The organism is Streptomyces sp. NPDC093018, assembly GCF_040684035.1.
In the GTDB taxonomy this organism is placed as follows: Bacteria; Actinomycetota; Actinomycetes; order Streptomycetales; family Streptomycetaceae; genus Streptomyces; species Streptomyces murinus.
On record NZ_JBFBFF010000017.1, the window covers coordinates 113135 to 169694 of the forward strand.

General features: G+C 72.9%; 50 protein-coding genes and 1 tRNA gene (2 of these 51 cut by a window edge). 12 read left to right on the forward strand and 39 right to left on the reverse strand.

Annotated elements, in window-relative coordinates:
• The 4 genes from AB0N90_RS30315 to AB0N90_RS30330 form a co-directional block, all read right to left on the reverse strand.
• Positions 1 to 1489: the 5' portion of an HEXXH motif domain-containing protein gene (locus AB0N90_RS30315; RefSeq protein WP_365202040.1), read on the reverse strand. 350 nt of this gene lie to the left of the window's left edge; the window shows 1489 of its 1839 coding nt (coding positions 1–1489); it begins with the start codon at positions 1487 to 1489; its stop codon lies off the left edge, out of view.
• Positions 1490 to 1525: 36 nt separating this feature from the next.
• Positions 1526 to 1690 carry a hypothetical protein gene (locus tag AB0N90_RS30320; RefSeq protein ID WP_365202042.1) on the reverse strand — a complete coding sequence of 55 codons (165 nt, stop codon included), beginning with the start codon at positions 1688 to 1690 and terminating at the stop codon, positions 1526 to 1528.
• A 126-nt stretch (positions 1691 to 1816) separates the two neighbouring features.
• A complete protein-coding gene (locus AB0N90_RS30325) occupies positions 1817 to 2890 on the reverse strand; it encodes a trypsin-like peptidase domain-containing protein (RefSeq protein ID WP_365202043.1) in 1074 nt (357 codons plus the stop codon).
• A 9-nt stretch (positions 2891 to 2899) separates the two neighbouring features.
• The gene (locus tag AB0N90_RS30330; protein ID WP_365202045.1) at positions 2900 to 3778 is read right to left on the reverse strand and encodes a helix-turn-helix transcriptional regulator; all 879 of its coding nucleotides are present in this window, start codon (positions 3776 to 3778) and stop codon (positions 2900 to 2902) included.
• A gap of 158 nt (positions 3779 to 3936) precedes the next feature.
• Here AB0N90_RS30330 and AB0N90_RS30335 point away from each other — a divergent pair, with 158 nt between their 5' ends.
• On the forward strand, positions 3937 to 4698 hold the full coding sequence (locus AB0N90_RS30335) for an SDR family NAD(P)-dependent oxidoreductase (RefSeq protein ID WP_365202046.1): 762 nt from the start codon (positions 3937 to 3939) through the stop codon (positions 4696 to 4698).
• An 810-nt stretch (positions 4699 to 5508) separates the two neighbouring features.
• Positions 5509 to 6750, forward strand: coding sequence for a cytochrome P450 (locus tag AB0N90_RS30340; protein WP_365202047.1), 1242 nt, complete (start codon positions 5509 to 5511; stop codon positions 6748 to 6750).
• Between the two features lie 45 nt (positions 6751 to 6795).
• Here AB0N90_RS30340 and AB0N90_RS30345 read toward each other — a convergent pair whose 3' ends face one another.
• Positions 6796 to 7560 (reverse strand): SDR family oxidoreductase, encoded by a 765-nt coding sequence (locus AB0N90_RS30345; protein ID WP_361675890.1) that lies wholly within the window; start codon positions 7558 to 7560, stop codon positions 6796 to 6798.
• 282 nt (positions 7561 to 7842) lie between these two features.
• Between AB0N90_RS30345 and AB0N90_RS30350 the strand changes: the two genes are divergently transcribed.
• Positions 7843 to 8247, forward strand: a complete 405-nt coding sequence (locus AB0N90_RS30350) for an FKBP-type peptidyl-prolyl cis-trans isomerase (RefSeq protein ID WP_365202049.1) — start codon at positions 7843 to 7845, stop codon at positions 8245 to 8247.
• Here the strand turns inward: AB0N90_RS30350 and AB0N90_RS30355 are convergent.
• From AB0N90_RS30355 to AB0N90_RS30365, 3 genes are all read right to left on the reverse strand, one after another.
• The gene (locus tag AB0N90_RS30355; protein WP_365202051.1) at positions 8244 to 8477 is read right to left on the reverse strand and encodes a hypothetical protein; all 234 of its coding nucleotides are present in this window, start codon (positions 8475 to 8477) and stop codon (positions 8244 to 8246) included. The genes AB0N90_RS30350 and AB0N90_RS30355 overlap by 4 nt on opposite strands.
• A gap of 146 nt (positions 8478 to 8623) precedes the next feature.
• The gene (locus AB0N90_RS30360; RefSeq protein WP_365202053.1) at positions 8624 to 10237 is read right to left on the reverse strand and encodes a phospholipase D-like domain-containing protein; all 1614 of its coding nucleotides are present in this window, start codon (positions 10235 to 10237) and stop codon (positions 8624 to 8626) included.
• A 164-nt stretch (positions 10238 to 10401) separates the two neighbouring features.
• Positions 10402 to 10475: transfer RNA gene (locus AB0N90_RS30365), tRNA-Pro, on the reverse strand.
• Positions 10476 to 10601: 126 nt separating this feature from the next.
• Between AB0N90_RS30365 and AB0N90_RS30370 the strand changes: the two genes are divergently transcribed.
• Both AB0N90_RS30370 and AB0N90_RS30375 read left to right on the forward strand, forming a co-directional pair.
• Complete coding sequence (locus AB0N90_RS30370) at positions 10602 to 11309, forward strand: transketolase (protein ID WP_365202055.1); 708 nt, start codon at positions 10602 to 10604, stop codon at positions 11307 to 11309.
• Between the two features lie 76 nt (positions 11310 to 11385).
• A complete protein-coding gene (locus AB0N90_RS30375) occupies positions 11386 to 12297 on the forward strand; it encodes a transketolase C-terminal domain-containing protein (protein ID WP_365202056.1) in 912 nt (303 codons plus the stop codon).
• A 23-nt stretch (positions 12298 to 12320) separates the two neighbouring features.
• Here the strand turns inward: AB0N90_RS30375 and AB0N90_RS30380 are convergent, their stop codons facing one another.
• From AB0N90_RS30380 to AB0N90_RS30430, 11 genes are all read right to left on the reverse strand, one after another.
• A complete protein-coding gene (locus AB0N90_RS30380) occupies positions 12321 to 13583 on the reverse strand; it encodes an MFS transporter (RefSeq protein ID WP_365202107.1) in 1263 nt (420 codons plus the stop codon).
• Positions 13584 to 14293: 710 nt separating this feature from the next.
• Complete coding sequence (locus tag AB0N90_RS30385) at positions 14294 to 14653, reverse strand: MmcQ/YjbR family DNA-binding protein (RefSeq protein ID WP_365202057.1); 360 nt, start codon at positions 14651 to 14653, stop codon at positions 14294 to 14296.
• 40 nt (positions 14654 to 14693) lie between these two features.
• Positions 14694 to 15596, reverse strand: coding sequence for a LysR family transcriptional regulator (locus AB0N90_RS30390; protein WP_361675875.1), 903 nt, complete (start codon positions 15594 to 15596; stop codon positions 14694 to 14696).
• A 31-nt stretch (positions 15597 to 15627) separates the two neighbouring features.
• A complete protein-coding gene (locus AB0N90_RS30395) occupies positions 15628 to 16821 on the reverse strand; it encodes a glycine C-acetyltransferase (protein ID WP_365202059.1) in 1194 nt (397 codons plus the stop codon).
• 128 nt (positions 16822 to 16949) lie between these two features.
• On the reverse strand, positions 16950 to 17978 hold the full coding sequence (tdh, locus tag AB0N90_RS30400; protein WP_365202060.1) for an L-threonine 3-dehydrogenase: 1029 nt from the start codon (positions 17976 to 17978) through the stop codon (positions 16950 to 16952).
• A gap of 201 nt (positions 17979 to 18179) precedes the next feature.
• Positions 18180 to 18755, reverse strand: coding sequence for a GAF domain-containing protein (locus AB0N90_RS30405; protein ID WP_365202062.1), 576 nt, complete (start codon positions 18753 to 18755; stop codon positions 18180 to 18182).
• 62 nt (positions 18756 to 18817) lie between these two features.
• Positions 18818 to 19420: an ATP/GTP-binding protein gene (locus tag AB0N90_RS30410; RefSeq protein ID WP_361675863.1), complete on the reverse strand. Its 603-nt coding sequence runs from the start codon at positions 19418 to 19420 to the stop codon at positions 18818 to 18820.
• A complete protein-coding gene (locus AB0N90_RS30415; protein WP_037657415.1) occupies positions 19398 to 19769 on the reverse strand; it encodes a DUF742 domain-containing protein in 372 nt (123 codons plus the stop codon). The genes AB0N90_RS30410 and AB0N90_RS30415 overlap by 23 nt, the downstream gene beginning before the upstream one ends.
• 2 nt (positions 19770 to 19771) lie before the next feature.
• Positions 19772 to 20206: a roadblock/LC7 domain-containing protein gene (locus tag AB0N90_RS30420; RefSeq protein WP_037657417.1), complete on the reverse strand. Its 435-nt coding sequence runs from the start codon at positions 20204 to 20206 to the stop codon at positions 19772 to 19774.
• Between the two features lie 99 nt (positions 20207 to 20305).
• Complete coding sequence (locus tag AB0N90_RS30425) at positions 20306 to 22192, reverse strand: ATP-binding protein (protein ID WP_365202065.1); 1887 nt, start codon at positions 22190 to 22192, stop codon at positions 20306 to 20308.
• 320 nt (positions 22193 to 22512) lie between these two features.
• On the reverse strand, positions 22513 to 22926 hold the full coding sequence (locus tag AB0N90_RS30430) for a cupin domain-containing protein (RefSeq protein WP_365202066.1): 414 nt from the start codon (positions 22924 to 22926) through the stop codon (positions 22513 to 22515).
• Between the two features lie 111 nt (positions 22927 to 23037).
• Between AB0N90_RS30430 and AB0N90_RS30435 the strand changes: the two genes are divergently transcribed.
• Positions 23038 to 23706 (forward strand): TetR/AcrR family transcriptional regulator, encoded by a 669-nt coding sequence (locus tag AB0N90_RS30435; RefSeq protein ID WP_365202108.1) that lies wholly within the window; start codon positions 23038 to 23040, stop codon positions 23704 to 23706.
• A 12-nt stretch (positions 23707 to 23718) separates the two neighbouring features.
• Here AB0N90_RS30435 and AB0N90_RS30440 read toward each other — a convergent pair whose 3' ends face one another.
• The gene (locus AB0N90_RS30440; protein ID WP_365202068.1) at positions 23719 to 24885 is read right to left on the reverse strand and encodes an MBL fold metallo-hydrolase; all 1167 of its coding nucleotides are present in this window, start codon (positions 24883 to 24885) and stop codon (positions 23719 to 23721) included.
• A gap of 161 nt (positions 24886 to 25046) precedes the next feature.
• Here AB0N90_RS30440 and AB0N90_RS30445 point away from each other — a divergent pair, with 161 nt between their 5' ends.
• Positions 25047 to 26228 (forward strand): Glu/Leu/Phe/Val dehydrogenase dimerization domain-containing protein, encoded by a 1182-nt coding sequence (locus tag AB0N90_RS30445; protein WP_365202069.1) that lies wholly within the window; start codon positions 25047 to 25049, stop codon positions 26226 to 26228.
• Positions 26229 to 26237: 9 nt separating this feature from the next.
• Positions 26238 to 26855 carry a TetR/AcrR family transcriptional regulator gene (locus tag AB0N90_RS30450; RefSeq protein WP_365202071.1) on the forward strand — a complete coding sequence of 206 codons (618 nt, stop codon included), beginning with the start codon at positions 26238 to 26240 and terminating at the stop codon, positions 26853 to 26855.
• 857 nt (positions 26856 to 27712) lie between these two features.
• Here the strand turns inward: AB0N90_RS30450 and AB0N90_RS30455 are convergent.
• Positions 27713 to 29017, reverse strand: coding sequence for an amidohydrolase (locus AB0N90_RS30455; protein ID WP_365202072.1), 1305 nt, complete (start codon positions 29015 to 29017; stop codon positions 27713 to 27715).
• A 183-nt stretch (positions 29018 to 29200) separates the two neighbouring features.
• On the opposite strand from AB0N90_RS30455, the gene AB0N90_RS30460 reads away from it, so the two are divergent.
• The gene (locus AB0N90_RS30460; protein ID WP_037657426.1) at positions 29201 to 29374 is read left to right on the forward strand and encodes a thiazolylpeptide-type bacteriocin; all 174 of its coding nucleotides are present in this window, start codon (positions 29201 to 29203) and stop codon (positions 29372 to 29374) included.
• Between the two features lie 62 nt (positions 29375 to 29436).
• On the opposite strand, the gene AB0N90_RS30465 is transcribed toward AB0N90_RS30460, so the two are convergent.
• The 9 genes from AB0N90_RS30465 to AB0N90_RS30505 all read right to left on the reverse strand — a co-directional run bounded on the left by AB0N90_RS30465 (position 29437) and on the right by AB0N90_RS30505 (position 45590).
• Positions 29437 to 31401: a TOMM precursor leader peptide-binding protein gene (locus AB0N90_RS30465; protein ID WP_365202074.1), complete on the reverse strand. Its 1965-nt coding sequence runs from the start codon at positions 31399 to 31401 to the stop codon at positions 29437 to 29439.
• Entirely contained in the window at positions 31398 to 32150 is a 753-nt protein-coding gene (locus AB0N90_RS30470) for an ABC transporter permease (protein ID WP_128792697.1), read from the reverse strand. Before AB0N90_RS30470 ends, AB0N90_RS30465 begins: the two co-directional genes overlap by 4 nt.
• Positions 32147 to 33106 (reverse strand): ABC transporter ATP-binding protein, encoded by a 960-nt coding sequence (locus tag AB0N90_RS30475; RefSeq protein WP_365202110.1) that lies wholly within the window; start codon positions 33104 to 33106, stop codon positions 32147 to 32149. Before AB0N90_RS30475 ends, AB0N90_RS30470 begins: the two co-directional genes overlap by 4 nt.
• 1427 nt (positions 33107 to 34533) lie before the next feature.
• On the reverse strand, positions 34534 to 35619 hold the full coding sequence (locus AB0N90_RS30480) for a lantibiotic dehydratase C-terminal domain-containing protein (protein ID WP_365202076.1): 1086 nt from the start codon (positions 35617 to 35619) through the stop codon (positions 34534 to 34536).
• Entirely contained in the window at positions 35616 to 38303 is a 2688-nt protein-coding gene (locus tag AB0N90_RS30485; protein ID WP_365202111.1) for a lantibiotic dehydratase, read from the reverse strand. Before AB0N90_RS30485 ends, AB0N90_RS30480 begins: the two co-directional genes overlap by 4 nt.
• Before the next feature lie 224 nt (positions 38304 to 38527).
• Positions 38528 to 40129, reverse strand: coding sequence for a nitroreductase family protein (locus tag AB0N90_RS30490; RefSeq protein ID WP_365202077.1), 1602 nt, complete (start codon positions 40127 to 40129; stop codon positions 38528 to 38530).
• Positions 40130 to 40250: 121 nt separating this feature from the next.
• Positions 40251 to 42059 (reverse strand): TOMM precursor leader peptide-binding protein, encoded by a 1809-nt coding sequence (locus AB0N90_RS30495; protein ID WP_365202113.1) that lies wholly within the window; start codon positions 42057 to 42059, stop codon positions 40251 to 40253.
• A 112-nt stretch (positions 42060 to 42171) separates the two neighbouring features.
• On the reverse strand, positions 42172 to 44442 hold the full coding sequence (locus AB0N90_RS30500) for a TOMM precursor leader peptide-binding protein (RefSeq protein ID WP_365202079.1): 2271 nt from the start codon (positions 44440 to 44442) through the stop codon (positions 42172 to 42174).
• Positions 44443 to 44465: 23 nt separating this feature from the next.
• Positions 44466 to 45590, reverse strand: coding sequence for an AfsR/SARP family transcriptional regulator (locus AB0N90_RS30505; protein ID WP_365202080.1), 1125 nt, complete (start codon positions 45588 to 45590; stop codon positions 44466 to 44468).
• Positions 45591 to 45883: 293 nt separating this feature from the next.
• Between AB0N90_RS30505 and AB0N90_RS30510 the strand changes: the two genes are divergently transcribed.
• The gene (locus tag AB0N90_RS30510) at positions 45884 to 46078 is read left to right on the forward strand and encodes a hypothetical protein (RefSeq protein ID WP_361675824.1); all 195 of its coding nucleotides are present in this window, start codon (positions 45884 to 45886) and stop codon (positions 46076 to 46078) included.
• A gap of 204 nt (positions 46079 to 46282) precedes the next feature.
• Here AB0N90_RS30510 and AB0N90_RS30515 read toward each other — a convergent pair whose 3' ends face one another.
• Positions 46283 to 47068 (reverse strand): SGNH/GDSL hydrolase family protein, encoded by a 786-nt coding sequence (locus AB0N90_RS30515; protein WP_361676014.1) that lies wholly within the window; start codon positions 47066 to 47068, stop codon positions 46283 to 46285.
• Positions 47069 to 47407: 339 nt separating this feature from the next.
• Between AB0N90_RS30515 and AB0N90_RS30520 the strand changes: the two genes are divergently transcribed.
• Positions 47408 to 48205 carry a tyrosine-protein phosphatase gene (locus tag AB0N90_RS30520; RefSeq protein ID WP_361675821.1) on the forward strand — a complete coding sequence of 266 codons (798 nt, stop codon included), beginning with the start codon at positions 47408 to 47410 and terminating at the stop codon, positions 48203 to 48205.
• Between the two features lie 43 nt (positions 48206 to 48248).
• Here the strand turns inward: AB0N90_RS30520 and AB0N90_RS30525 are convergent, their stop codons facing one another.
• Both AB0N90_RS30525 and AB0N90_RS30530 read right to left on the reverse strand, forming a co-directional pair.
• Entirely contained in the window at positions 48249 to 48371 is a 123-nt protein-coding gene (locus AB0N90_RS30525) for a DUF6126 family protein (protein WP_128792689.1), read from the reverse strand.
• On the reverse strand, positions 48368 to 48994 hold the full coding sequence (locus tag AB0N90_RS30530) for an XRE family transcriptional regulator (RefSeq protein WP_361675817.1): 627 nt from the start codon (positions 48992 to 48994) through the stop codon (positions 48368 to 48370). The genes AB0N90_RS30525 and AB0N90_RS30530 overlap by 4 nt, the downstream gene beginning before the upstream one ends.
• A gap of 163 nt (positions 48995 to 49157) precedes the next feature.
• Between AB0N90_RS30530 and AB0N90_RS30535 the strand changes: the two genes are divergently transcribed.
• Positions 49158 to 49478 carry a hypothetical protein gene (locus AB0N90_RS30535; protein WP_365202083.1) on the forward strand — a complete coding sequence of 107 codons (321 nt, stop codon included), beginning with the start codon at positions 49158 to 49160 and terminating at the stop codon, positions 49476 to 49478.
• Between the two features lie 4 nt (positions 49479 to 49482).
• On the opposite strand, the gene AB0N90_RS30540 is transcribed toward AB0N90_RS30535, so the two are convergent.
• The 6 genes in view from AB0N90_RS30540 to shc are tightly spaced (at most 38 nt apart) and all read right to left on the reverse strand, a layout consistent with a single transcriptional unit that may run on beyond the window.
• Positions 49483 to 50868: an aspartate aminotransferase family protein gene (locus AB0N90_RS30540; RefSeq protein ID WP_365202084.1), complete on the reverse strand. Its 1386-nt coding sequence runs from the start codon at positions 50866 to 50868 to the stop codon at positions 49483 to 49485.
• Positions 50865 to 52763, reverse strand: a complete 1899-nt coding sequence (gene dxs, locus AB0N90_RS30545) for a 1-deoxy-D-xylulose-5-phosphate synthase (protein ID WP_365202086.1) — start codon at positions 52761 to 52763, stop codon at positions 50865 to 50867. Before dxs ends, AB0N90_RS30540 begins: the two co-directional genes overlap by 4 nt.
• Before the next feature lie 38 nt (positions 52764 to 52801).
• Complete coding sequence (gene ispG / locus AB0N90_RS30550; RefSeq protein ID WP_361675805.1) at positions 52802 to 53917, reverse strand: flavodoxin-dependent (E)-4-hydroxy-3-methylbut-2-enyl-diphosphate synthase; 1116 nt, start codon at positions 53915 to 53917, stop codon at positions 52802 to 52804.
• Positions 53918 to 53921: 4 nt separating this feature from the next.
• Positions 53922 to 54944, reverse strand: coding sequence for an adenosyl-hopene transferase HpnH (hpnH, locus tag AB0N90_RS30555; protein ID WP_085567620.1), 1023 nt, complete (start codon positions 54942 to 54944; stop codon positions 53922 to 53924).
• Between the two features lie 6 nt (positions 54945 to 54950).
• On the reverse strand, positions 54951 to 55592 hold the full coding sequence (locus AB0N90_RS30560; RefSeq protein ID WP_365202088.1) for a 1-hydroxy-2-methyl-2-butenyl 4-diphosphate reductase: 642 nt from the start codon (positions 55590 to 55592) through the stop codon (positions 54951 to 54953).
• 1 nt (position 55593) lies between these two features.
• Positions 55594 to 56560 carry the final stretch of a squalene--hopene cyclase gene (shc, locus tag AB0N90_RS30565; RefSeq protein ID WP_365202090.1) on the reverse strand. 1097 nt of this gene lie beyond the right edge of the window, so the window shows 967 of its 2064 coding nt (coding positions 1098–2064); its start codon lies off the right edge, out of view; it ends in the stop codon at positions 55594 to 55596.

Below are 56560 nucleotides of genomic sequence, written 5' to 3' on the forward strand. Positions count from 1 at the left end.
GGACCCCGGAGTCGGGGACCAGGAGGGGTTCCGCCGTGAGCGCCGAAGGCGGCTTGTCGGCGCCCTGTCGCCAGGCGAGGACCGCTTCCTCGACGGCCTTCGCCGGTGGGCACAGATGGTGGGCGCGCCAGCGGGCGTGATGGTCGGCCGCCGCCTCCTCGGCCAGGCGCAGCGGCGTCGCGGGAATCTCCTCGGTCAGCCACGCGCCGCAGCGCTCGGTGAGGCGCTCGACCACGTACCGGCCGACCGAGGTGAGCCGTTCGTGTCCGCGCACCGTGTTCAGCGCGGCCCAGACCTGGGCGCGCCAGAGCGCGAACTCGAAGTGGGCGAGGGGGGCGTAGGCCGGGTCGGCGGTGTGCCGGTGGGCGCGCCAGAAGCGGGTCACGCCGAAGAAGGCGTAGATGCCCTGGAGCAGTCCGCCGAGCGGGCGCGGGTCGTCGCGCCAGGGGGCGTAGAGCAGGGTCTCGGGCGGCTCGGGGTCCGCGGGCGGCTCGGTCAGCGGCTCCAGGTGCATCAGCCCGCCGAGCTTGGTGTGCTGGAACTCGTGCACGAGGGTCGCGGCGAGTTGGGCGACGTCGTCCGGGCGGGACGCGGTGACACCGCCGAAGGCGTCGCCCGCCGTGCTGCTATGCGGCCGAAACCTTTCTCTCACGGGGGTGGGCGCCACCGACATCAGGCCCCGGCGCATCGCCTCGGTGCTCTCCGGTTCGTCGCGGAGCAGCACTTCCCATGCCTTGGCGAGCGAGGACTCCCAGTACGCCGCCTCCGCCGGTGGCAGCAGGCTGGGCTCGCTCGGGTGCGGGAAGGTGCGGTAGGGGTCGAGTTCCTCCAGCACCAGGGGCTTCGCCCGGCCCCCGGAACCCAGCGTCGTCCGGCGCACCGGTATCCACTCCGGCTCGTGCCGGTCCGGGTCGGCGGGAACCTCCACGGCACCGCTCGCGCTCGTGACCCGCACCCGGCCGTCGCGCCCCGTGACCCGGGCGATGCCCCACGGTTCGGGGTCCGGCAGGACCGCGCAGCCCAGCGTGGGCAGCGGCACCAGGCCGCGGCGCACGGGAACGGTGATGTCGAACTCCAGCCCGGCCCGTGCCGCGGCGGCGGCCGCCAGGGCGGCGAGATGACCCATGACCACCCAGTGCGGCGCGTCCTCGTAGACCCGGCCCCTGATCCGGCGCACCGCGAGCGACACCCACATACCGGTGTTCGGGGACATCAGCAGGTCCTCGCACACCTCGGGGGCGCTGCGCTGGGCGCGTTCCAGCAGGTCCCAGCCCTGCGCGAAGGCGTCCGTGCCGTCCGGTCCGGTGTCGTCGGGGGAGGCTCCGTTGCGCAGTGCCCGCAGCAGCAGGAGCCGACGGCTGCGTTCCGCGCGCAGCAGTTCCGCTATGACCGAACCGTCGCCCTCGCCCGCCGCGAGTGACCGCAGACCGGCCGCCGAGAGCCGGTGGTACGGCAGACGCTCCCCCGTCGTCGTGGCGTCAACGGCCACGTGTCCCCCACAGCACCCTGCTGATCACCTCGTCGCTCAGTCGAAGCGGGACGGGCTGTAGGACAGCGTGATGGCCTGCGGCCCGTCGATGTGGTGCAGCAGCTGCTCCAGGGACTCGGTGAAGGTCCGGTCGTCCAGGGAGCGCAGTGCTTCGAGGGAGATTCCCGAGAGATCGACGAGACCGGACTCGACGGCAGGCATCGGATGCTCCAAGGCTGCCAAGTCCCCTCCCGTATACACCAGTTATGCACTATCAATGCCTCGACCAGCATGACCCAGCACCGCACGCCCCGCAACCCTGCGGCCTTTCGGCGCCGCGAGATCGAGTCAGCCGCGAAAGCGGGCGAGCCGCGCCGCCGCGCTGTCCATCCGGTCCAGTTCGGGCGACGGTCCTTCCAACAGCCTTATCGCCTCCAGGAATTGATCGAGCGTTCCCGGATAGCGCAGACAGGTGCGCACGACGCCGTAGACGTCCATCCGCAGCCGGTGATCACGGGGGCTGTTGGCCGCCACCTGGTCGCTGATGCTGTCCAGCACGAATCCCATGCCGTTGCCACTGCGCAGAACCGGTAGCTCGATCAACGCCTCGACCAGCTCAACGAGTTCACGCAAGGGGAGATCGGACGGCAGCCCCGCGAGAGCGACGGCCGGGCGGGGCTCCTCGACGCCGTCGGTTGGGCCGAGAGCGGCGCGCGACGGCAGACCGGCGTACCGCCCGAGCCGTTGCAGGTCGGCCGCGGACAACGACTCGTACCACCGCTCCACCCGCCGTGCCGCGAGCCTGCCCAGGCCGTCGGCCCGGTGGTGGGCGCTGACCACGCCGATCACCGCGCCGTCCCACCACACGAGCGCGCCGGACATGCCCTCCCAGGGGGAACGGTGCGGCTCGGGGTCGGCGGGCGGGGCGGCGACCGCCAGTTCCAGGGTGCCCTCGCGGCGGTTGGACAGGACCGAGACGGTGCCGGTGACATGACAGGAGTCCCGGTAACGGCCGGGCGCCTCTCCGCCCCCGCCCCCGCTCTCGCTCTCGCTCTCGCTCTCGCGGAGCTTGAACCGCGGGAAGCCCATCGCGCTGAAGGGCAGCACCACGTCCGCGTCGGGTACGACGGCATAGCGCGGCGGGTCGACGCCGGTGCGGTCCGTCGGTACGTCCTCGATCTCCAGCAGCGCGACATCGGCGGCCGCGGCCGAGAGCACGACCCGCGCGGGGGCGCTCCACTCCCCCGGCCGGTCGGCGTCGAACCGTACCCGTACGGCGCTCGTCCCCGCCACGACATGGGCGGCCGTCAGCACATGCCCGTCCCCGACCCGGTACCCGGACCCGCGCCGCCCCGGCGTCCCCGCCACCAGCACCTCGGCGACCCGCGCCGCGTCCAGCCCCTCTTCCCCCGGTCCCCTCACGTCCGTCCTCTACCCCTCGGGCCCCGGGGGTACGCGACGTTCTGCCCCGGGTGATGCCTCGGGTGCCGGTTCCGGCCCGTGGGTCAGCGCCGCGAGGAGCCGTAGCTTCTCGTCGCTGTCGCTGTTCTTGTCGGGGTAGTAGACGACGAGGATGACGTCCGCCACGGGGAGCTTGTCGCGGTGCAGGCGCAGTTCGCCGACGACGGGGTGGTGCACGGTCGTCGTACCGCCGTCCAGGCTCCGCACGTCGTGCCGGGCCCACAGGGTGCGGAACCGCCTGCTGGACAGGGCGAGTTCACCGACGAGTTCGACGAAGCGGGGGTCGTCGGTGTCGTCCCCGATGGTGGCGCGCAGCGCGGCGACGAAGTCGGCGGTGGCCTTCGCCCAGTCCTGGTGGAAGGCCTGTTCCTCGGGGTCGAGGAGGAGGGAGCGCAGCCGGTTCTGACCAGGTGTCAGACGCGGGGAGAGCGCGACGGCCATCGAGTTGGCGGCCAGGACGTCGAACGCGCGGCCCTCCACGAACGCCGGGATCTGGAGGTGGGCGAGCAACTCGTGCACCCGCGCCGGTACATGCTCGGGGCGCTTGCGGCGCGGCGCCCTGGGGCGTGCCGCGGCGAGGCCGAGCAGATACGTCCGCTCGATGTCGTCGAGCCGCAGGACGCGCGCGAGCGATTCGAGGACCTGGGGTGAGGGGTTCTTGTCGCGGCCGCGCTCCAGGCGCAGGTAGTAGTCGGGGCTGATTCCGGCGAGCAGGGCGACCTCCTCGCGGCGCAGCCCGGGTACCCGGCGGTTGCCGCCGGGCGGGAGTCCCGCCTGCGCCGGGGAGACCAGCTCACGCCGGGCGCGCAGATAGGCGCCGAGCCGGTTGCCGGATTCCTCGTCTTTCATACGGCCACCGTAATGCGGTGCGCGTGTCCCAGCGGGGGCCCTGGCAGGACCAGGGAGAACGGGGGCCCTGCCACGGGCGGCGGACGCCGCCAAGACTGACGGAGCACCGTCTTCCCGAAGATCTCAGCAGAGAAGAGCTCAGCAGAAAGGAAGATCCCATGGATCTCTCCCACCGCACCGTTCTCATCGTCGGCGGCACCTCGGGCATCGGGCGGGAGCTGGCCCGGCGGTTCGCCGCGGCGGGCAGCACCGTGGCCGTCGGCGGCCGTAACCCCCGGGCGCTCGCGGAACTGGCCGAGGAGGGTTTCGGCACGTTCGAGGTGGATGTCACCGACGGTTCCTCCGTCGCCGCCGCCCGTGACGCCGTGCTCGCCCGCCACCCCGGGCTGGACACGGTGGTGACCATGTCGGGCGTCATGCTCATGGAGGACCTGCGCGACCCGGCGCACTTCGAGGCGACGCGGACGACGATCGAGACCAACCTGCTCGGCACCATCCGGGTGCTCGACGCCTTCACCCCGCATCTGGTCGGGCGGGGCGCCGGCACCTTCGTCACCGTCACCTCCGGCATCGCCTTCCTGCCCTTCCCGCCCATGCCCGGTTACGCCGCCTCGAAGGCCGCGGTGCACGCCTACTCCGAGGCGCTGCGCGCCCAGCTCGCCGGCACCGGTGTCGGCGTCGTGGAACTCGTCCCCCCGGCGGTCGCCACGGCGGGCCAGGAGCGGGTGAACCCGCACGCGCTGCCGCTGGACGCCTTCGCCGCCGAGGTCATGGAGCTGCTCGCGACGGACCCCACCCCCGACGAGATCCTCGTGCGGGGTGTCCTCATGCACCGCTGGGCCGAGCGCGACGGCACGTACGACGACCTCGTCGCCCAGCGCTCCCGGGCGCTGGCGATGCTCCCCGGGCGCGAGGGCTGACGCCCGGGGAGCATCGGCCTCCTGCGCTTCTGCCTCCCTGGTAGGAGGCTCCTGTCACACCCTTCACGACGACGGCGCGGGGGCCGTACTCGCGGTAACGGATGCCGAGGGGGCCTTACGGCGTATCTTCCCCGGCCACCGTCCCTCGACCCGATCTGCGAGGTCTACCCTGCTCGCATGGCCGGCTGCCGGGGGGAAAGCCGGGCTTCGCCTCCCCTGCGGCCCGCGGTGCGTGACACCTCGCCAGGGAGGCGTTCGGACATGGCACTCCTGAACCCGCTCACGGACGACGGACTCACCCGCGCCGATCGGCGCACTCGGCCGGCCGGGGGAACGCGACCGTCCGGCCCCGGTCGCACGCCGAACCCTCGAACCGGGTGGCGAAGCCGGTGCGGGAGAAGACCGAGCTGGTGCCGGAGAAGACCGAGCTGGTGTCGGAGATGACCGAGCCGGTGCGAGAGATGATCGTGACCGATCACGGTGACGGTGCGGGCCTGCCGCTCCGGCGGCGCGGGGCGCTCGTCGGATTGCTCGGCCCTCGCCGCCCCCACCGCCACCGCCCCCACCGCCGCCCGGGGCCCGTGCCCGGGTCCATGCCCGCGACGGCGCCGGTGTTCGCCTCCGCCTCCGCCTCCGCCTCCGCCTTCTGGCCGACGACGGATCGCCCCTCGCCCGGCCCGCTGACAAGCGAGCCGCCGACCACGGGACCCGCGACCCGTGACCCGCGACGCCCGCCTCGGCGCGAAGGCGCCGGTCCCGTGTCCGCACCGCCCTCTCGCCCTCCCGACTCCCGTCGAAGGAGCCCTGGCCGTGACCGAAGAGCAGCCTCTCGTCCTCGACCCCGCCGGTTCCGACCACCACGCCGAGCACCGGGCGCTGTACGCCCGCGGCGCGGCCACGCCCGTGGACGTCCTCGGGGTGAGCGCGTGGTCCGTCTCCGATCCCGACCTCCTGAAGCAGCTCCTGACCCGCACCTCGGTCTCCAAGGACGCGCGAGCGCACTGGCCGGACTTCGCCGCCACGGTCCCCACCTGGCCACTCGCTCTCTGGGTGGCGGTCGACAACATGTTCACCGCCTACGGCGGCGACCACCGCAGGCTGCGCCGACTGATCGCCCCGGCCTTCTCGGCCCGTCGTATCGCCGCCCTCACCCCCGTCGTGGAGGCTCTCGTCACCGGCATCCTCGACGATCTGGAAGCCCTCCCGGCCGGCGAGGTGGTGGACCTGCGCGAACGGTTGGCCTATCCGCTGCCGATCGCGGTCATCGGCCGGATGATGGGCCTTTCCGCCGCCCGGTCGAACGGGCTCCGTACGGTCGTGGACCGGGTGTTCGCCACCACCCTGTCCGCCGAGGAGGCGACGGCGAACACGGCCACCCTCTACCGGCTGTTCGACGAGCTGATCGCGGCGAAGCGTGCCGCGCCCGGCGACGACATGACCTCGCTGCTGATCGCCACCCGCGACGAGGAGGGCGACGGCGGTTCCCTGACGGACGCCGAACTGCGCGGCACCCTGGTGCTGATGATCAGCGCCGGGTACGAGACGATGGTCAACGTCATCGACCACGCCGTCACATCCCTGCTCACCGACCCGGCGCAGCTGGCCCACGTCGACGCCGGCCGGTGCGGCTGGGAGGACGTGGTCGAGGAGGCCCTGCGCCACGAGTCGGCCATCAAGCACTTGCCCATGCGCTTCGCGGTCCGGGACATCCCGCTGCCCGACGGGAGGACGATCCGGGCGGGAGAAGCCATCCTCGCCTCCTACGCCGCCGCCAACCGTCACCCGGACTGGCACGGTGCGGACGCCGACCGCTTCGACGCCACCCGGACCACCAAGGACCACCTGGCGTTCGGCCATGGCGTCCACTTCTGCCTCGGCGCCCCGCTCGCCCGCCTCGAAGTCGCCGCCGCCCTGCGCCAGTTGTTCGCCCGCTTCCCGGAGGCCCGGCTCGCGGTGCCCGCCGAGGAACTGCGGCCGCTGCCGACCTTGATCAGCAACGGGCACACGACCCTGCCGGTCCGCCTGCGGCCGCCGTCCGCCCCCCGGCCATAGTCTCCGCCCGCTTCCCGCAGGGCGGCCGTCGCGCCCTGGACGGGGTCAGCGCGTGGTGTATCCGCCGTTGAGGAAGATCGTCTGACCGTTGGCCCACCATCCGTCGGTCAGCAGATGGCGGATCCACGGCACGATGTCGTCGATCTTGGTGAGCTCGCCGTTCATCGCGGAGGACTTGTGGTAGGCGACGGAGTCGTCGTCCTCGGCGGGGTAGAAGAACGAGGTGTCCATCGGGCCGGGCGCGATGTTGTTGACCGAGATGTTCCGGCCGAACAGCTCCTTCGACAGGGCGCGGGTGAAGTGCTCGACCGGCGCCTTGCTGCCCGCGTACACGGAGTACAGGCCGGTGTACGCGGCGAGCAGCGAGGTGACGACCGTGATGATCTTCCCGCCGTCGTCCATCCGGCGGGCGGCCTCACGCATCACGAAGAACGCGGCCTTGGAGTTGACCGCGAACATACGGTCGTACTCCTCCTCGGTGATCTCGGTGAGCGGCTTCTTCAGCACCATGCCGGCGGTGTTGATGCTGTAGTCGAGCTTGCCGAACCGGTCCAGGACCTCTTCGAAGACCCGCTCCACCTCGGCGACCTTCGTCAGGTCCGCCTGGACGGCGAACGCCTCGCCCGGACCCTTGTTGATCTGGGCGACGACGTCCTCGGCCTTGGCGCGGGAGGACTCGCTGTTGTAGTGCACCGCGACCAGGGCGCCCTCGGCGCCGAGGGTCGTGCTGATCAGCCCGCCGAGATTGCGGGACGCGCCGCCGACGAAGGCGACCTTGCCGTTGAGTGTCTTGTCCGGGGTACTGGCCATGACAGCCCTCCTGCGGTGTTCCGAACGGGGTCGGCACGGTCCGGCGGACGCCGGGGCCCTGCCATGCCATGGACTCATCCGCACCGGGGGCCGCGCATCTTGAACGGTCCGATCGCCGAGGGAACAAGCCGCTCCGCACCACCGCATCCACCACACCGGGCACGTCCGTCTCAATGGCCCCGGGCCGGCTCGGTAACGTGGCCATCCGCCGCATGGAGTGGCCAGGTGTGCTGTGTTCGGCCGGCCCGTGCGAGGGCTCCCGACGGAAAGTGATGAGGCCCGATGAGTGAACCGACGAAGCCCGAGGTCGACGTCCCGGAGGGTGACGCTCCCACCGAGCTGACCGTCCGGGACCTGGTCATCGGGGACGGGCCCGAGGTGAAGCCCGGCATGGTGGTCAGGGTCCACTACGTCGGGGTGACCTTCGAGTCCGGGAAGGAGTTCGACGCCTCCTGGGACCGGGGCCGGCCGTACAAGTTCGCCCTGGGCGGCGGCAAGGTCATCAAGGGCTGGGACCGGGGGGTGCGGGGGATGAGGGTCGGCGGCCGGCGCGAGATCATCATTCCCCCGCGTCTCGGCTACGGCAATCAGTCCCCCTCGCCATTGATCCCGGCGGGCACGACCCTGGTCTTCGTGGTGGACCTGCTGGACTCGTACTCCAGCACGACCGGGTGGAGCAGCTCCTAGCGCCGCAGACCGCTCGCCCCCGACCGCTCGCTCACCCGCACGGCGACCGCGACCTCACGATTCACCGCCGTGCCCGTTCTTCCGGCACGGCCCTCGGTCTGGCCGGGCCCGGCGGCGAAGGTGCCGGGCCCGGTGATCCCTGCGGGAGCGTACGCCGGCATGGCGCGGCCCCGGGTCGTTCCCCCGAGCGTGCAGTCGTGGTGACCGGCGGCGGCCGGAGGAGAGTTCACCGGGGGGGCTCACCACGCGCGGAAGCGGTTCGCTCGGGCTCGGGAAGGCAATGTCCCCGGTTGCCCGACGTGCGTGAGGTCGCCGAGCGCGGAGCCGGTGCGGCGGTAGGCGCCCGGCCCGCGTCGTCCGCTGCCTGGGCGGGGCGTCAGATGTGGCACAGGCCCCGCTCGTAGTCGACCGTGGCGGTCTCCTTCGAGTGGGTCCACTGAGGACTCAGCAACTGTGCGTCGAGCTGCTGGGCCGCGCCGGGGCTCTCCACGATGTAACCGAAGTCCTGCAACCACGCCGGGTAGAGGTTCTTCGACCCGATGTAGAAGGCCGAGCCGTCGACCGAGACCAGCTTGTGGTGCTGGGCGTAGGGATGCCCGTCCGCCCAGCGCGCGTTCGGGGAGCTGCGGAAGGTCGCGAGCTGGAGGTTGGAGCAGAGCGCCGCCCGCGCGCTGGTCTCGTCACCGGTGATCCGGGCCAGTCGGTCCCGCAGCGCGCCGCTGACCTCGGAGAGGGACTTGATCTGCGAGTAGCCTCCGCTGCCGACGGCGCCACGGTTGGCGGGGTCGCTGACGACGATCCGCACCTTCACGCCGTCGGCGAGTTTGGTGGCGAGGGCGTCGTAGACCCGGGTGTCGTAGCGGGGCATTGGCGGGCAGGTCGCGTTGAGGTCCTGCTGGGAGATCTCGATGTGCCGGGTCGCGCTGGAGATCAGCGAACGCAGCGCGCTCTCTTCGGGGTTGACCGTGTCATAGGCGCGGTCCCCGTTGGTGTTGTCGTGCAGGCCGACCACGCACCGGGTGTCGGAGGTGGACGGCAGGGCCGGTCGCCAGGCCGAGGCGGGGTCGGAGTCCTCCATGCCCACGCCGAGTCCGCCGACGGCGATCACCGGCACATCGCCGGTGGCGGGGACGGCACGGGGGTTCGTGTCCCGTTCCATGGTGGCCATGCAGTCCGATCCGCCCGAGGCGGCGTACCACACGCTGGCGGCGTTGGCCTTGTTGCGGCAGGTCCAGCCCCACAGCCGGTCCAGGTAGCGCCCGGCCGTCCCGGCGGCGGGGCCGGTCAGGGCGAGGTCGACGTCGCTGACCGGATGGTCGGTGTCGAGGTAGTCGCCCCTCCAGTTGTTGATGCCGCCGGTGACCGCGGACTCGCCGTCCACGACCAGGAGTTTGGAGTGGTTCCAGGAGAAGGCGGTCTTCGACGTGGTCATCGAGGCGACGTTCAGTGTGATGGCGTCGGCGGCCGGGCCCAGCTTGTCGCGCAGGTCGTCCCGGTATTTCGAGGGCAGCACGGTCATGTGGTAGACCGGAGCGGCTCCGACCAGGACCCTGACCTTGAGCCGGTGCCCGGAGGCCACGGACGACTTCAGGCCCGCGACGATGGCGTCCTGGAAGGCGCCGTCAGGGAAGGGCGCCAGGCTGGAGATGTCGACCGTCCGCGTCGCCCGCGAGATGTTCTCGGTCATTTTGGCCAGCAGCCGCCGAGTGCCGACGCGGTCCCGGCATCCGGCGTCACCCCAGCAGCCGGGAGTCTGGAGCAGCCAGCCGGCGGGATCGTCCGCCCCGGCGTCGAGCCGGTTGCCTGCCGTCCGCTCCCACACATCCCCTTCGAGGCCGGGTGAGACCTCGCGCAATGTGCGCTCCACGGCGTCGAGATGAGGAGTCTCGGCGTCGGCGGCGGTGGCGGGCGCGGCGGGTAACACGGTCAGGGCGAGAGCGCAGATGAGAGCGGCCCGAGCCGGACGGGATAAGCGAAATGAAATGATCATCTACAGAAATTACCAGGTGAGAGGCCCTGTCTCCGGCCTCGGCGGTGCCCCGACGCGTGATGGTCCCATTCCGGCACCGGTCCGCCACCCCGCGCGCAACCCACATCAAAAAGGGACGGTCTCGGATCTCTCCGAAACCGCCCCTGATCTGCGACTCTCTCGAGTCGGGACGACAGGATTTGAACCTGCGACCCCTTGACCCCCAGTCAAGTGCGCTACCAAGCTGCGCCACGTCCCGTTGCCGTTTGACCTGCGGTTTCGCCGGTCGCAACGTGCAGGGAAACAATACCGCACTCGACTCGGTGATCGCGCACGACTTCCTGGGGTTGACCTCAAGTTTGGTCGAGGTTGCACGCTGTCGTACATGACGATCACAGCGGACGACCACCGCGCCCACGCGTACGCCGACCTGCCCGGGCTGATGAGCCTGATGACCGGGGACGAGAAGCACGGCCCGGCGGCCACCTCCACGCTCGATGTGCTGTGGGTGCTCTACGACCGGGTACTGCGCGTCACCCCGGAGCGGACGGCGGATCCGGGCCGGGACCGGTTCCTGCTGAGCAAGGGGCACGGGCCGATGGCGTACTACGCGGTGCTGGCCGCCAAGGGGTTCCTGCCGGTCGAATGGCTGCCCGGGTTCGGCGGGTACGACTCCCCGCTCGGCCACCACCCGGACCGGCTGCTGGTGCCCGGGGCGGAGATCGGCAGCGGATCCCTCGGGCACGGGCTGCCCATCGGGGTGGGGACCGCGCTGGGGCTGCGCGCCCAGGGCCTCGGCGATCCGGCGGTCTGGGTGCTGATCGGGGACGCCGAGCTGGACGAGGGCAGCAATCACGAGGCCATCGCCTTCGCGGGGCCCGCGGGGCTCGACCGGCTGCACACCGTCGTGGTGGACAACTCCTCCGCCAGCCATGCGCGGCCCGGCGGGATCGCCGCCCGGTTCGAGGCCGCGGGCTGGTCGGCGGCGACCGTCGACGGACGGGACCACACGGCGCTGTACGAGGCGTTCACGGCGCCGCATCCGGGACGGCCGCACGTGGTCGTGGCCCGGGTCGAGCCGAAGAACGCCTGAGCGCCCCACTTCTCCCAACGCCTCATTCCTCCTGACGCTCCGACTTTCCCTCACGCTCCGAAAGGGCGACATCTCCATGGACACCATGCGTGACCGTTTCGCTCCCGTCGTCTCCCGGCTCCTGGACGAGGACCCGCGGGTCGCGGTGGTCCTCGCCGAGATCGGCAAGGACGCCTTCCACGAGGCCATCGCCCGGCATCCCGAACGGGTGATCAACGTCGGCATCCGCGAGCAGTTGCTGGTGGGGGCGGCGGCCGGGATGGCGCTGACCGGGCTGCGGCCCGTCGTGCACACGTTCGCCAGTTTTCTGGTGGAACGACCGTTCGAGCAGGTCAAGCTGGACTTCGGGCATCAGGGCACGGGGGCCGTACTGGTGAGCGCGGCCGCCTCCTTCGACTGGCCGGCCGGCGGGTTCACCCATATGGCGCCGGGCGACGTGGCCCTGATGGACACCCTGGACGGCTGGACCGTACAGGTGCCGGGGCACCCCGACGAGGCCGAGACCCTGCTGCGGCACGCGGTCGGGGCGGGCGACGACCGGGTGTACGTACGACTGTCCGTGCAGTCCAACCGGCGGGCGCTGCCGGTCGACGGCGAGCGGTTCGTGACCGTACGGGAGGGGCGGGCCGGCGTGGTGGTCGCGGTGGGCCCGCTGCTGGACGCGGTGCTGGAGGCGACGGAGGGCATGGATGCGACCGTGCTGTACGCGACGACCGTACGACCGTTCGACGCGGCCGGGCTGCGCCGGGCGGCCGGCGCCGCGGGGACGGATGTGGTGCTGGTCGAGCCGTATCTCGCGGGCACGTCGACCGCCGCGGTGAACGACGCCCTCGCGGACCTCCCGCACCGGGTCCTCGGCCTCGGGGTCGGCCGCCGGGAGCTGCGCCGTTACGGCACCGTCGAGGAGCACACCGCCGCGCACGGCCTGGACGCGCGGAGCCTGCGGGAGCGGATCGGGGGGTTCCTGGGGGCGCGCGCCCGGGTGTGAGGCGGGGCGGGCGCGATGCGGCGTCAGCTCGGTGCGGGGGACGCGTCCGCTCGTACCAGGTCGCGGATCGCGGGGACGGCGAGGAGCAGCGCGACCACGGCGAGGCTGGTCACCGCGGCGACCAGCAGCACCCGGTCGGCGCCCAGCAGGACGGCCGCGGGGCCCGCGAGGGCCTGGCCGACCGGCATCATGGCGAGGGAGCCCGCGACGTCGTAGGCGTGGATGCGGTTGAGGGTCTCGGGCGGCACCTGGGTCAGGACGCTCGTCGCCCACATCACGCCCCAGAAGGACATCCCGGCCCCGGCGAGCGCGGCGCCCGCCGACATGGCCGGGACGCCGAGACCGAGGCCGACGGCGCCCGGGAAGGTGAAGTACAGGCACAGGGACAGCGCGCCCGCCCTGAGCATGCGGCGGGGGCGCAGCCGCAGGGCGAGCAGGCCGCCGGCGACGGTGCCGGCGCCGAGGGCCGAGTTGACCAGGCCGTAGGCGCGGGCGCCGTGGTGCTGGACGACCTGGGTGGCGACCAGCGGGACGACCGGGCCGTTCACGGCGATCATGTACAGGCACCAGATGGCGATCACGGCCCACAGCCAGGTGCGGGACCTGAACTCCCGCCAGCCGCGCACCAGATCGGTGCGGAAGTCGCGCAGGGCGCGGCCGGTGGCGACGAGGGTGTCCGGGGGCAGCGGGCGCAGCCGGAGCAGCAGCAGGCACAGGGCGCTGACCGCGTAGGTCCCGGCGTGGGCGGCGAACACCCCACCGGGTGAGGCGAAGCCGACGAGGAGACCGGCGAAGGCCGGCCCGGCGAGCTGGGCGGCGGACTCGGCGATGCGGATCGCCGCGTTGGCGCCCTGGACGTCGGCGGCGAGCCGGGGCAGTGTGCTGGCCACGCCGGGCTGGAACACGGCGGCGGCCACGCCGTTGACGAAGCCGATGACGCACAGTTCCCAGAGCACCACGTGCCCGGCGAAGAACAGGCCCGCGGCGAGGGACTGGGTGCAGACCCGGGTCAGGTCGGCGCCGATCATCAGACGGCGGGTGCTGAACCGGTCGGCGATCACCCCGCCGAAGACGACGAGTCCGGCGAAGGCCGCGGTCGACGCGGCCATGGCGAGCCCCACCGCGCCCGCGCCGTACCCGCGCTCCAGCAGTCCGGCGGCCAGCGCCACCGGCAGCATGGTGTCGCCGAGCCGCGCCACGGCCCGCGCCACGAAGAACAGCCCGAAGTCTCTCGACCAGACGCTCCGGCCCCGCTCCCCCGGGCCCTGTGCCCCAGCCGCTCGCAGCCCCGCCCGGCCCGCCACCCCGGCCCCCGGCTCCCCGCCGACCCGGCCCACCACCTCGACGGCCGCCTCCCCCTCCGACGAACCTGCTACCGCCCCGCCCACCCGGCCCACCACAGCGTCCGATCCCCGAGCCACCCGACCCGCCACCCCGCCATCCGACCCCCGGCCCGGCCGCTCCGGCACCGCCCCGGCGTCCGACCCTCCACCCGACCGCCCCACCACCACGCCATCGAGCCGCCCGCCTCCCCGGCCCACCACCACGCCGCCCGACTTCTGCCCCGACCCGCCCGCCACCGCGGCATCCGATTCCACCCCCGGCCGATCCGCCACCCCGCCATCCGACCCCCGGCCCGGCCGCTCCGGCACCGCCCCGGCGTCCGACCCTCCACCCGACCGCCCCACCACCGCGGCATCCGACTCCGCCCCCGGCCGATCCGCTCCCCCGTTCTCCGGCTCACCGGCCGACCGACCCGCCGCCCCGACGTCCGGCTCCGCTCCCCGCCGACCGCCACCATCCTGCCCACCCCGACCGCCACCGGGTTGGCCGTCCCAGCCGCCATCGGACTGTCCATCCCGGCCGCCACCGGGCTGTCCGCCCCGGCCGTCCCCCGTCCCGTCAGACCCGTCCGTTTCCGCCCCGCCCATTCCGGCTCCCTCCCTGGCGACCGCGCGGGATCATGCCATGCCGCCTTCCCGGGCCACCGGGATTTTCAGTGGGTGGGCGGGTGGCCCAACTCCGGGTGGGATTCCAGGAGTCGGGGTGGGGCGGCCTGGCGCCAGGAGTCGGCGAGGATGTCCCGGAGTTCGGCCTCGTCCTCCAGGGTGGCGAGGCGGGCCCTGATCCAGGCGAACTGCGCCTCGTGCCCGGCGATCCAGAACTTCTCCGGCTCGGCCAGCACCAGTTCGTCCCGCTCCTCCTTCGGGCAGCGCACGGCGACGGACGTCTCGTCCTCGGGCAGGGTCGCGAACATCTTCCCGGCCACCCGGAAGGTGGGCATGTTCCAGGCGGTCTTCTCCGAGGTGTCGGGGAAGGACAGCGCGATACGTCGTACGGCTTCGGCATCCGGCATGCCACGCACCGTAGCGCCCGCCACTGACAATGCCCGGCGGTCAGCCCCCCGCCGCCCCGCCCAGCGCCGCCAGCACCGGCCTGATCAGCGGATGCCCCTCCGCGCCCCGGCGCACCGCGGCGAAGACACGGCGGGTGGGGGCCACGCCGTCGACCGGGCGTACGACCACATCGCTGAGGTCCATGCCGCGCAGGGCGGAACGCGGGACGAGGGCCACGCCCGCGTCGGCGGAGGCGAGGGCGACGACGGCGCGGAAGTCGTCGGAGGAGTGTTCGAGGCGGGGCTGGAATCCCGCGCTCTCGCAGGCGAGTACGACGACGTCGTGGCACGGGTTGCCGGGGTAGGGCCCGATCCAGGGGTCCTTGGCCAGCTCGGCGAGCGGGACCTCGGCCGAGTCGGCGAGCCGGTGACCGACCGGGACCACGGCGTCGAACGGCTCGGCGTACAGCGGCACATGGGTGAGCCGGGGGTCGTCGGCCGCCGGTGCGCCCCGGTACTCGACGGCCACCGCCACGTCCACCTGCCGGTCCAGGACCATCGGCAGGCTGGCGTCGCCCTCCGCGTCCTGGACCCGGATGCGGATGCCGGGCGCGGTGCCGGCGAGGCGGGCCACCGCGGGGGCCACGACCTGGGCGATGCCGGTCGCGAAGGCCGCCACGGTGACCGTCCCGGCCTCGCCCGAGCCGTACGCCGCGAGTTCCGCCTCGGCGCGCTCCAGCTGGGCGAGGACCGCGTTGGTGTGGCCGAGCAGGATCTCGCCCGCCGGGGTGAGCCGTACGCCCTTGGCGCCCCGTTCGACCAGCCGGTGGCCGGTCTCCTGCTCCAGGGCGGTCAGCTGCTGGGAGACGGCGGAGGGGGTGAGATAGAGGGCGGCGGCCGCCGCGGTGACCGTGCGGTGGTCGGCCACCGCACGGAGGATGTGGAGCCGCCGTGCCTCGATCATGCCCCCGATTATCCCAGGTGATACCCCCTGGTCAGGCCGCCAGCTCCGCGCGCGCCGCGATGAACGCGTCCACCGCGCGGTTGACGTCCTCGGTGGAGTGCGCGGCGGACAGCTGGACCCGGATACGGGCCTGGCCCTGCGGGACGACCGGGTAGGAGAACCCGATCACGTACACGCCGCGCTCCAGGAGCAGCTCGGCCATGCGGCCCGCCTCGGCCGCGTCGCCGATCATCACGGGGGCGATGGCGTGGTCGCCGGGCAGGACGTCGAAGCCCTCGGCGGTCATCCGGGAGCGGAACAGCTTGGTGTTCTCGGTCAGCCGCACCCGCAGGTCGTCGGCGGACTCCAGCAGGTCGAGGACCTTGAGGGAGGCGGCGGCGATCACCGGGGCGAGGGTGTTGGAGAACAGGTACGGGCGCGAGCGCTGGCGCAGCAGGGCGACGATCTCGGCGCGGGCGGCGACGTAACCGCCGGAGGCGCCGCCCAGGGCCTTGCCGAGGGTTCCGGTGATGATGTCCACGCGGTCCATCACACCGTGCAGCTCGGGGGTGCCGCGGCCGCTCGGGCCGACGAAGCCGACGGCGTGCGAGTCGTCGACCATGACCATCGCGTCGTAGCGGTCGGCGAGGTCGCAGATTTCGCTCAGCGGGGCGACATAGCCGTCCATGGAGAACACGCCGTCGGTGACGATCAGCCGGCGGCGGGCGCCGGACGCCTCCTTGAGCTTCGCCTCCAGATCGGCGAGGTCGCGGTTGGCGTAGCGGTGGCGGCGGGCCTTGGAGAGCCGGATGCCGTCGATGATGGAGGCGTGGTTGAGGGCGTCGGAGATCACCGCGTCCTCCTCGCCGAGCAGGGTCTCGAAGACACCGCCGTTGGCGTCGAAGCAGGAGGAGTAGAGGATCGTGTCCTCCTGGCCGAGGAACGCGGAGAGGCGGGCCTCCAGCTCCTTGTGCACCTCCTGGGTGCCGCAGATGAAGCGGACGGAGGCCATGCCGTAGCCCCAGCGGTCCAGGGCCTCGTGGGCGGCGGCGACCACCTCGGGGTGGTCGGCGAGGCCGAGGTAGTTGTTGGCGCAGAAGTTGAGGACCTCGCCGGGGCGGCCGCCCGCGGTGACGCTGACGGTCGCGGACTGCGGGCTGCCGATGACCCGTTCGGGCTTGTGCAGGCCGGCGGCGCGGATCTCGTCGAGGGTGGTGCGCAGATCGTCACGGACGGTCTCGAACATGACAGAAGCTCCTAGGTGATGCGGGTGGCGTACACCGGGCGGGTGACGTACGCCGAGCGGGTGACGTACGGCTTACGCGGTCCGGGTCGGGTTACGCGGTCCGGGTCGGGTTACGCGGTCCGGTCGGGTTACGCGGTCCAGTCGAGGATGACCTTGCCGCCCTTGCCGCTGGCGGCGTCCGCGAAGGCCGACTCGAAATCGCGGTAGTCGTACCGGCCGGTGATCACGGGGGCGAGGTCCAGGCCGCCCTCCAGCAGCACCGACATCGCGTACCAGGTCTCGAACATCTCACGGCCGTAGATGCCCTTGATGGTGATCATCGAGGTGACGATCCGGGCCCAGTCGACGGGGAACTCCTGGGCGGGCAGGCCGAGCATGGCGATCCGGCCGCCGTGCGTCATGTTGGCGATCATGTCGCGCATGGCCTCGGGCCTGCCGGACATCTCCAGGCCGATGTCGAAGCCCTCGCGCAGCCCCAGCTCCCGCTGTCCGTCGGCGATGGTGGCCTCGGCGACGTTCAGCGCGAGGCTCACGCCGATCTTGCGGGCCAGCTGGAGGCGCTCCTCGCTGACGTCGGTGACGACGACATTGCGGGCGCCCGCGTGCCGGGCGACGGCGGCGGCCATCAGCCCGATCGGTCCCGCGCCCGTGATCAGGACGTCCTCGCCGACCAGCGGGAAGGACAGCGCGGTGTGCACGGCGTTGCCGAACGGGTCGAAGATCGCGGCGACATCGAGGTCGACCGGGACGCGGTGCACCCAGACGTTGGTCGCGGGCAGGGCGACGTACTCGGCGAACGCGCCGTCGCGGCCGACGCCGAGGCCGACGGTGGCCCGGCACAGATGGCGGCGCCCGGCCAGGCAGTTGCGGCACTTGCCGCACACCAGGTGGCCCTCGCCGCTGACCCGGTCGCCGATCCGGATGTCGGTGACGCTCCCGCCGACCTCCACGACCTCGCCGACGAACTCGTGTCCGAGCACCAGCGGGGTGCTGATCGCCTGCTGCGCCCAGCCGTCCCAGGCCCGGATGTGCAGATCGGTGCCGCAGATACCGGTGCGCAGGACCTTGATGAGTACATCGTCGGCCCCGATCGCGGGCTCCGGGACGTCCGTCAGCCAGAGTCCGGGTTCCGCCTTGTCCTTGACCAGCGCCTTCACTCGTGCGGCTCCTGTGCGTGAGGTCCCGTACGCGGGCATGCCGAAGGGCCGCGCCCGCGCCGGGTCAGAGGGGTGGAATCACCCTGCAATCTGCCGTATCGGCGCGCCGTAATCCATCGAGCTTTTCTTAACCGCCGCCTCAGCTTTCCTTCACGCCCCTCTTGTCGCATGAACCGACCCGCTTGTCGGCTGAACCGAGGGTCAGATGGGCAGCCCGTCCCGGGCGCTGCGTTCGATCCGTACGACGAGTTCGGCGGCCAGCGCCTTGATGGTCTCCAGTCCGTCCCTGCCCCAGGCGCGCGGCCCGGTGTCGGCGGCGCACACGGTGCCGAGCGTCATGCCGGTGCCGTCGAGGAGCGGGGCGCCGAGGTAGGAGCGGATGCCGTACTCGTCCACGACGGGGTTGCCCGCGAACCGCGGGTAGTCGCGGACGTCCTCCAGGACCAGGGCCTTGCGGCGGACCACCACATGGGGGCAGAACCCGTGGTCGCGGGGCAGCGTCCGGCCCCACTGCGCCGCGCTGCCGTCCTCCCGCAGCACCGGGGCGATCGCCGGGACGCGCAGACCGGCGAAGAACTGCCGTTCCTCGCCGATGAAGTTGACCATGGCGTAGGGCGCGCCGGTGCGGCGGGCGAGATGGTCCGCGAAGGCGTCGAGCGCGGGGTCGGGGCGCTCCCCGAGGCCGAGTGCCCGCAGCCGCCGGACGCGGGCGGGGGCCTCCTTGTCCTCGGGGGTGAGCAGCAGACCGCGGACCGGCCGGGGCGGCTCGTAGCTCATGGCCGGGCTCCGTCGCTGTGCGGGTGCCTCATCTGGGGAACTCCGTGGGCGGTCGGTCGGGTTCACCGGTGCGCGGCGCCGTGGCTCGGCGTGTGCTCCGGGGTGTGGGCGAGCAGATGGCGGACGAGGGCCAGCAGGGTCCCCACGCCGGAGCTGGAGATCCGGGCGTCGCAGCGCACGACGGGCACCTCGGGGTCGAGGTCGATGGCGGCGCGGACCTCCTCGGTGTCGTAGCGGTGGCCCCCGTCGAACTCGTTGACGGCGACGATGAAGCCGAGTCCGCGTTCCTCGAAGAAGTCCACGGCGGCGAAGCAGTCCTGGAGCCGGCGGGTGTCGGCGAGGATCACCGCGCCGAGCGCGCCCTCGGACAGCTCGTCCCACATGAACCAGAACCGCTCCTGCCCGGGGGTGCCGAACAGATAGAGCACATGGTCCGGATCGAGGGAGATGCGGCCGAAGTCCATGGCGACCGTGGTCTCCATCTTGTTCTCGATGCCTTCGAGGCTGTCGGTCGCGGCGCTGACCGTGGTGAGCAGCTCCTCCGTGCTCAGCGGGGCGATCTCGCTGACCGCGCCCACGAAGGTGGTCTTGCCCACCCCGAACCCGCCCGCGACCAGGATCTTGAGCGCGGTGGGGAACGGGTCAGAGCTGTCGTCGTAGTCCATCGAGCACTGCCTCCAGCAGGGACCGGTCGGTGGGAGTGTGGTGGAACGCGGGGGGCTTGGTGGTCAGCGCTTCGCAGTCGACCAGGTCCGCGAGCAGGACCTTGGTGACCACGGCGGGCAGTTTCAGGTGGGCGGCGACCTCGGCGACCGAGACGGGTGCCCGGCACAGGTCGAGCGCCTGGGCGTGCTCGGGGCCGAGGTAGCCGAGCGGGGTGACCCCGGTGGCCATCACCTGGGAGATCAGGTCGAGCGCGACGCTGGGTTCGGTGCGGCCGTTGCTGACCGTGAACGGGCGTACCAGCCGTCCGGCCGCGTCGTCCAGCCAGGGCCCGTCGCCGGCCGCGGCCACGCTCAATGCCTCGGCGCCGCGGGGTCGGCGGCGTGTTGCCTGGGGGCGGTGACCAGATAGGGGCGCACGCTCTTGACCAGCATCGCCATCTCGTAGCCGAGCACCGCCGCGTCGGCCTCGCGGCCCGCCATCACGGCGAGACAGGTGCCGGATCCGGCGGTGGTGACGAACAGCAGGGTCGAGGCGAGTTCCACGACGACCTGCCGTACGTCACCGCCGTCCCCGAACCGGACGCCCGCGCTGCGGCCGAGCGAGTACAGGCCGGAGGCGAGGGCCGCCATGTGGTCGGCGCTGTCCGGGTCGAGGCCGTGCACGGCCTTCACCAGCCCGTCGCAGGACAGGAGCACCGCGCTGCTGGTGTGCGGTACGCGCTGCACGAGGCCGCTGAGCAGCCAGTCGAGGTCGGATGCGTGAGCGGTCGGCGCATCGCTCGCCATGGTGGATCGACTCCTTGGGGTACGAAGGTCTGTGGGAGCGCTGGGGGTTGGGGGTGGTACGGCCTGGTACGGGGCCCGGTACGGGCCCGGTACGAGGGGTCAGCCGGCCGGTGCGCTTCCCTCGGTCGGGCCGGTGGACAGGGATGACGGGTCGGGGTGGATGTGGCGCAAGTCGCCCGGTGCCGACGGTCCTTGGAGTGGGTCCTGATCGGGGTGGAGGACACGCAGACGCGCGGGCTCGGCGGGTGTGCGGGCGGCGGGCCCCGCGGGTCCGGGGTACCCGGCGTGGGCGTGCGCGTGCTCGCCGCCCGTCGCCGGTGGGGCGGCCTCGGCGAGGCCGATGCCGCGCTGGAAGGCCGCCATCAGCCCGGGGTCGTGGCCGCCGAGGGTGTCGCCGTCCGGGCGGGGCGCGGGGCCGCCGCGGAGCTGGGGGGCGAGGTTCTCCTGGGCGCGGCGGCGCGGCAGTCGGGGCTTGGCCATGGTGCCGCGCACCGTGTCGAGGCGCGGGGTGGGCAGGACGCCCTCGTGCTCCTCGACCACCGCGCGGTGCCGGGCCCGGATGCCGGGTACCGCCTCGGCGGGGGTGGGACGTTCGCGACGGGTGCCGCGGACGGGGAGCGGGGGCGGGTCGTCGTGGGCGTGAACTTCGGTGTGGATGACGGGGGTTGTGCTCATCGGCACGGGCGCGGGGGCGTGCCGTACCGGCGGCACCTGTGCGGGCGGTTCCACCGGGACCTGCGCGGGCGGCAGGGCGGTGGCCTCCGGCGCGCAGTCCGCCTGCGGAGTCCCCAACAGCGCCTCGGGTACGACGAGTACGGCCTGGACCCCGCCGTAGATGTTGCTCTGGAGCCGTACCCCGATGCCGTGCCGCCGGGCGAGCTGGGAGACGACGTAGAGGCCGATGCGGCCGTCGGCCAGCAGGCTGGCGACATTGACCTGGTCGGGGTCGGCCAACAGGGCGTTCATCCGGGCCTGTTCGCCGACGGGCATGCCGAGTCCGCGGTCCTCGACCTCGACGGCGAGACCGGAGGTGACGAGACCCGCGCGCAGCAGCACCTGGGTGCCGGGGGCGGAGAACACCGTGGCGTTCTCGATGAGTTCGGCGAGCAGGTGGATGACGTCGGCGACGGCGTGGCCGCGCAGTTCGCCGTCGATCGGGGGCACCAGTTTGACCCGGGAGTACTGCTCGACCTCGGCGATGGCGGAGCGCAGCACCTCGGTCATGCTCACCGGGTTGCTCCACTGGCGCCGGGAGACGGCGCCGCCGAGCACGGCGAGGTTCTCGGCGTGCCGCCTGATCCGGGTGGCCAGGTGGTCCACGTGGAAGAGGCCCTTGAGCAGGTCGGGGTCCTCGATCTCGTGTTCCAGGTCGTCCAGGATGGAGATCTCGCGGTGCACGAGGGACTGGAGCCGCCGCGCGAGGTTGACGAAGACCTCCAGCTTCTGCTCGCTGCCCGTGTGGCTGGAGAGCTGGGCGGCCCGCACCACGGCGGCGGTGGCGCCCTCGTGCGCGCGGGCCAGGTCGGCGGCGAGCAGTTCGAAGTCGTCGGCGTCGGTGGGCGAACGGCGGCGGGACGGGCGCTGCGGCGGTGCCTCCCCCTGGCGCAGGGCGTCCACGAGTTCATGCAGGTCGGCCTCGCCGCGGGCGGCGGTGCGGCGCAGCGCGTCGATGCGCTCGGCGACCCCGCGGGCGGCCCGGTCGGCGGCCACGGCGGCGATCAGGATGCCCGCGACGGCCACGGTGACCGCGCCGCCGAGCACGGCCCACAGGACGGGGCCGGTGCGGGCGCCGGTGGAGCGGATGGTGAACAGGACGGCGGCGGTGGCGCCGAGGGCGACCGCGAGCGGGGGCAGCACGGCGAGCCGCATCAGCTGGGGCCGTATGTGCCTCTCGGGCAGTGCGGGAGCGGGTCGGGCGACCGGCCGCCCGTGCCGCCCGCCCTCCCGGCGGTCGGCACGGGTGCCCGGTGCGCGAAGGTGAGACATCTGCGTCCTCGTACTGGTCCGTCGGGCCTGGGGTCGGACACTGACGGTAGTCGCCTCCGGCTCATGTGCGAGGGGCAGTTGCCAAACTCCCCCGCCCAGCGTCCCGCTCTGGTATGAGGCTCCGTACGAAAGACCGATAACCGGGCCGCCTGTGCTCCGATCGGGTCGAAAAATATCGATAACGTGCGATCAAAAGCGGTCAGAAAGAGCAGGTGGGGCGGGAGGGTCGGCCCCCGCCCCCAACCTCGGCTCATGCCCGTTCGGCGACGTTCACCGCTCACCGGACCCCGCGCGGCCTCCTCCCCGGACACTCGCGAATGTCACTGAGCGTATTCCCCTTGGCCTTCGATGCGCTCGTGTCGCGTGCCCTGGCGCAGGGTGAGCGACATCAGGTCGCTGGGGGCGTCCAGCCGCACCCGGTGCCAGCGGCCACGGGGCACGATCACGGCGGAACCCGCCCGCAGCCGCACCGTCTCCTCGGCACCGCCCGGCTCGGCGGGCCGGAAGTGGAGGCGGACGGCGCCGGTCAGGCAGCACACCGCCTCGTCGGCCTCCGGGTGCATCTCCCAGTGGTCGGCGTGCACATCGGCGTCCGTCTCCGCGTGGAACGCCGCGAGATGCCAGGAGCCGGGACCGCCGGCCGTCCGCCGCCCGGAAGCCACGACCTGGCCGTCCCGGTCGATGTGCAGCGCGGCGGCGAACAGGTCGACGGGGGTGAGGGGTGTCGTCGTCATGGGGGTGTTCCTTCCGGTGTGCCTCTGATTTTCTGTACGTGTAAGAAAACTAGACCTGGCGCACCCCCGTTGTCGACCCGTGAAGGATGACCCGTGAGGGATGATGAGGGCATGCCGCAGCCGTCCGCACCGCGCAGGAACCCTGGCCGACCTCCCCGCTTCACCCGCGAGGAGGTTCTCGGGGCGGCCCGCCGGATCGTGGCAGAGGAGGGTGTGGAACGGCTCACCATGCGGCGGCTGGCCACGGAGATCGGCAGTACGCCGATGGCCCTCTACCACCATGTCCGCAACAAGGAGGAGCTGCTCGTCCTGCTGCTGGACGACCACGCGGCGCGGACGCTGCGCCGGACCGCGATGCCCGCCGAACCGCGCGAGCGGATCGTCACCGCCGCCGCCGCGCTCCACCGGGCGCTCGCCGACTGCCCCTGGATCGTGGAGGTGCTGACCGCGGACGATCTGCTGTCCGCCGCGGCGCTGTGGTTCGTCGAGCAGATCGTCGACGGGTTCGTCGCCTGCGGTCTGACGCCCGAGCGGGCCGTCCATGGATACCGCGCGATCTGGTACTACACCGCCGGGGAGATCGTGGTCCGTACGGCGGCGAACCGCCGGCGCGCGGACGACGACCGCCCCACCTACCGGGAGCAGGTCTTCACCGGCCTCGCCCCGGGGGAACTGCCACGCCTGGCGGAACTCGCCGACGCGTGGGGCCCGTTGACCGCCGAGGACACCTATCTCGACGGCCTGCGGGCCCTGGTGGGGGGTCTCACCGCGCGCGGCTGAGACCCCGGGGGATCAGCCGCGCTTCGGCGGCTCCGCGACCAGCGCGCCGACCGAGCGCCAGGTGCGGCGGACCTCGCCGGACACGCCTCGCCACCAGGCCTCGGCCGGGAGCTTTCCGGCGGGCTCGAAGGGCTCGCCGGGGCACGGCAGGGCGACCGCCTGACCGGCCTCCTCGGCGACCTCCTTGGTCCACTCCCCCGGCTCGGCCCACGGGTGCGGGGCGAGATTGAAGGTGCCCCAGTGGATCGGGAGCAGCACGCCGTGCGGTGCGCCGCCCTGGAGGTCCAGATGGGCGCGCAGGCCTTCGTCGGGACGCATATGGATGTCCGGCCAGAACTCGCTGTACGCCCCGATCTGCACCATCGTGGCGTCGAACGGGCCATGGGCGGCGCCGATCTCCCTGAAGCCGTCGAAGTAGCCGGTGTCCCCGCTGTGGTAGACCCGGTGCTCCTCACCGGCGACGACCCAGGAGGCCCACAGGGTGTGCTGGGTGTTGCGCAGACCGCGGCCGCAGAAATGGCGGGCCGGGGTGGCGGTGAGGGTGATCCCGCCGACCCGGGTCGATTCGTGCCAGTCCAGTTCGCGCAGCCGGTCCGGGCCGACGCCCCAGTGTTCGAGGTGGGCGCCGACGCCGAGCGGCACGGCGAAGACGGTGTCGGTACCGGCCAGCGCCTTGATCGTGGGCAGGTCGAGGTGGTCGTAGTGGTCGTGGGAGATCACCACCACGTCGACGTCCCCGAGCGCGGCCAGCGGCAGCGGCACGGGGTGCAGCCGCTTGGGCCCGGCGAAGGGGAACGGGGAGCAGCGCTCGCCCCACACCGGGTCGAACAGCACCCGGTGGCCGTCGATCTCGGCGAGCACACCGGAGTGCCCCATCCAGGTCAGCCGCAGGCCCGTGGCGGGCGGCCGGGCGAGGTCCGCGAAGGTCGTGGGGTGCACCGGGACGGTGCCCCGGGGGGCGCGCAGCGGCCGGGTCTCCTTGTCGAAGAAGACCTTCGCGAAGTCCAGCGTGGAGCCGGAGGGGCGGGTGCGCGCGGGACCGCCGGGGTTCTGGAAGACGCCGTCCTTGAAGTGCGGGGAGCGGCGGATGCGTTCCAGGCGCGCACCGCCCGGGTCCACACCGAAGGCCGCCGGGCGCGGCACACGGGGCCCTGGGGTCGAGGAACGCGGACCGGTCACAGTACCTCCCGGTTGAGTGCTGGGCCCCCCATTATGGTCGGCCCATCCGACAACCCGGGAACGGCCCGGCGTACTGAATGCCGATTCAGTACGTTGACGATCGCGCAACCTCCCCCAATACTGACCCGGCAGTCAGTAATGCCGACTCCGAGGAAGCGCCGATGACCGCCCCCTTGATCTCCCTCACCTGGACCGACGATGTCACCGGCCGGCAGGGCTTCCTCGTCGTGGACCGGCTGGTGCGGGGCGTGTCCAGCGGCGGGCTGCGGATGCGCCCCGGCTGCACGCTGGCGGAGGTGACCGGCCTGGCCCGGGGCATGACCATGAAGGAGGCCCTGCACTACGACCCCGAGAGCCGCTACGTCCCCCTCGGCGGCGCGAAGGGCGGCATCGACTGCGATCCGCGCGACCCGGCGGCGTACGGGCTGCTGGTGCGCTATCTGCGCGCGGTGCGGCCGTACGTCGAGAGCTGCTGGACGACCGGTGAGGACCTGGGGCTCACCCAGGACCTGGTGGACCGGGCGGCGGCCGAGGCGGGCCTCGTCTCCACCGTGCAGGCGGTGTATCCGCTGCTGGACGACGAGGCGGCGGCCCGGGCGCGGCTCGCGGACGCCTTCGCCGTCGAGGTGGACGGCATCGGCCTGGACGAGCTGGCCGGGGGCTGCGGGGTGGCCGAGTCGGTGCTGACCGCGCTGGACCGCGCGGGGGTGCCGTACCGGGGGACGCGGGTCGCCGTGCAGGGCCTGGGCACCATGGGCGGGGCGACGGCGCGCTTCCTCGACCGGGCGGGTCTGCGCGTGGTCGCGGTCGCCGATGTCGAGGGGACGATCGCCAACCCGGACGGCCTCGACGTCGAGGCGCTGCTCGCCGCGCGGGACGGCTACGGCACCGTCGACCGCTCCGCACTGCGCCCCGCCGACCACCGGCTGCCCGGTGCCGCCTGGTCGGCGACGGACGCGGAGGTGCTGGTGCCCGCGGCCGTGTCGTACGCCATCACCCCCGCGAACCAGGCCCGGATCAGGGCCCGTTGGATCGCGGAGGCCGCCAATATGCCGGTACTGCCCGAGGCGGAGCCACTGCTGGCGGCGCGCGGGGTGACCGTGCTGCCGGACGTGGTGGTCAACTCGGCGACGAACGCCTGGTGGTGGTGGACCCTGTTCGGCGACATCGGCGCCGACGCGGACGAGGCGTTCGCCCATGTCCGCCGCTCCATGCGCGCCCTGCTCACCCTGACCCTCGACCGGGCGGAGCGCGACGGTACGACACCTCGCGCGGCGGCCCATGCCGTGGTGGCCGACCGGCTGCCGGTGCTGGCGGCGCGGTTCGGGTCGTACCGGCACTAGGGTGACCGGGTGGCGAGAGTGCGGTTGAGCGTGGCCGAGCGGCAGGGGGAGCTGCTGCGTGCCGCCGTCGAGCAGATCGAGGCGCGGGGCGTGGCGGCGGTCAGGATCGCCGATGTGGCGGCCGCGCTCGGGGTGAGCAACGCGCTGGTGCTGTACCACTTCTCGACCAAGGAGAAGCTGGTCGCCGCCGCGTTCGCGCACGCCGCCGAGGACGATCTCGCGCATCTGCGCAAGCTGCTCGGGCGGCGGACGACCGCGCTGCGCCGGCTGCGGGCCGCGGTGCGCTGGTACGCGCCGACCGGTCAGGCCAAGGGCTGGCGGCTGTGGATCGAGGGCTGGGCCGTCGCCCTGCGCGAACCCGCGCTGCGCGAGGTCACCCGCGATCTGGACCGCCGCTGGAAGGCGGCCCTCGCGGAGGTCATCGCCGAGGGCGTCGGCACCGGCGAGTTCAGCTGCCCCGACCCGCAGGCCACGGCCCTGCGTCTGACCGCCCTCCTCGACGGCCTCGCCGTCCAGCTGACCTCGTACCCGGGCTCGGTCCCGCGCGCGCGGGCCCAGGAGTGGGTGGACGAGGCACTGGCCCGGGAACTGGGCGTGGAGCGGGAGAGGTTGACGGGGCGGGCCTGAGAGGGCAGGCCCGGCGGGACGGGTTCCGACGGGCACCTGGTCACGCCGACCGGGTCGACCCCGGAGCCCGGCCGCACGCGGTCACTCCGCGCGGACGCCCGGTCGTGGGCGACGGCGCCGGAGCGGCGGTGCTCCCGAGGCTGCACAATCCCTCACCGGTTCGACCGGCCACCTGGCCACAGCGACCCGATCGACCCCCGAAGCCCGACCACACACGGTCACCCCCCACGGCGTCCGGTCGTGAGCGACGGCGCCGGAGCGACGGTACTCCCGAGGCTGCACAATCCCTCACCAGGTTCGACCGGCCACCTGGCCACAGCGACCCGATCGACCCCGAAGCCCGACCACACACGGTCACCCCGCACGGCGTCCGGTCGTGGGCGACGGCGCCGGAGCAGCGGTACTCCCGAGGCTGCACAATCCCTCACCAGGTGCGACCGGAGCAGCAGCGTTCCCGAGGTTACGCGGGCCCCGACCGGGTTCGACCGGCTGCCTGGCCGCGTCCGCCGGGTCAGCCCCGAAGCCCGACCACACGCGACCACCCCACACGGACGCCCGGTCACGGCCGTCGACGCCGGAGCGGCAGCGCCCCCAGGACTGCACAGGCCCCGACCGGGTTCGACCGGCTGCCTGGCCGCGTCCGCCGGGTCGGCCCCGGAGCCCGGCCGCTCGCGGTCACCCCGCGCGGGTGCCCGATCACGGCCATCGACGCCGGAGCGGCGGCGTTCCCTAGGCTGCGCGGGCCCTGACGCCCCCCCCATCGGCTGGTCACCGAGCGCCGCTCCGGACCAGCGGCGTCCGCCGCCCGGCACCTCGCTCCGCCTCGGCCGAGCGCCGCCCCCGGCCGATCGTCCGCTTCACCTCACCCCCTCCCCCAGCCGTGTCAGCGCCCCCGTCACCATCGCCGTGATCCCCGTCTGCAACGTCAGCCGCACGCTGGGCAGATACCGCGGCGAGTGGTTCGCCGGCAGTGCGCGGAGCTTGGCCGCGGGGTCGGGGCCGGGGGCCGCGGCCCACTGGGCGGGGCCGGTGGAGCCGAGCATCCAGTAGCAGCCCCGGATGCCGCCGTGGCCGTGGAGATCCGCGCCCGTGCCCGTCAGCAGCGGGAAGTCCTCGGTGGCCAGGGCGGGGGGCCAGGCCGTGACGCGGGCGGTGCCGAACGCGGCCCGGTGGGCGGTGCGGACGCCGTCGGTGACCTCCGGGTCGGTCACGGTGACGCCGGAGCGGGAGACGGTGGTGACGGTGACCCGGGGCGGCAGCGCGGCCGTCGCGGCCTCGGCGTGGGCCAGGCGCGAGACATCCGCGGCGGCCCGGTCGAGGGCCGGCTCGGCGAACCCGCGCACGGAGACAAGCAGTTCGGCGCGGTCGGGGACCACGTTCCCCGGGTGCCCGGCGTCCCCGGCCCGCAGCGCGGTGGCGGTGACGGTGGGGCGCCCGCTCTCGCCCGCCGCGACCTCGGGCAGCCGCGTGACCAGCCCGGCCGCCGCCCGCAGCGGGTCCGCGGCGAGGTGCGCGGTGGCCGCGTGACCCCCGTCGCCCTCGAAGGCCACCGACAGGGTGCGGCTGCCGGCCAGCACCAGCCCCTCGGCGTGCGCCACCATCCCCGCCGGGAAGGGCGCGGTGTGCTGGGCGAGCACCTCGTCGGGCGGGGTGACACGGTCGTACAGACCGTCCTCCAGCATGGCCCGCGCGCCGCCGAGGGTCTCCTCGGCGGGCTGGCCGAGCAACAGCAGCGTGCCCCGCCACCGGTCTCGCCGGGCCGCGAGCCAGCGTCCGGCGGCCGCCACACAGGCGAGATGGGCGTCGTGGCCGCAGGCGTGCATCACGGGGACCGGGCGGCCGTCGGGCCCGATGGCGGTGGCGGTGCTGGCGTACGGCGCGCCGGTGGCCTCGGCGACCGGCAGGGCGTCGAGTTCGGCGCGCAGCAGGACGGCGGGGCCCTCCCCGTTGCGCAGTTCGGCCGCGACACCGTGCCCGCCGATGCCGCGCAGCACCCGGAAGCCGTCGGCGTCCAGCCGCTGTGCGAACCGGGCGGCGGTGCGCGCTTCGGCGCCGGAGAGCTCGGGGTGGCGGTGCAGGTCGAGATAGAACTCGGCGGTCGATGTCAACAGCTCGGTCAGGCCCGGGAGTTCATGGGTGGTTCGGGTGGGTTCGGTGCTCATGTCTGTGGCTCCTCGGGCGGGTGTCAGCGAGGTGACAGCGAACGGCAAGGGGGGTGCACGCGGACGCGCGTAGAACTGTGGAGAGCCGGAAGGCCGTGACGCTCCCGCGGATGCGGGAAGGGGTCGCGGTCCGAACCGCCCGACCGGCCGTACCGCACCGTCCCCACCATGGAAGGAGTCGTCATGTCTGACAACGCCCTCGCCTCTCTCGCCCAGGAGATCCTGGACCTCGAGTCGGAGACCTTCGAGATCACCGACTACTCGGACGCCAGCGAGGTCATGCTCGGTTCGTCCACGAGCTGCTCCTCCACGAGCACCTGCTCCAGCACCACCAGCACCACCTCCTGCACCGCCTGACGTCCGACGTCGGTGGAAAGGTCCCCGGCCCTGCCGGGGACCTTTCGCGTTCCCGGGGCCGGTCAGGGGAAGGGGTGCGGCACCAGCCGCAGGTCCTCGTCGCGCAGCGGGGCGGGCACCAGCCCCGCGCGGTACGGCGCGGTCCGCAGTCTCGGCAGGTGCGGCGCCCGCTGGCGCGGCCAGCCGAAGTCGATCGGCAGCAGCCCGGGGGCGAGCGTGGCGACCGTGTGCAGCCCCATCCGCCGCTGCTCCGGGGTGGTCTGGTCGACGGCGATGACATCGCAGTCCGCGTCGGCCAGCAGATCGCGCAGCAGCGTGACGTCGTCCAGCAGATCGGTGGTGCGCGGCCGGCGCTCCTCCCAGCCGGCGAACAGCTCGGCGAGCGGGGCCACTCGGGGCGGGGCCAGATAGCTGCGGGCGTGCTCGCGCATGGCGGGCAGCCCGAACAGGGCGGCGTGGTCGGGCAGTCGGACGACCTTGTCGAAGTCCTCGGCCATCGAGGCAAGTTCGGCGGGCCGTTCGGCGACCTGGCGGGGCAGGTGCGGGATGTAGGTGAGGATCTCGGAGAGTGCCGATTCCACGGCCGTCTCCGGGTCGAAGGAGGCGCCGGCGGCGAAGGCCAGGGTGCCGGGTCCGTCGTCGCGGCGGACGGCGAGGCCGGTGACGACCGGTACCGGGAGGTCCACCCGGTTGTCGAAGACATGGACGTCGTAGCCCTGGAGTTCGGCGCGGGCCGCCATCGCGCGTACCCGGGCGCCGCCGACCGAGTCCAGGTCGATCTCCGGCAGCGGCAGATTGCCGTACCAGCCGAGCAGGAAGGCGTCCCGCTCCAGGAGTTCGAGCAGTCCGAAGAAGACCGCTTCCTCCAGGCTGGCGCCGGTGGCGCAGCCGTTGGAGCATTCGAAGACGAAGTTGTCCTCGCGGGTGCCCGCGCTGTAGTAGACGAGCCGGGCGGGGACCAGGACGGGTCGCTCGTCGCGCAGCGACCAGCCGGTGACCCAGGGGATCGGCCGGGCCGGGTCGAAGGGCTGGACCATCGGGTCCTCGGCGTAGGTGTGCGGTGCGTACAGGCCGCAGGCGCGGGGGTCCAGGGCGCGTTCGCCGAGGTCGTCGTAGGAGGCGGTGACGACGGGGGCGCGGTGCCGGCGGTGGGTGCCGGCGTAGCGTTCCAGTCCCTCCAGGAAGGCCAGCTCCCGGCTGCGGGCGAAGGAGTTGGCCTGGCCGCTCCAGGTGACGTCGGTGAGTCCGGCGTAGCCCCGCATGAAGACGCTGCCCGCGACCGGCGCGGTGGTGGGCGAGGTCACATCGATCCAGGTGCCGCCGCCCAGTACCCCGCAGACCGGGTTCGCGAGGCCCTTGACGGGCACCGGGAAGTCGCCGGGGTGGCCCGAACGGTATTCGTCGGGGCCGGACTTGGGCCGGGAGGTCATGGGTCCCGCGGTGCGCCGGGCCGCCGCCTCGGCCACGGCTTCGCCGGTCACCGGGCGGCAGTGGGGGCACATCGGGTCGGGCAGCAGTGGGAAGGTGCGGACCTGGAGGGTCTCCAGGTCGAGTTCGGTGACGCGGGGCAACTCGGCGTCGGGGCCCGGTGGTTCGTGCCGGGCGCCGCCGGTGGCGATGAGCCGGTGCAGGGACCAGACGGCGTCCACCAGATGGTCGGGCAGGGCGGGCCAGCGACCGGCGACCGTGGTCTCGGTGCCGGTCTCCAGCGCGTCCCGTTCGGTGCGGGTGCGCAGCCTTTGGCGGCGCATCGCGAGGCAGCCGCCGCAGGCCCGGCCGGCCCGGCCGGTGCCGCCCCAGGGGCCCAACAGCACGGCCTGGGCTATGAGATGGACCTCGGCCGTGTGCGGGGGCACCGGTGCGGCCGGGGCGGGCCGCTCGCCGAGGACGTTGGTGTCGCCGATGCGGGAGACGGCGGGGGCGGGCAGGCCCGCCGCGGCGGCGCGGGCCGCCAGGCGGTCCTGGAGGGCCGCGCGGGCGGCCTCCAGGGGTGCCGTCGCCGGGGCGGGGGCGGTGACGGTGGTCATGTCCGGTTGCTCCAGCGGAAGATCCGGGTGGCGATCAGCCCGAAGATCAGGGCGAAGACGACGAGTCCGACGCAGTCCAGGCCGATGTCCCCGAGGTCGCCGCGGCCGCCCATGGCGTCGGTGAGGCCGTCGTTGAGGTAGTGCAGCGGCAGCACCTTGGCGACCGTGCGCAGCCAGCCCGGCATCAGGTCGTCGGGGAAGAACGAGCCGGACAGGAAGGCCATCGGCACCATCACCAGGTTGGCGATGGCCGCGACCGACTCCGGGGTGTTCGCGAGGCTGCCGACGACCAGCCCCATGGCGAGGAACGCGGTGACGCCGAGCACCAGCAGCGGAATGCCCGTCCACCAGGGGCCGTTCAGCTCAAGGCCGAAGAACGGCAGCAGGGCCACGGCGGTGAACAGCACCGTCTGCGCGGCGGCGACACCGAGGGCGAGGGTCCAGCGGGAGGCGATCAGCGAGCGCAGCGGGGTCGGGGTGCGCCAGATGAGGCGCAGCAGGTCGTCGCGGCGCCACTGCATCAGGGCGAAGCCGACCGAGAACACGCACGCGTTGCCGACGCCCCACGAAAGGACGCCGGGAGCGGTGTAGTTGATGGAGGCCATTCCGCCGTTGACGTGCTGGCCCTGGAAGATGAGGCCGAAGAGGACCAGGAAGGCGAGCGGGAAGAGGAAGGTGAAGAAGAGGGTCGTACGGTCGCGCACGCTCGCGACGTAACCGGCCCTGGTCAGTGCGGCGTAGGCGGTCAACTGCGGTGCTCCGTTCCATGGCCGGTGAGGCTCAGGTAGGCGTCTTCGAGGGTGGCGGTGCGCACGGTGACCGACTCGATGTCGACGAGGTCGCCGAGCGCGGTGAGGACGTGGTTGACGGCCGAGGTCTCCAGGACGAGTTCGTCGCCCTCGACGGTGGCCCGGTCCACGCCGGGCAGCGCGAGCGCGGCCTCGGCCGTCAACTCGGCTGCGGGCAGCATCAGTCGGGCGGGTGCGGCGAGGGCGCGGATCAGGCCCCGGGGGGTGTCGAGGGCGATGATCCGGCCGCCGGCCACGATCGCCACCCGGTCACACAGCGCCTCGGCCTCGTCCAGGTGGTGGGTGGTGCACACGATGGTGCGGCCCTCGGAGCGCAACGAGCGCAACAGCGCCCACAGTTCGCGGCGTGCCTCGGGGTCGAGGGCGGCGGTGGGCTCGTCCAGGAAGATCAGCTCGGGTTCGTGCAGCAGCGCGGTGGCGATGGCGAGGCGCTGGCGCTGTCCGCCGGAGAGATGGTCGACGCGCGCGTTCTCCTTCTCGGTGAGCCCGACCCGTTCAAGGGCGATGCGCACCGCGTCCGGATCCATGCCGTAGAGCGCGGCGACGGTGCGCAGATGCTCGCCCGCGGTGAGCCGCGCGAAGAACGCGGAGGCCTGGGTCTGGACGCCGATCCGGGCGAGCAGCGCGGTGTCCCGGGGCCAGGGGCTCTGGCCGAGGAGGCTGACGGTGCCGCCGTCCGCCTCGCGCATGCCCTCGACGATCTCCACCAGGGTGGTCTTGCCCGCGCCGTTGGGGCCGAGGATGCCGAAGAACTCACCTCGGCGCACGGTGAGGGAGACGCCGTCGAGCGCGGTGACCTCCCCGTACCGCTTGATCACGCCGTCGAGGACGACGACCGGCTCGGTGGCGCCGGCGGGGCCGGGTGCGGTCCCGGTCTGTGCGTGGGGTTCGTTCATCTCGCCTTTCCTTGCGGGGTCCAACGGGGTGCGGGCACCGGTGACTTGACCGGGTCCCGCGGACGGGGAGGTGGGCGCGGCGGACCGCGCGGGGCCCGGCGTCCGGTGTTCGGCAGGGCCCTGGGCGCGGCCTTCGGTACGGCTCTCCGTACGGCCATGCGCGCGGCTCTCGGTACGGCCTTGCGCACTGCTCTCGGTACGGCCTTCCGCACGACGTCCGCGCAGCCGCCGGCCCAGGTTGCCGAGTCCCCACAGCAGCAGGGCGGCGGCGAGCAGCCCGGTCGGCAGCCACCAGGCCAGGAGCGCCATGCCATCCGGCAGCAGATGGCGCAGGACCAGCCCGGCGAGGGCCAGCAACGCGGCCGTCTGCGCGGCGGTGAGCAGGGCGAAGCCGCCGTACAGCAGGCGCAGCCGGGGCGGGTAGGCCCGCAGGCCGGGGCCGCGGCGCAGCAGGGCGCGGGCGGCCAGGGCGGTGAAGGTGCGGCTGCCCTCGGCGAGTCCGGAGACCCCGAGGGCGTGGCCGAGGGCGCGGTAGCCGTCGAGCGGTGCCAGCGGCAGCAGGTTGGCGAGGCCGGTGACGACGCCGAGCAGCAGCAGCGCGCCGAACGCGGGCCGCGCCTGGGCATCGGCCGGGAGCACCAGCCAGATGACGTAGAACGGCACCAGGAAGAGGAGGTTGGCGAGGACACCGGCGCAGGCGGTGGCGACCTTGCGGGCCCGGCTGCCGAGGAACTGGACGTCGTCCACCTGGCAGTAGAGGTAGGTGGCGCCGAGGATCCAGCGCAGCCCGATCTCGCTGACGCGGCCGCCCCAGGTGCGCGCGAACAGGCCGTGGGCCAGCTCGTGCAGGGCGAGGCTGCACCACAGGACGCAGCCGACGGCGAACAGCAGCACGGGCTGTTCGGCGGTGTGCACCGTCTGCCGCCACAGGGTGTCGGCGCTGACGGCGACGGCGGCGAGCACACCGACGGCCAGCGCGGTGAGCACGGCCAGCAGGGCGGGCCTGCGGTCCAGCGCGGTGAGCCGGTGCAGCCGGTCCATGAGGGCGGGCGCGTCGGCGACCATCCTGGTGTGTCCGGACAGGAAGCCGCTCGGCCCCTCGGCGGGGGTGGGGACCGGTGTGGGCGCGACGGGCGCGGGGCCGCCGTCGAGGAGGCCCCGGGTGCCGAGCAGGCGCAGCATCTGCCCCCACTGGGCCTCGCCGAGCCGGGTGCCGAACGCGCCCGAGTAGGCCTGCCCGATCTCCTCCAGGGACCGGGTGCCGTCCAGCCGGGTGATGATGAAGTGCTCCTTGGCGCCGACCTCCAGGCGCCGTCCGGTGCGCGGGTCCTTCAGCAGATGGATGCGGGTCGGGCCGCGCAGCAGGCTGGGGCCGAGGACGAGGTCGGGGCGCACCCGCGGCCGGGCGGCCAGGAAGGCGTCGGTGGTCATCTGGTGTCCTCCGGGGCGCCGTCGCGCAGGGCGCGGGCGAGGACGTAGGAGAGGAACGCCTCGTCCCGGACGGTGATACCCAGCCGGTTGTTGGTCATGTGCATATAGGGCGACAGGAGCATCGGCAGGGCGTGCGCCGGGTCGGTGGCGTGGATGTCGCGGCTGCCGTCGAAGGAGCGGAAGACCAGGTCGCCCCGGCGCGCCGACAGCGCCGCGCGGTCGCGGAGTTCGGCGCAGTGTTCGGCCCAGCCGCGCAGGAAGGCCGGGAGCCGCTCCAGTTCCCCGCGGGCGACCGCCTCGCGGATGTGCCCGAAGCGTTCGGGCAGCCGCTCGCCCATGGCGGCGTACGCCCGCTCATAGCCCTTGTCGGTGGTGTAGTTGGTGGTGCTGAACGCGTTGTTCCAGAAGCCGTGGTAGCGGTCGAGGAAGGTCAGCAGGGCCTCGTCGGCGGCGAGGAAGGTGCCGGAGACGACCATCATCAGCTGGGCGGACAGGCCGAGGAGCACCGTGCGCAGATGGAGGTTCATGGTGCGGGTGGCCTCGATGACGAGGTCGCTGGAGTGCTGGAAGTGCCATTCGGCGAGCGCGATTCCGGCGGGGCCGCCGTACTTGCCGTACTCGGGCTCGTAGTCTCGGTCCTCGAAGCTGTTGTTGGGGCGCAGCTTCATCCGCCCGTCGGGGCCGAGGAACCGGGCGCGCTCCTCCTCGCTGTACTCCAGGGTGAACAGGGTCTCGTACAGCTCGGCGAAGAAGCCCGCCTTCACCTCGTAGAGGGCGGGGCGTTCGCGCAGGAACGCGTCGAGGGCGGCGTGGGTGCGCGCCCGGACGGTGTCGGCGTCTGCGGCGCGGGCCGGTTTCAGGCGCAGCCGCAGATGGGGGCCCTCCAGCCAGTAGTTGATGAAGAAATAGCCGGTGATCAGCCCCTCTTCGGTGAGGGTGTCCACCAGGGGTTTGACGCACTGGAGGAGCAGCGGGCGGGGGCTGGCCGCGTAGAAGACGTGCACCGCGAGCCAGGTGCCGGGCGCGTCCTCGGCGATGGTGTCCACGGCGGGGGTGTCCACGGCGGGGGTGGGTGCGGTCATCGGGCTTCGTCCTTCCGGTGCGGGCCGGCCGGGGCGGGCAGCATCTCTACGGCGAGTTCGGCGACATGGCGGCCGCGGGGCGAGGTGACGTGCAGCTCGTCCTCCCCGGGCAGCATCTCCTCGAACACGGTCCGGGCGCGTTTTCCGGCGAGGAGGCCTTCGAGTCCGGTGAGGGAGAGCGGGCTCGCGAAGTCGACGTACTGGGGCTTGGCGCTGCCGAACCAGCCGCCGGCCCCCTCGCCCTCGCGCTCCTCGTGGACGGTGGCGAACACCCGCTCGGGCAGGCCGTGTTCGACGCGCCAGCGGTGCCAGCCGAGGTACCAGTCGGCGTCGGTGACGCCCGGGGCGCGCAGCGGGAGGTGTCCGTCGGCGGCGGTCCAGGAGCGGCGCTGGAGGACGAGGCCCTGGTGGCGGACGCGGGGGCGCCGGGTGACTCCGTCGTGCTCGGGTCCCGCGGGCACTCCGCGCCAGACGTCCGGTTTGGGGCGGGCGGTCGGGGAGAACAGCAGCAGGGTGCGCGGGATCTCGGGCAGCACCATGGGCACCAGGTAGCCGAGGTAGAGCGGGACGACCTCGCGGTCCAGGCGGCGCGAGCGCAGCAGCAGCCGGTCGGTGGTCTCGTCGTGCACGGCGTACAGGTCGTCCAGGTGCAGGCGGGCCTCCTCGGGCGCCGAGCTGGTCTCGCCGGGGCAGACGATCTCGTGGTCGGTCAACCGGCCGTGCAGATTCAGGTTGGTGGTCGCCGATCCGGCGGTGACCTCGGCGAACACGGCGCCGGGCGGCAGCAGTTCGGGCAGCTCGGTGCGGATGGCGGCGGTCAGTCCGGGGCCTTCGGGGTCGTCGAAGCAGTGGGTGAAGCGGGTGAAGGGGAAGCAGAGGCCGCCGAAGGAGTCGTTGAGGACGACCAGGGGGTCGCCGTCGCGGCGGGCCAGCTGGAGGAAGTGGCTGTGCGGCTGGAACGCCGGGGCGGCGCCACCGAGGGCTTCGGCGACCTCGTCGGTGAGGGCGTCGTCCAGGACGAACTCCTCGGCGTCCGAGGGGAGTTCGGCCCAGCGTTCGCGCATGCGGGCGGTGAAGGTGGCGCGGGCCCTGTCCAGTGCGGTGATCTCGGGCAGGCCGAGCCAGTTCTCCTCGGGGGCGTGGCTGCCGTCCGGCAGGAAGTCCTCCTTGGCGGAGGTGAACTGGAGGTACTGCCGGAAGATGTCCTCGTGGAAGTCGTGCACCAGGCGCAGCAGATCGTCGCAGCGTCCGCCGCGGCCGAAGCGGGCGAGGAAGAAGCCCTTGAGGGTGAGGCGTTGGGGCAGCGCCACGTCGAAGGCGGGCAGCAGCCGCCCGAGCGAACGCAGCGGGCCCTCGGCGAGCCGCGTCCACTCGGCGAGGTCGGCGGTGGTGGTCCCGGCGGCGACGTCCTCGTAGACGAGGGTCTGTGTGAGGGAGGGGTGTTCGGCGCCCAATTCGCTCTGGAGCGAGAGGAGTTCCGTCCGGAGCGCGCCGAGCAGGGCCCGGCGGGTGGGGACGTCCGCCGCCGGGAAGCGGGCCAGGAGGTCGGCGGGGCCGTCCAGGCGGGCGGCGAGCGCCTCGGCCCACGGCCGGTCCAGGGCGCGCAGCGACCGCTGGAAGGCGCGCACCGGGTCGCCGCTGTGCACCCCCGTGGCGAGGCTCGGGAGCTGGAGCATGCCGAGGTCGCGCAGGGCGGCGAGATAGTGCTCGGCCTCCTCCGCGCCTGCCCCGGTGGTCTCGGCCAGCCAGTGCGCCAACTCGCCGTGTCTGAGCGGTCCTTCGTGGTCGTGCAGCAGGGCCAGCATGCCGTCCAGGGTGCCCTGGCGGCGCAGGAAGAACAGCCGGTCCTGGGCGGCGTCGAAGCTGACGGCGGCGCTGTCGTCGCCCGACGTGACGGCCCGCTGGACATAGCGGATGCGGTCCTCGTCCAGTTTCCAGCCGGAGGCCAGGGCGACCGGGAGGTCGGCGCGGCGCGCGGGGTCGGCGGCGACGAGTTCGGCGAGGCGGGCGAGCGCGACGACGTTCAGCCGGGGGTGGCCGCTCCAGTCGTCGCCGACCCGCGTGAGCGCCGTACCGTCCCCCTCGTCCCCGAACCGGCCGACGGCGACGCCCGTGAGCGTGCTGAACGGGCTGGTCTTGCAGGCGGTGCGGTAGACGTACGACAGCAGGGAGCGCTCCATCTTGCGGGCGCGCTTGCCCGGTACCGGCGCCGGGTCTGCGGCGAACGCGTCGAGGCGTTCCTCCAGCGTGGGCGAAGCCAGCAGCAGGCCCCGGCGCAGCCGGTCGTCCAGGGCCAGCTCGCGCAGCGCGGCGCGGGTGCGGCCGAACCCGGCGGCGAGCACCGACTCGCCCTCGGCCCGCAGCTCCTCCCAGCGGACCCGGGCCTCCAGCCACTCGGCGAGATCGGCACCGGTGTCCCCGCCGAGGCTCTCGGCGAGCGCGCGGGCGGCCGAAAGGTCCCCGGGAAGGCGGTTGTTGAACACCTGGCGGCGCAGGGCGAGCAGCCGGCGGCGCAGCACCGCGTCGTCGCTGCCGCCGACCGCGGCGGAGAGCGGATCGCTGAGCCGGGCGCCGAGCGCGGCGAGCCGGTCCTGCTCGGCGGCGGTGCGGACGGCCCAGTCGGCGGCCTCGGGGGCACGCAGGGCGAGGGCGGTGTCCACGGGGAGGCCGGAGACGCGCAGCATGAAGCGGTGGTGCAGGGCCGGGGTCGCGGTTCCGGCGGGGACGTTCCCGTGCGGCACGGCCGACGTGTGCGCGGCCGGGGTGCCGGACGGTGAGACCGAGGGGTCGGGCCCCGGGCCGTCCTGCGCGGGGACGTCCTCGGCCGGGGTGGTGGCGGTCGGGCTCACGCCCTCCCCCTTTCCTGTGGGATGTGCGGCCGCCCCGGGCGCGGGGCGGGGTCCTCGGGTCATGGGGCCACGATGTCGAAGCGGTAACCGGCCGGGCGGGGTGCCTCGTTGCCGATCATCATCACGAGCAGCGGGATCTCGCCCCGCTCGGCGAGGCCGAGTTCCTCCGCGAAGGAGACGCAGTCGAAGCCGAGCGCGACACCGCAGCCCATGCCCGCGGCCGAGGAGGCGGTGTACACGGCCTGCGCGGTGGCGCCGATCACGGCGTTGACCAGCCGCAGGCCCCGGTCGCCGACCGTGTCGAGGACGGTGTGGGTGCGGGCCGCGGGCACCAGGACCGCGGCGGCCTGCTCCAGGTTGTAGTTGGCGAGGAAGTAGTTCTCCTGGAGGAAGCCGCCGAAGTCGCCGGGCTTCATCAGGACCAACTCGTTCGTCTCCCGGTCGTGTTCGTAGACGCCGGGCGCGATGCCCTGGACATGGTTGACGAAGACGTACTGCCGGGTGAGGGGTGCGGCACCGGGTGTCTCCGCGTCGGTGTCCAGGGTGCCGGCGGCGACGGCCGCGGCCAGCGCGGCGGACAGCCGGGCCGGATCGAGCGGGGCGGCGGAGGTGAACCGGCCGAAGCTGCTGCGGCGTTCGCGCAGCGCCCGGCGCACGGTCGCGTCCAGCGCGAGCGGCGCGGGCAGTGCGACGCGCTCTCCGGGGCCGGGCGGGGTGACCAGCGCGGAGTCCAGCGTCCCGGGTGCCGGGCGGTCGGCGGCGCCTTCCAGGGTGGCCGCGTGGATCGCGTGCACGGTCGGGAAGGTCAGGACGCGCCGGGACCGCTCGTCGGGCACCTGGCGGACTTGGGCGCCGGGGGTGGCCGGAGCGGCCTCCCTGCCCGCGTCGTCCTCGTCCGCCTTCTCCCACTTCAACGGCACCACCGCGAACACCCCGTCCTCCTCGGGGTCGAGGCCGAGCACCCGGCCGAGGCGGGGCTCGTCGAACCACAGCGCGGCCCCGATGTGCAGCCCGTGCGCGCGGGCCCACATGCGCCAGGTCTGGAGGAGGGCGCCGATGTCCATCGTGACGACGTGGTAGGAGAAGCTGTTGTACTTGAAGGCGTTCTGCCAGAACGTCACGCCCAGCACCAGGAACTGGTCGGTTTCCGCGGCCTCTTCGAGATCGCCGAGGGCGGCCCGCACCTCGCCGGTGACATCGCCGGACAGGGTCCTGGCGAAGGCGTTGCGCGGGGTGTCGTAGTAGTGGACGCCGGGGGCGAGAGGGCCGCTCGCGCCGCTGATCCAGTGGATGCCGATGGGGTAGAGGCCGCCGCCGGAGGAGGTGCCGCGCGACCAGTTGGCATGGGTGTGGAACGGCAGGGAGCCGAGGTCGCTGTTGGCCTGGACGGCGAGCCGGCGGCCGGTCAGTCCGTAGGAGTCGCGGAGCATCGCGCCGAGCAGCGGCAGGCTGAACGCGCCGGTGCCGCGCTCCCCGAACAGGCCCCGGCCGAGCGTCGCGTCGTCCGCGCAGCCGCCGTCGGGCAGCGGCAGGACGGGGGCGCCGGGGAAGAACTTGCCCTTGCGGGGGCGGTCGGACCAGTTGGGCACGAAGTCGGCGGGTTCCATGGGGATCCTGCCCCGCCGCATCACCGCGGTCGCGTACTCATGGGCGTATCCCATGGTCACTTCCCTTTCTGCTGTCTGTGGTCGGGATCGGCTGCCGAGCCGCGCACGGGGCGTCGGGGCCAAGGGGGTCTGGGCGTGCCAAGGGGGTCTGGGCGTCGGGGCGTGGGGTGTCGGGTCAGGGGAAGGGGTGCGGCGCCGGATTGAGGTCGGCGGGCGTCAAGTCGTACTCCCGCAGGCCCGCTTCGCGCAGCGCGGTGCGCATCCGGGGCATCAGCGGGGCGCGTTGGCGGCTCGTGCCGAAGTCGATCGGGAGCAGACCTGGCACCAGGACCTTCACGGTGTGCAGGCCCAAGTCCCGTTGTTCCGGGGAGGTCTGGTCGACCACGACGACATCGAAGCCGTGCGCGGTGACGGCGCGGACGCACGCCGCCACGTCGGTGCGCAGATCGGCGGCGGGCGACAGGGCGCCCTTCCCGGTGGCGAGGGAGGCGAGCGGCACCCGTTCGGCGTCGTCGCGGCCGCGCAGCAGGAAGTCGGTGTACCAGCCCATCTCGGGCAGCCCGTACAGCAGCGGGTGGTCGTGCAGCACCTGGACCTCGCCGAAGTCCCCCGCCATGCGCCGCAGTCGGGGTGTGTCGCGGGCGGTGCGGCGGCGCAGATTGACCGAGTCGGTGGCGATCTCGCACAGTCCCCCGGCGAGCGCGGCCTCGGGGTCGAGGGAGGCGCCCGCGCCGAAGCAGAGCAGTCCGGGCCCGCCGTCGACGCGTTCGGCGACGGCGGTCACCACCGGCACCGGGAAGGTGACGCGGGTGTCGAAGAACCGGGCCCGGTAGCCGTACATCGCCAGCCGGTCGACCATGGCGCGGGTCGCGGCCCGGGTGCTGCTCGCCGGGTCGATCTCGGGCAGCCGGAGCCGGCCGAACCAGGCCAGCAGGAAGGCGTCGCGTTCCACGGTCTCCATCAGCCCGTGGTAGACGGCCTCGGTCAGACTGCCGCCGGAGGCACAGCCGTTGGAGCTCTCCTGGACGAAGCGCCGCCGGATCCCGCCGGGCGCGTGGTAGTAGGCGACGACCTCGGGCACGAGGACCGGCCGGTCGTCGCGCAGCGACCAGCCCCACACCCAGTCCACCGGGCGGTCCGGCGCGAAACGCGGCACCTCGGGGGCGGCGGCGTGGAAGGCGTCGGAGTACAGGCCGGTGACGCGTGGGTCGACGGCGAGGTCCCCGAGGTCGTCGAGGCTCGCGTTGAGCACGGTCCGTTTGGCGCGGGCCCGCATCCCGGCGAACCGCTCCAGGCCCTCCAGCACCCCGACGCGCACGCTGGTGCCGTAGGAGTCGGTGTGGCCGCCCCAGTAGCACTCCCGCAGGTAGTCGCCCGAGCGGGTGGTGAAGGCGCCGATCACCGAGGAGGTCGACGCGGAGGCCAGGTCGGGTGCGAAGGAGGGGCCGAGGGCGCCGGTGACGGGGTTGACGAACGCCTCCGGCACCAGGTCGTACGCGGCGAGCGGGCGGGCGCGGAAGTCGGCCGGGTCGTGCTTGGTGCCGGGGTCCAGGGTGATCCTGGCGCCCTCGGCGGTGTCCTCCTTGCGGGTTCCGCAGGACGGGCACTCGCCGTCGGGCACCAGCGCGATCCGGGAGACCCGCAGGGTCTCCAGGTCCAGCAGCCACACCCAGGGGTGCCGGCCGCCCCGGTCGCCGCGGGCCACCGCCGCGACCAGCGCGGCGAGGGCGTCCACCGTGAAGGCGGCCAGCCAGGGCGGGGTGCCGGTGGCCCGGGGTCCGGTGCCGCGTTCCAGCGCGTCCCGCAGATATCCGGCCCGCACCGCCTGCCAGCGGCGCGCGAGGCACCGGGGGCAGCCGGGCGCGCCCTCGGCCGGTACGGGACCGACCAGGGCGTGATGTCCGTACAGGCCGACCGGTACCGCGTCTCGCGTGAACTCGTCGGCGCCGACGGCGAGTTCGTCGCGGGCGCCGAGCGGGGTCACCGCTACCGGCGGGGTGCCCGGACGCTCGGCGAGGGCGGTGGTGAGCGCGGCGCACACCGCGTCCCACGGCCCGGCGGCCAGGGGCGGGGCGGGGTGCGGCGCGGTCACGGTCTCAGTGGGCACGACGCGTCCCGCGGGTCAGCACGACACGCGAGGCGAACACGGTGCCCTCGGCGAGGTCGGGCGCGGTGACCCGCACCGCGAACGCGTCCCGTCCGGCCGCGGCGAGCCCGTCGAGGACGGCGGGCCAGGTGGTCTCGACCTCGGGGGCCGGTACGACGCCGTCGGGGACGAGGGTGGCCGCGTCCAGGTCGGCCCACAGCGGGTCACCGGCGTCGGACTCGCCCCCGGCGCGGCGCAGTTGCTCGGCGCCGAGCAGATCGCGCAGCGCCTCCAGGACGGCCTCCCGGTGCCGCAGCCCGCTGCCGGTGGCCCAACGGGTCTCGCCGCTGGGCTCGTCGGTGAACCGGGCGAGCACGACCGGCAGCAACGGGCTTCCCAGGTCCAGGACTTCGGCCGTGACGCCGAGGTTCTCCGCCGAGCGCAGCAGGAACCGCAGTTCCGGGTCCTCGGTGAGGGTCGCGGGGTCCACGGTGCGTACTGGGTGCGCCCGGCGGACGGCGGCGTGCAGCGCGTCCTGGGCGAGCGCGGTGCGCAGGGCGCGGGCGAGTGCGGCCCGGGGGCTGCCCGCGGCGCCGGTGCCTGCGGAGGTCCGCTCGAACAGGCCCGCGTCGTTCCAGCCGCCGAAGGTGCGCACGGCGCCCGCGGGCACCAGCACGGTCCGCCCGTCGAGCAGCGAGGCGGCCTCGCTGAAGTGGGCGATCCGGTCGGCGGGCACGTCCAGGCCGCTGGAGACGGCGAGTTCGGCGGGGGCGAGGCGGGTCCACTTCCCGGCGGCGGCCTCCAGCGCGGTGGCCGTCAGCACCTGGGCCGGGACGACGTGTTCGACGTACACCTCGGCGGCGCGGAACAGCGCGTTCAGGCGGGCCCCGGCGACATGGTGGACATCGGCGGCGGACACCTCGCGCGTCCGTCCGGGCGCGAGACCCAGCCGTACGGTGCCGATCTTGAGCGGTGTCTGCTCCCACTCGTCGTCGGCGTACGCGGTGAAGACGCCTGCCGCCTCGCAGACCAGGACGTCGCGCTCCTCCAGCGCGGCGAGCGCGGCGCGGGCGGCGTCCTCGTCGGCGGCGCCGTCGGCGGGCTCGACCGCGGACTCGTCCTCGGGGCGGGCGGTGCGCAGGGCGTCGACGCCCTCCGCCTGCTCACCCTCGGGGGCGGCGGAGCAGTAGGGACATCGGGGATGCGGCAGCAGTGGCTCCGTCAGCACATCGAGGGAGTCGAGGTCCTGGACGACGAGCCGGCCGCGGGTCTCGGCGGGCAGCGCTCCGGTGACCAGGCGGAACACCTCGAAGGCGAGCAGGTTGCCGAGCATTCCGGCGAGCGGGCCGCCGATGAGGGGCGCGGGCGCGCCGAGCGGTGCGGCGGGTCCGACGGACGCCCACAGGTCGGCGCTGTCGGCCGCGTCGGTGCCCGCGCCGAGCCGCAGCGCGGCGCAGCACCAGCAGCCGGTGTGCCCGGCGGTCATCTCGGGTCCGATGACGGCGCGGTCGCCGAAGGTCCATGCGCCGAGCAGCCGGCGCCCGGCAGGCACGCCCTCGGTGAGCAGCCGCAGCAGTTGCCGGGATCCGGCGGCGGGGGTCACCAGGACGGTGTCCCAGCCCTCCAGTTCGGCCCAGCCGTACGTGCCGTCGGCGGCTTCCCCGAGGCGGGCGAGCCGGGGGGCGCAGCCCGCCTCGGCGAGGGCGGCGGCCTCGGCGTCGATCTCCGCGGCGCCCTCCACCCCGTGCCGTTCGGCCCGCAACTCGCTGTAGGGGCCGGGCTGTTCGGCGATGGCCACGGCGGCGCTGCCGTTGCGCAGCAGGCCGAGCGCGGCCCAGCGGGCCAGGGCGTCGTCACCGAGGACGGCGACCGGGGTGTCACGGAAGCGCGCGAACCGTCCGGCCGCGTCGTCGGCGTAGTGGTCGAGGTAGTCGAGCTGATGCGCGAAACGCTCGCCGACCTGCGGCGCGAGCAGGTCGCCCGGGGGCTTGGGACCGGCGTCCCGGGCGAAGCCACGCGCGTAGAGCGCGCGCACGAGTTGGACCACCATGTCGCGCTGCTTGTCCCCCAGGCCCGCGCACAGCTCCTCGACCCGCCGCTCGCCGTCGAAGTGCGGCACGATCAGCGTGGCGAAGCGGTACGCGTTGCGGGTACGGACGTTGAACCCGCCATGGGCGTTGTGGAAGAGCACTCCGTCCGGGGTCTGTGTGTAGAGCACGTCCCGGCGGATGCGGGGCCGCGACTGAGCGATCTCCTCGGGGGAGGCGGGAGCGTGGGGCATGGGCGGGGAGACCTTTCGAATGCTCACGGGGAGGGTCGGCCGGCGGCCGGGGGAGGCAGGTCCGTCGGGTCGTGCGGGACGGCGGGGGCGCCGGGGAGACTGGCGCCGGCCGCCTGGACGAAGAGGCGCAGCAGGTCGTGGACTCGATAGCGGCCGGAGGGGTCCTCCTGGAGCAGCCCGGCGTCCACGAGCGAGCTGAGCACCAGGGCGCCGGGGGCGCTGGGCGAGCCTCGTCCGAGCCCCGGGGGCGGCTCGCCCGACCCGCCGCCCCCGACCGGCAGCGGCAGCGGACGGCCACCGGACGGCAGCGCCGCGGCCGGTGCGCCGGTGGCGTTCGGCCCGTGCTGCCCGTCGGGTGACTCGCCGCGCAGTACGGCGAGTTGGAGGTCGCGAAGGACCGGTCCCGGCTCCACCCCGAGTTCCTCGGTGAGGTGGGCGTGGATCCTGCGGTACTCGGCGAGCGCCTCGGCGCGCCGGCCGGCGCGGTACAGCGCCTCGACGAGCAGGGCGGACAGCCCCTCGTGCCCGGGGTGGGCGCGCACGGCCTCGCGGGCCTCGGGGATCAGTTCGCGGTGTCGCCCCAGGCGCAGTTCACCGTCGAACACCCGCTCCACCGCGAGGAGTCGCTCCTCGGCCAGGCGGGGCGCGAGGTCGCGGTGGATCTCGTCCGAGTGCACGTTCGCCAGCAGGGGTTCGCCCCACAGTGCGAGCGCGGCACGGGCGAGCCGCAGCGCGGACTCCGGGTCGTCGGCGGTGTACGAGCGGGCGAGCAGCTCGCGGAAGTGCAGCAGATCGAGGGTGTCGGCGTCGGCGTACAGCCGGTAGCCGCCGGGCACGGCCTCGATGGCGTGATCGGCGATGCCGTACTTCGCGAAGAGCCGGCGCAGCCGCAGCACGCAGGTGTGCAGCGCGGATCTGCCGCCCGCCGGCGGCCGGTTGCCCCAGACCACCCGCTGGAGCAGTTCCGAGCCGACGACCGCGCCGGGGTGGAGCAGCAGGGCCGCGAGGAGCGAGGCGGGGCGGGAGGGCTGGAGTACGACCGTTTCGTGGCCGTCGGTGATGGCGAGCAGGCCGAGCACGAGGAACCGGGGCTGCCGGGTCCCGATAGCGGGGAGAGCGCTGTCCGGCGCGGAGGTGCCTGTCTTCACCGTGGCCTTTCAGCGTCGAGGTGGGGGGTGCGGTGGGGGTGCACAACGGTGGTACGACGGCGCGACGTTGGGCACGCCGAAGATCGTCGGCGCGCCCAATTCCACTACCGAGACGGGAACTTAGATTCGAACATGCGGTGTCGTCCAGTGCTCGGAGGAAAACGTCCGGTGACACGTGAGCGGCACAAAGGCCGCCGGGAGATGGGGCGTTGGCGATCCGATCGCAAGGGCATACGCTGCGACCAGGTGGGCCGGGTCGTATGCCGGGGCACCACGCACCCAGGGGAGGATCCATGCCGTGGTGGGCGCTGATCCCGGTCGTCTCGATGATCACCGGGCCACTCGCTCTGTACGTCATGACCCGGCGTAAACGCGCCGAGGACAGGGCCGACGAGCGGTACGAGGAGCTCTCGCGGAAGTACACGGCCCTGCTGGAGGAGACCGCCTCGGGCGAGCTTCCGAAGGGCCGGGACCGCCGCCGCGAGTAGCCGGCGGGCGGCGTCGCCGATTTCCATGCGGGAACGAGATAACTCGAACCGGCATTCCGAAAGCGGGTTTCATAATTTCCACCGCGGGGCGCGGACAGGCGCGCGGGCGGCGATCGGACATTTGCGGCGAGACGCGCGCGCCCCGCGCCGCACCCGGTGAGGTGCGAGGCGGGGCGGACGTGTTGCGGGCGGGTTCCGGACCGGTCAGGCCACGGACGCGATGCGCATCCGGATGTCCTCGGGGGACAGGGTGCCCTTCGCCGTGACGTGGTCACCGGAGGACTCGCCGCGCAGTCGGCGGCCGATCCAGGGGACCAGGTGCTCGCGGGCCCAGTGCACATCGTCGCGGCGGACGTCCAGGGTGCCGCGGGGCGGCAGCGGAGGCCACGGCTGCTCCGGGTCGGCCGGGATCTCCAGCCCGAGCGCCTGCCCGGCACGCAGGGCGACACGGGTGTGCCCCTCGGGCGAGAGGTGCAGCCGGTCGCTGTCCCAGGCCCGGCGGTCCTGCACGGACCTCAGCGACCACAGGTCGAGCACGGGGCAGTCGTACCGGTCGGCGATGGCCCGCACATGCCCGTTGTACGTGGCGATCTTGCCCCGCAGGTGCTTGAGCAGGGGGACGCCCCGGGTGTCGAAGCCGGTGGTCACCATGACGGTGCCGGCCACCTCGGCGAGCCGGGCCACCGCCGCCTCGAACCGCTCGGCCACCTCGTCCGGGTCGGTGCCGGGGCGGATGATGTCATTGCCGCCCGCGCACAGGGAGACCAGATCCGGGGCGAGTTCGGCCACCTGCGGGACCTGGTCGGCCACGACCTGGTCCAGCAGCTTCCCGCGCACGGCGAGATTGGTGTACTGGAAGTCCCCCTCGGGGCGCCGGTCGGCGAGCAGTACCGCGAACCGGTCGGCCCAGCCCACGAACGCCCCGTCGGGGCCGGGATCGCCGACGCCCTCGGTGAAGCTGTCCCCCACCGCCACGTACGACCCGATCACTGATCTGCTGTCATTCTTCGAATCGTCTGCCACGTCGGGCCATGATTCACCTTGGGATGTGACTTACGCGACCGTAGGCAAGGGTTGACGGACGGTGAGATGAGCCACTCCGAGAGATTCCCCGTTCCAGGAATACACCCGCTTGCGGGGCTGTTGGGCGGGGCCGTCAAGGCCTCACCGTCGCCGACAGCAACGCTGCATGACGCGCGTCAGCGGCCCCGGCCCGCCCCGCCGACAGGGCCCTGTGGACAACTCATTGCCCCACGAAACCAATGCCGTATGGTCGACGCAGCGCCCGCCGCGAGCCGTGACGGCGGGGACCGTTCGGGAGGAGCCCCCGTGACGCAGCAGGTCCCGTCGACCGAGCCGGAGCTGGCCGGTGTGCGCAATTTCCGTGACGTCGGCGGACTGCCGACCGTGGACGGACGCCGGCTGCGCCAGGGCGTGCTGTTCCGCAGCGGGCATCTGGCGCACGCGACCGCGCAGGACGCGGTCTTCCTCTCCTCCCTGGGCCTGCACACCATCTTCGACTTCCGTAACGCGGCTGACCAGAAGCTGGAGGGCCCGGACGTCGCGCTGCCCGGCGTGCGCAATGTGAATCTGCCGCTGAGCGACCCGGCGGACGGCGCCGAGTTCTGGACGATGGTCCGCGACGGCGACCTCGACCAGCTGCGCGCGATCCTGGACGACGGCAAGGGCGCGGCCCGGATGGTGGCCTCGTACCGCTCGACGCTCCGCAATCGCACGGCCGAGCACTCCCGGGTGCTGCACTCGATCGCCGAGGACAGCGTCCCGGCGCTGCTGCACTGCGCGGCCGGCAAGGACCGCGCGGGCATCTCGATAGCCGTCACCCTGCTCGCCGTGGGGGTGGAGCGGGACGCGATCGTGGCCGACTACCTGGAGTCCAACGCCAAGCACCGCCGCTACAAGGTGCAGCGCAGCGGCAGTGCGCAGAGCGCGTACACGCCCGAGGTGATGGAGCTGCTCAGCCCGCTCTTCGACGCGCGCGCGGAGTATCTGGCGGCCGCGTTCGACAGCATCGACGAGACCTGGGGCGGCGTGGACCGCTATCTGGAGCAGGGTCTGCGGCTGGCTCCCGAGACGCGGGAGCGGCTGCGGGCGCGGCTGGTGGACTGATCCGTTCACCCGGTCCGCGCCCGCCGTGTGCGCGGGCGCGGGCTCAGCCCTTGGCGCCGACCGCGAAGAGCAGATAGAGGAACGCGGCCAGGACGTGCCCGAGGGCGATGTAGATGAGCAGCCGGATCCACAGGGAACGGGGGAACTTGGTCTCGAGGTTGCTCATGACAGCTCTCCGTTCAGGTGCCCCAGGCACAGTGCGGCCGTGGGGCTCTGCAGCAGGGTGTGGACGAACAGCAGCTCCACGCCGTCCGGGTCCTCGGCGGCGAGGCGGTGCGGGGTGAGCGAGTCGAAGTGGGCGCTGTCGCCGGGGGCGAGCAGATGCGTGGCGTCGCCGAGGCGCAGCCGCAGCCGTCCCTTGAGGACATAGAGCCATTCCTCGCCGGGGTGGACGCGCACGATGTCGCCCTGGGTGCCGTAGGGCGCGTGCACCCGCAGGGCCTGCATCCCGCGGCCGGGGGCTCCGGCCTGGAAGTAGGTCCATCCGGCGGCCCGGGTCGGGTCCATGTCGGCGGCGCGGACGATCGCGTTCTGGTCGGCGACCCGTTCGCCGAGGAGTTCGGAGACCGTCGTACCGTAGATACGGGCGAGCGCGAGCAGCATCGGCAGCGAGGGCTGTCGCTGCCCGGTCTCCAGCCGGGACAGATGGGCCGGTGAGAGTCCGGCGTCCCGGGCCGCGGCCTCCAGGGTGAGTCCGGCCCGTCGGCGCAGTGCGCGCAGTTGCGGCGCCACGGCGGGCAGATCCTCACCCTGGCCCGCCGCAGGCGATGCGGCATCTGAGGCGTTCATGCCTCTATTCAGCGCCAATTTTGCCCGTCGGGCAAATTTCTTGCCTCCGAGGCAAAAGACGGCAATCGCCGCCTCGCCATGCTTTTGAACGCGTTCAGAGTCGAGGCTTTCGCTGCTACGATCACGCACATCTTTTGAACGCGTTCAAAGACTGGGGGATCACATGCCCGACCGCACCGCGCCCGGCCCGAGCGACTCACCGGCCACCCTCCTCGGCCCCATCTCCCTCGCCCTCGGGTGCGCGGCTCTCCTGGGCCCCGTCTGCCTCGCGTTGGGCTTCACGGACGCCGAGTGGCCCATCGCTCTGGCCCTGCTGCTGCTCCCGGTGACGCTCTTCGGGGGCATCCTCGCCATCACCCTGGGTCTCCCCGGCCTGCACTACGCACAGCGCGGGATCGGAAGGATGTGGCCGGCCGCCACCGGAACCGCTCTCGGCGCGGCCGCCTTCGTCCTCCCCTGTCTGCTGCTCGTCCTCGCGTACTGACCGGTCAGCGGTTGGCGACCGCCTGTTTGATCAGTGTCCTGCCGAAGTCCCACATCAGGCCGCCGCCGCTGTGCGCGTCGTCCATGACCGCGGCGAAGCCCTCGACGAACCGGTCCACGTCGGCCTCGCCGAAGACGAGCGGCGGGATCAGCTTGATGACTTCGAGGTGGTCGCCGGAGACCTGGGTGAGAATCCGGTGCCGCTGGAGCAGCGGTACGACGACCATCTGGGCGAACAGACCCTTGCGGGCGGCCTGGAGCATGGCCCAGCGGCTGCGCAGCTTCAGCGAGGACGGCTTGCCGAACTCGATGCCGATCATCAGGCCCCGGCCGCGGACGTCGGACAGCAGCTCGTACGTGTCGATCAGCTCGGTGAGCCGGGACCTCAGCAGCTCACCCGTGGTGCGCACACCCGCGACGATCTGCTCGTTCTCCATGACCGACAGCACGGCCAGGCCGCACGCCATCGCCTGGGCGTTGGCGCCGAAGCTCGCCGAGTGGACCAGGACGCGGTCCATGGACGAGTAGACCTTCTTGAAGATCCAGTCCTTGCCGAGGGTCGCGCCGACCGGGACATACCCGCCGGACAGGGCCTTGGCGACACACACCAGGTCCGGTTCCACGCCGTCCTCGTGCTGGTAGGCGTAGAAGTCGCCGGTACGGCCGAGGCCGGTCTGCACCTCGTCCGCGATCAGCAGGGCCTTGTGCCTGTGCAACAGCTCCTGGGCCGCGCGCAGATAGCCGGGCGGCGCCTCGTGCACGCCCTTGCCCTGGATCGGCTCCACGATCAGCGCGGCCACGTCGCCCTTCTTCAACTCCCGTGCCAGGGCGTCGAGATCGCCGAGGGGCAGGGCGGTGTCGGGCAGCAGCGGGGCGAAGCCGTCGCGGAAGCCGCTTTCCCCGTTGACGGACAGCGAGCCGGTGGTCAGCCCGTGGAAGGCGTGCTCGCAGTACAGGACGCGGGGCCGGCCGGTGGCGTAGCGGGCGAACTTCAGGGCCGTCTCGACCGCCTCGGTGCCGCTGTTGCCGAAGAACACCCGGTCCAGGTGCGGGCTGTGGGTGAGCAGCCGTTCGGCGAGCAGTCCGGGCAGCGGCTGGCAGTCGAACCGGGTGAGGTCGGCGAGGTCCAGGTCAAGGACGTCGTGCAGCGCCTTGCGGACGACCGGATGGTGGCGGCCGAGGCCCATCACCCCGAACCCGGCGAGCATGTCGAGATAGTCGTTGCCGTCGGCGTCGAAGAAGTGGGCGCCCTCGGCACGCTCGTAGACCTTGTCGAAGCCGATGGTGTGCAACATGCGCGGGAGCTGCGGGTTGAGGTACTTCGTGTGCAGCTCGTACCGCTCGGCTCCGCGCTCGGCGAGCAGGGCGCCGAGGTCGAACTCGCTGGTCATTCACTCTCCTTGACGGTGCCGTCGACATCCTTGACGGCCAGGCTCGCTGAAATGCGTCCGGCGATCTCCACCGGCGTGAGGCCGAGGTCGGCCAGTACTTCGCTGCGTTTGGCGTGCGGCAGGAACTGGTCCGGGATGCCGAACTGCCGTACCGGCACGTCCACTCCGGCATCCCTGAGAGCCCCCGCGACGGCCGAACCGACGCCGGAGGCACGGCTGTTGTCCTCCACGACGGCCACCAGACGGTGCTCCGAGGCGAGTTGAGGCAGGGCGGGATCGACCGGCTTGACCCACCGGGGGTCGACCACCGTGCAGCCGGTACCGCCCTCCGCGAGGAGCTCCGCCGCGCCGAGGCACACCGGCGCCATCACGCCGACGGCGACCAGCAGCACCTTCGCCCGCTCCGCGCGGTGCAGCACATCCATGCCGCCCACCCGGTCGAGTGCCGGGATGTCCGGGCCGACGTTCTCCTTCGGGAACCGCACCACGGTCGGCGCGTCGTCCACGGCCACCGCCTCCCGCAACTGGGCGCGCAGCCGGGTCGCGTCGCGCGGGGCGGCGATCCGCAGGCCCGGCACCACTTGGAGGAGCGACATGTCCCACATGCCGTTGTGGGAGGCGCCGTCGGGGCCGGTGACGCCGGCCCGGTCGAGGACGAAGGTGACCCCGCAGCGGTGCAGGGCGACGTCCATCAGCACCTGGTCGAAGGCGCGGTTGAGGAAGGTGGCGTAGAGGGCGACGACCGGATGCAGTCCGCCGGTGGCGAGCCCGGCCGCCGAGGTGACCGCGTGCTGTTCGGCGATGCCCACGTCCCACACCCGGTCCGGGAAGCGTTCGGCGAAGGCGCCGAGGCCGACCGGGTGCAGCATCGCGGCGGTGATCGCGACGACGTCCTCGCGCTCCTCGCCGATCCGCACGATCTCCTCGCCGAACACCGAGGTCCAGGACCGCCCGCCGGTGGCGGCGAGCGGTTCGCAGGTCGCCGGGTCCATCACGCCGATGGCATGGAAGCGGTCCAACTCGTCGGCGAGCGCGGGCTCGTAGCCGCGGCCCTTCTCGGTCAGGCAGTGCACCAGGACGGGTCCGTGGAAGCGCTTGGCGCGGCGCAGCGCGGACTCGACGGCCCCGATGTCGTGCCCGTCGACCGGGCCGACGTACTTCAGGCCCAGGTCCTCGAAGAGCCCCTGGGGGGCGAAGGCGTCCTTGAAGCCCTTCTTGGCGCCGTGCAGGGACTCATAGAGCGGCGCGCCGACGACGGGGGTCCGCTGGAGCACCTCCTTGCCCCAGGAGAGCACCTTCTCGTAGCCGTCGGTGGTGCGCAGGGTGGCCAGATGGTCGGCGAGCCCGCCGATGGTCGGGGCGTAGGAGCGCGCGTTGTCGTTGACGACGATGATCAGCGGCCGGTCCGGGGCGTCCGCGATGTTGTTCAGCGCCTCCCAGGCCATGCCGCCGGTGAGCGCGCCGTCCCCGATGACGGCGACCACATGGCCGCGCTCCCCCTTCACCTCGCGCGCCTTGGCGAGGCCGTCGGCCCAGCCGAGCGCGGTGGAGGCGTGGCTGTTCTCGATGACGTCGTGCTCGGACTCCTCGCGCGCCGGGTAGCCGGACAGACCGCCCTTGCCGCGCAGCTTGGAGAAGTCCTGACGTCCCGTCACCAGCTTGTGTACGTAGGACTGATGGCCGGTGTCCCAGAGGATCCGGTCGACCGGTGACTCGAAGACCCGGTGCAGGGCGATGGTCAGTTCGACCACGCCCAGGTTGGGCCCGAGATGACCGCCGGTGCGCGAGACCGCCTGCACCAGGAACTCGCGTATCTCCTCGGCCAGTACGCCGAGTTCCGCCCCGGACAGCCCCTTCAGATCACGCGGTTGCCGGATCGTCTCCAGAATCGTCACGTTCGTGGCCCCCTCTTGCTCCGTGCAGTTATGTGGACTCACTTCATCCGCTCGGCGAGCCGCTGCGCCTCCTCGATCAGGGTCTCGACGATCCGGGACTCCGGGACGGTCCGCACGACCTCGCCCTTGACGAAGATCTGCCCTTTTCCGTTGCCCGAGGCAACTCCGAGATCGGCCTCACGGGCCTCTCCGGGGCCGTTGACCACACAGCCCATCACCGCCACCCGCAGCGGCACTTCGAGTCCGTCGAGCCCCGCGGTGACCTCGTCCGCGAGCCGGTAGACGTCCACCTGGGCGCGGCCGCAGGAAGGGCAGGAGACGATCTCCAGACGCCGCTCGCGCAGCCCCAGCGACTGCAGGATCTGGATGCCGACCTTGACCTCCTCCACCGGCGGCGCGGACAGCGAGACGCGGATGGTGTCGCCGATGCCCCGGGACAGCAACGCCCCGAACGCGACGGCCGACTTGATGGTGCCCTGGAACGCGGGACCGGCCTCCGTGACACCGAGGTGCAGCGGGTAGTCGCACTCTTCGGCCAGTTGGCGGTACGCCTCGATCATCACGACCGGATCGTTGTGCTTGACCGAGATCTTGATGTCCCTGAAGTCGTGCTCCTCGAAGAGCGACGCCTCCCACAGCGCCGACTCGACCAGTGCCTCCGGCGTCGCCCTGCCGTACTTCTGGAGCAACCGCCGGTCCAGGGAACCGGCGTTGACTCCGATCCGGACCGGTGTGCCGTGGTCCTTCGCGGCGCGCGCGATCTGGGCGACCTGGTCGTCGAACTTCTTGATGTTGCCCGGGTTGACCCGGACCGCCGCGCAGCCCGCCTCGATGGCCGCGAAGACGTACTTGGGCTGGAAGTGGATGTCCGCGATCACCGGGATCTGCGACTTGCGCGCGATGACGGCCAGCGCGTCCGCGTCGTCCTGCGTGGGGCAGGCGACACGGACGATCTGGCAGCCGGACGCGGTGAGTTCGGCGATCTGCTGGAGGGTGGCTCCGATGTCCGACGTACGGGTCGTCGTCATCGACTGCACCGAGACCGGCGCCCCGCCCCCGACCGCCACCGGCCCGACGTGGATCTCCCGCGACCGCCGCCGCGGGGCCACCTGCCGGGCCGGTACCTCGGGAACGCCCAAGGGTACGGCGGTCATCGCCCTACTCCCGGTTTCCCGAGACCGTCTCGCGCATGGCCCGCAGCGACTCCTTCAGGGAACCCATGGTGGCGAGTACGGCGGTGGGCTCGTAGCCGCAGTGCGCCATGCAGTTGGCGCAGCGCGGGTCCTTGCCGCGGCCGTACTTGTCCCAGTCGGTGTCCTCCACCAGTTCCCGGTACGTCGGCACATACCCGTCGCTCATCAGGTAGCAGGGGCGCTGCCAGCCGAAGAGCGAGTAGTTGGGGATCGCCCACGCGGTGCACGGGAAGTCGACCCTGCCCTCCAGGAAGTCCAGGAAGAGCGGGGAGTGGTTGAGCCGCCACTTCTTGCGGTTGCCGCCGGAGAAGGCCTTCTTGAACAGCTCGCGGGTCTGCTCCACACCGAGGAAGTGCTCCTGGTCCGGGGCCTTCTCGTAGGCGTAGGCGGGCGAGATCATCATCTCGTCCACCTTCAGGTCGTCGTTGAGGAAGTTGAGCACCTCGACGATGGTCTGCGGGGTGTCGGTGTTGAAGAAGGTGGAGTTGGTGGTCACCCGGAAGCCGCGCCGCTTGGCCTCCTTGATGGCCGCCACCGCCTCGTCGAACACGCCTTCCTTGGCGACGGACTCGTCGTGCCGCTCGCGCAGCCCGTCGATGTGCACCGCGAAGGCGAAGTAGGGCGAGGGGGTGAACTTGTCCATCTTCTTGCGCAGCAGCATGGCATTGGTGCACAGGAAGACGTACTTCCTCCTGGCCACCAACTGCCGCACGATCTCGTCGATCTGAGGATGCATCAGGGGTTCGCCGCCCGCGATGGAGACCATCGGCGCACCCGATTCGAGCACCGCGCCCACCGCCTGGGCGACCGGCATGCGCTGCTTGAGCACTCCGGCCGGATGCTGGATCTTGCCGCAGCCCTCGCACTTGAGGTTGCACGCGAAGAGCGGTTCGAGCTCCACGATGAGCGGGAACTTGTCCCGCTTGCGGAGCTTCTGTTCGGCCAGGTATGTAGCGACCTTGATGGACTGACGCAACGGCATGGCCATCTGGGCTCACCTCCGGGGGAGCAGCAAAGAACGGTGCCATTCGAAATATGCGGGAAGTACGGAACGAAGTACACGGAATGCTGATATTCCACCGCGCACGGTGCCGATCCGGACGAGTTCGTGTTCGGGAGCGTCGACGACCACCCGGACGGCGGCGACCGGGCGCTTGCCCGCGGTCACGGCGCTGAGCAGGGTGGCCGCGGACTCCATGTCGACGGCGATCGCGCCGGTCGCGCGCAGGGCCGACCGTTCGGGACCGCGGACGACATGATCGGAGCCGGTGAGCGGGCCGGTGTGGACCGTGCGGCCGGGCAGCAGCCGCGCGAGTTCCTTCACCAGCAGTTCGGTGCCCACGCAACGGACGGTGCCGTGCGGGTCCCGGGTCTCCTCGGCGACCACCAGGTCACCGGGGTGCATCCCGGGGGCGAGGCCCGCGCAGAAACCGGTGGCCACCACGGCGGCATCGGTGAGCGCGGGCCGGGCCAGGTGCCGGGTGAGGGAGCGCTGCGCCGCCCGCGGCCCCATCCCGGTACGGACGAACGTGACCGGCCCGCCGGCCCCGCCGCGATCGCCCGAGCGCAGCGCGAGGTGCTCGATGCCGAGCGCGCAGGCGATCAGCAGCGGGGCCGGGGCGGGCTGGACGTTCACATCAGCTCCCCTTGGCCTCGGAGAGCGATGACCCGGCGGGCTTGGCCGCCTCGGGCCGCGGCCGGGGGGCCTTGGCGAGCAGCTGCCGCTCGAAGGGGTCGCCGTGCAGATACCGGCCGAGCGCGGTGAGCGGGAACACCTGCCGGTACAGGTGGTAGTTGATGGAGAAGTCCCAGGGGAAGCCGGTGCCGGTGAAGTACGGCTCGTCCCAGGTGCCGTCCTCGCGCTGGGTGGCCGCGAGCCACTGGATACCCCGCTCGACGGCCTTGGAGTCCTTCTCCCCCGCCGCGAGCAGCGCCATCAGCGCCCACGCGGTCTGCGAGGGGGTGGAGGCGCCCCGGCCGGCCCATTCCCTGACGTGTTTGTAGGAGCGCAGGTCCTCGCCCCAGCCGCCGTCGTCGTTCTGGACCGACTCCAGCCAGGTCACCGCCCGGCGGATCGCCGGGTGCGAGGCGGGCAGTCCGGCCGCGGTCAGCGCCGGGACCACCGACCCGGTGCCGTAGATGTAGTTGACGCCCCAGCGGCCGAACCACGCCCCGTTCTGCTCCTGTTCGGCGAGCAGCCAGGCGATGCCGCGCCGGGTGCGCGGATCGTGGGCGAGGCCCTCGGCGGCGAGCATCTCCACCACGTGCGCGGTGACGTCCGCGGACGGCGGGTCGATGACCTCGCCGAAGTCGCAGAACGGCAGCCGGTTGGGGAACGGGCTGGTGTTGTCGACGTCGAAGGCGCCCCACGCGCCGTTCTTCGACTGCATGCCGAGGTTCCAGCGCACCGCGCGCCCGATCGCCCGGTCCGTGCGCTCCGGGTCGTGGTGCCGGATCCGGCGCAGTGCGAGGGAGACCTCGGCGGTGTCGTCGATGTCCGGGTAGTTGTCGTTGTGGAACTCGAACGCCCAGCCGCCCGGGGGCAGTTGGGGGCGTTTGACGGCCCAGTCGCCGGGCCTGACGATCTCCTCGCCGAGCAACCAG

Bases quoted from the DNA above. Each gene is read 5' to 3' on its own strand.
- AB0N90_RS30420 (WP_037657417.1), bottom strand. From the start codon at position 20,206: ATGGCGAGCGATGCGCCGACCGCTCACGCATCCGACCTCGACTGGCTG.
- AB0N90_RS30475 (WP_365202110.1), bottom strand. From the start codon at position 33,106: ATGAACGAACCCCACGCACAGACCGGGACCGCACCCGGCCCCGCCGGC.
- AB0N90_RS30375 (WP_365202056.1), top strand. From the start codon at position 11,386: ATGGACACCATGCGTGACCGTTTCGCTCCCGTCGTCTCCCGGCTCCTG.
- AB0N90_RS30460 (WP_037657426.1), top strand. From the start codon at position 29,201: ATGTCTGACAACGCCCTCGCCTCTCTCGCCCAGGAGATCCTGGACCTC.
- AB0N90_RS30510 (WP_361675824.1), top strand. From the start codon at position 45,884: ATGCCGTGGTGGGCGCTGATCCCGGTCGTCTCGATGATCACCGGGCCA.
- ispG (WP_361675805.1), bottom strand. From the start codon at position 53,917: ATGACCGCCGTACCCTTGGGCGTTCCCGAGGTACCGGCCCGGCAGGTG.
- AB0N90_RS30485 (WP_365202111.1), bottom strand. From the start codon at position 38,303: ATGCTGCGCGTCTCCGGCCTCCCCGTGGACACCGCCCTCGCCCTGCGT.
- AB0N90_RS30320 (WP_365202042.1), bottom strand. From the start codon at position 1,690: ATGCCTGCCGTCGAGTCCGGTCTCGTCGATCTCTCGGGAATCTCCCTC.
- AB0N90_RS30525 (WP_128792689.1), bottom strand. From the start codon at position 48,371: ATGAGCAACCTCGAGACCAAGTTCCCCCGTTCCCTGTGGATCCGGCTG.
- AB0N90_RS30465 (WP_365202074.1), bottom strand. From the start codon at position 31,401: ATGACCACCGTCACCGCCCCCGCCCCGGCGACGGCACCCCTGGAGGCC.
- AB0N90_RS30345 (WP_361675890.1), bottom strand. From the start codon at position 7,560: ATGGCCAGTACCCCGGACAAGACACTCAACGGCAAGGTCGCCTTCGTC.
- AB0N90_RS30455 (WP_365202072.1), bottom strand. From the start codon at position 29,017: ATGAGCACCGAACCCACCCGAACCACCCATGAACTCCCGGGCCTGACC.
- AB0N90_RS30360 (WP_365202053.1), bottom strand. From the start codon at position 10,237: ATGATCATTTCATTTCGCTTATCCCGTCCGGCTCGGGCCGCTCTCATC.
- AB0N90_RS30530 (WP_361675817.1), bottom strand. From the start codon at position 48,994: ATGAACGCCTCAGATGCCGCATCGCCTGCGGCGGGCCAGGGTGAGGAT.
- AB0N90_RS30430 (WP_365202066.1), bottom strand. From the start codon at position 22,926: ATGACGACGACACCCCTCACCCCCGTCGACCTGTTCGCCGCCGCGCTG.
- AB0N90_RS30390 (WP_361675875.1), bottom strand. From the start codon at position 15,596: ATGATCGAGGCACGGCGGCTCCACATCCTCCGTGCGGTGGCCGACCAC.
- AB0N90_RS30350 (WP_365202049.1), top strand. From the start codon at position 7,843: ATGAGTGAACCGACGAAGCCCGAGGTCGACGTCCCGGAGGGTGACGCT.
- AB0N90_RS30335 (WP_365202046.1), top strand. From the start codon at position 3,937: ATGGATCTCTCCCACCGCACCGTTCTCATCGTCGGCGGCACCTCGGGC.
- AB0N90_RS30425 (WP_365202065.1), bottom strand. From the start codon at position 22,192: ATGTCTCACCTTCGCGCACCGGGCACCCGTGCCGACCGCCGGGAGGGC.
- AB0N90_RS30435 (WP_365202108.1), top strand. From the start codon at position 23,038: ATGCCGCAGCCGTCCGCACCGCGCAGGAACCCTGGCCGACCTCCCCGC.
- AB0N90_RS30480 (WP_365202076.1), bottom strand. From the start codon at position 35,619: ATGACCGCACCCACCCCCGCCGTGGACACCCCCGCCGTGGACACCATC.
- AB0N90_RS30445 (WP_365202069.1), top strand. From the start codon at position 25,047: ATGACCGCCCCCTTGATCTCCCTCACCTGGACCGACGATGTCACCGGC.
- AB0N90_RS30395 (WP_365202059.1), bottom strand. From the start codon at position 16,821: ATGTTCGAGACCGTCCGTGACGATCTGCGCACCACCCTCGACGAGATC.
- AB0N90_RS30500 (WP_365202079.1), bottom strand. From the start codon at position 44,442: ATGCCCCACGCTCCCGCCTCCCCCGAGGAGATCGCTCAGTCGCGGCCC.
- hpnH (WP_085567620.1), bottom strand. From the start codon at position 54,944: ATGGCCATGCCGTTGCGTCAGTCCATCAAGGTCGCTACATACCTGGCC.
- AB0N90_RS30405 (WP_365202062.1), bottom strand. From the start codon at position 18,755: ATGAGCTACGAGCCGCCCCGGCCGGTCCGCGGTCTGCTGCTCACCCCC.
- AB0N90_RS30370 (WP_365202055.1), top strand. From the start codon at position 10,602: ATGACGATCACAGCGGACGACCACCGCGCCCACGCGTACGCCGACCTG.
- AB0N90_RS30385 (WP_365202057.1), bottom strand. From the start codon at position 14,653: ATGCCGGATGCCGAAGCCGTACGACGTATCGCGCTGTCCTTCCCCGAC.
- AB0N90_RS30410 (WP_361675863.1), bottom strand. From the start codon at position 19,420: ATGGACTACGACGACAGCTCTGACCCGTTCCCCACCGCGCTCAAGATC.
- AB0N90_RS30540 (WP_365202084.1), bottom strand. From the start codon at position 50,868: ATGACCAGCGAGTTCGACCTCGGCGCCCTGCTCGCCGAGCGCGGAGCC.
- AB0N90_RS30535 (WP_365202083.1), top strand. From the start codon at position 49,158: ATGCCCGACCGCACCGCGCCCGGCCCGAGCGACTCACCGGCCACCCTC.
- AB0N90_RS30490 (WP_365202077.1), bottom strand. From the start codon at position 40,129: ATGGGATACGCCCATGAGTACGCGACCGCGGTGATGCGGCGGGGCAGG.
- AB0N90_RS30330 (WP_365202045.1), bottom strand. From the start codon at position 3,778: ATGAAAGACGAGGAATCCGGCAACCGGCTCGGCGCCTATCTGCGCGCC.